Source organism: Agrococcus sp. DT81.2, assembly GCF_049844935.1.
Taxonomy (GTDB): domain Bacteria; phylum Actinomycetota; class Actinomycetes; order Actinomycetales; family Microbacteriaceae; genus Agrococcus.
This window is the reverse complement of the sequence record NZ_JBNCLZ010000001.1, coordinates 1-57002: the sequence shown is the minus strand read 5'-3', so window position 1 is coordinate 57002 and position 57002 is coordinate 1. Positions and strand designations below refer to the sequence as shown.

The 57002-nt window shown below is 70.5% G+C and carries 49 protein-coding genes, 1 tRNA gene, 3 rRNA genes and 1 pseudogene (1 of these 54 running past the window's edge); 14 read left to right on the top strand and 40 right to left on the bottom strand.

Going from position 1 to position 57002, the window contains the following annotated elements; all coding sequences use genetic code 11:
• The 5 genes from ACLQ21_RS00270 to ACLQ21_RS00250 all read left to right on the top strand — a co-directional run.
• A protein-coding gene (locus ACLQ21_RS00270) for a hypothetical protein (protein ID WP_425660295.1) crosses the window boundary here: on the top strand, positions 1–145 show its final stretch. It extends 365 nt beyond the left edge of the window; the window shows 145 of its 510 coding nt (coding positions 366–510); its start codon lies beyond the left edge, outside the window; its stop codon occupies positions 143–145.
• Positions 142–705, top strand: a complete 564-nt coding sequence (locus ACLQ21_RS00265; RefSeq protein ID WP_425660293.1) for a hypothetical protein — start codon at positions 142–144, stop codon at positions 703–705. The genes ACLQ21_RS00270 and ACLQ21_RS00265 overlap by 4 nt, the downstream gene beginning before the upstream one ends.
• 12 nt (positions 706–717) lie before the next feature.
• The gene (locus tag ACLQ21_RS00260) at positions 718–1140 is read left to right on the top strand and encodes a PASTA domain-containing protein (RefSeq protein WP_425660291.1); all 423 of its coding nucleotides are present in this window, start codon (positions 718–720) and stop codon (positions 1138–1140) included.
• A gap of 154 nt (positions 1141–1294) precedes the next feature.
• On the top strand, positions 1295–5812 hold the full coding sequence (locus ACLQ21_RS00255) for an FAD-dependent oxidoreductase (protein WP_425660289.1): 4518 nt from the start codon (positions 1295–1297) through the stop codon (positions 5810–5812).
• Positions 5813–5827: 15 nt separating this feature from the next.
• Positions 5828–7063, top strand: coding sequence for a DUF4056 domain-containing protein (locus tag ACLQ21_RS00250; RefSeq protein ID WP_425660287.1), 1236 nt, complete (start codon positions 5828–5830; stop codon positions 7061–7063).
• A 97-nt stretch (positions 7064–7160) separates the two neighbouring features.
• On the opposite strand, the gene ACLQ21_RS00245 is transcribed toward ACLQ21_RS00250, so the two are convergent.
• The 4 genes and pseudogenes from ACLQ21_RS00245 to ACLQ21_RS00230 form a co-directional block, all read right to left on the bottom strand.
• A complete protein-coding gene (locus tag ACLQ21_RS00245) occupies positions 7161–8138 on the bottom strand; it encodes a zinc-binding dehydrogenase (protein ID WP_425660285.1) in 978 nt (325 codons plus the stop codon).
• A gap of 38 nt (positions 8139–8176) precedes the next feature.
• Positions 8177–8638 (bottom strand): DoxX family protein, encoded by a 462-nt coding sequence (locus ACLQ21_RS00240; RefSeq protein WP_425661383.1) that lies wholly within the window; start codon positions 8636–8638, stop codon positions 8177–8179.
• Positions 8635–10081 (bottom strand): annotated as a pseudogene (locus ACLQ21_RS00235) (cryptochrome/photolyase family protein). The gene ACLQ21_RS00240 and the pseudogene ACLQ21_RS00235 overlap by 4 nt, the downstream one beginning before the upstream one ends.
• A 217-nt stretch (positions 10082–10298) precedes the next feature.
• Entirely contained in the window at positions 10299–11084 is a 786-nt protein-coding gene (locus tag ACLQ21_RS00230; protein ID WP_425660283.1) for a DUF1684 domain-containing protein, read from the bottom strand.
• A gap of 53 nt (positions 11085–11137) precedes the next feature.
• Between ACLQ21_RS00230 and ACLQ21_RS00225 the strand changes: the two genes are divergently transcribed.
• Complete coding sequence (locus ACLQ21_RS00225) at positions 11138–12664, top strand: class I adenylate-forming enzyme family protein (protein WP_425660281.1); 1527 nt, start codon at positions 11138–11140, stop codon at positions 12662–12664.
• A 36-nt stretch (positions 12665–12700) separates the two neighbouring features.
• Positions 12701–13927, top strand: a complete 1227-nt coding sequence (locus ACLQ21_RS00220) for a beta-ketoacyl-[acyl-carrier-protein] synthase family protein (protein WP_425660279.1) — start codon at positions 12701–12703, stop codon at positions 13925–13927.
• Positions 13928–13952: 25 nt separating this feature from the next.
• Here ACLQ21_RS00220 and ACLQ21_RS00215 read toward each other — a convergent pair whose 3' ends face one another.
• The 7 genes from ACLQ21_RS00215 to ACLQ21_RS00185 form a co-directional block, all read right to left on the bottom strand.
• On the bottom strand, positions 13953–14765 hold the full coding sequence (locus ACLQ21_RS00215; RefSeq protein WP_425660277.1) for a MetQ/NlpA family ABC transporter substrate-binding protein: 813 nt from the start codon (positions 14763–14765) through the stop codon (positions 13953–13955).
• Between the two features lie 27 nt (positions 14766–14792).
• Positions 14793–15464 carry a methionine ABC transporter permease gene (locus ACLQ21_RS00210; RefSeq protein ID WP_425660275.1) on the bottom strand — a complete coding sequence of 224 codons (672 nt, stop codon included), beginning with the start codon at positions 15462–15464 and terminating at the stop codon, positions 14793–14795.
• A complete protein-coding gene (locus ACLQ21_RS00205) occupies positions 15461–16201 on the bottom strand; it encodes a methionine ABC transporter ATP-binding protein (protein WP_425660273.1) in 741 nt (246 codons plus the stop codon). The genes ACLQ21_RS00210 and ACLQ21_RS00205 overlap by 4 nt, the downstream gene beginning before the upstream one ends.
• 82 nt (positions 16202–16283) lie before the next feature.
• On the bottom strand, positions 16284–17762 hold the full coding sequence (locus ACLQ21_RS00200; protein ID WP_425660271.1) for a glucose/sorbosone family PQQ-dependent dehydrogenase: 1479 nt from the start codon (positions 17760–17762) through the stop codon (positions 16284–16286).
• A gap of 258 nt (positions 17763–18020) precedes the next feature.
• Positions 18021–19223, bottom strand: a complete 1203-nt coding sequence (glf, locus tag ACLQ21_RS00195; RefSeq protein ID WP_425660269.1) for a UDP-galactopyranose mutase — start codon at positions 19221–19223, stop codon at positions 18021–18023.
• Positions 19220–19528: a hypothetical protein gene (locus ACLQ21_RS00190; RefSeq protein ID WP_425660267.1), complete on the bottom strand. Its 309-nt coding sequence runs from the start codon at positions 19526–19528 to the stop codon at positions 19220–19222. Before ACLQ21_RS00190 ends, glf begins: the two co-directional genes overlap by 4 nt.
• The gene (locus ACLQ21_RS00185; protein WP_425660265.1) at positions 19525–22008 is read right to left on the bottom strand and encodes a family 1 glycosylhydrolase; all 2484 of its coding nucleotides are present in this window, start codon (positions 22006–22008) and stop codon (positions 19525–19527) included. The genes ACLQ21_RS00190 and ACLQ21_RS00185 overlap by 4 nt, the downstream gene beginning before the upstream one ends.
• A gap of 196 nt (positions 22009–22204) precedes the next feature.
• Between ACLQ21_RS00185 and ACLQ21_RS00180 the strand changes: the two genes are divergently transcribed.
• Together ACLQ21_RS00180 and ACLQ21_RS00175 are read left to right on the top strand one after the other, a co-directional pair.
• Positions 22205–22612: a DUF3054 domain-containing protein gene (locus ACLQ21_RS00180; protein ID WP_425660263.1), complete on the top strand. Its 408-nt coding sequence runs from the start codon at positions 22205–22207 to the stop codon at positions 22610–22612.
• Complete coding sequence (locus ACLQ21_RS00175; protein WP_425660261.1) at positions 22609–23373, top strand: phosphatase PAP2 family protein; 765 nt, start codon at positions 22609–22611, stop codon at positions 23371–23373. The genes ACLQ21_RS00180 and ACLQ21_RS00175 overlap by 4 nt, the downstream gene beginning before the upstream one ends.
• 12 nt (positions 23374–23385) lie before the next feature.
• On the opposite strand, the gene ACLQ21_RS00170 is transcribed toward ACLQ21_RS00175, so the two are convergent.
• The 4 genes from ACLQ21_RS00170 to ACLQ21_RS00155 form a co-directional block, all read right to left on the bottom strand.
• A complete protein-coding gene (locus ACLQ21_RS00170) occupies positions 23386–23556 on the bottom strand; it encodes a hypothetical protein (RefSeq protein WP_425660259.1) in 171 nt (56 codons plus the stop codon).
• Between the two features lie 41 nt (positions 23557–23597).
• Positions 23598–24074 (bottom strand): universal stress protein, encoded by a 477-nt coding sequence (locus ACLQ21_RS00165; RefSeq protein WP_425660257.1) that lies wholly within the window; start codon positions 24072–24074, stop codon positions 23598–23600.
• A 178-nt stretch (positions 24075–24252) separates the two neighbouring features.
• A complete protein-coding gene (locus ACLQ21_RS00160) occupies positions 24253–24978 on the bottom strand; it encodes a group I intron-associated PD-(D/E)XK endonuclease (protein WP_425660255.1) in 726 nt (241 codons plus the stop codon).
• Positions 24979–25169: 191 nt separating this feature from the next.
• Positions 25170–25243: transfer RNA gene (locus ACLQ21_RS00155), tRNA-Pro, on the bottom strand.
• Between the two features lie 148 nt (positions 25244–25391).
• Here ACLQ21_RS00155 and ACLQ21_RS00150 point away from each other — a divergent pair.
• Entirely contained in the window at positions 25392–26831 is a 1440-nt protein-coding gene (locus ACLQ21_RS00150) for a DUF222 domain-containing protein (protein WP_425660253.1), read from the top strand.
• A gap of 35 nt (positions 26832–26866) precedes the next feature.
• On the opposite strand, the gene ACLQ21_RS00145 is transcribed toward ACLQ21_RS00150, so the two are convergent.
• The 6 genes from ACLQ21_RS00145 to ACLQ21_RS00120 form a co-directional block, all read right to left on the bottom strand.
• On the bottom strand, positions 26867–28369 hold the full coding sequence (locus tag ACLQ21_RS00145) for a S10 family peptidase (protein WP_425660251.1): 1503 nt from the start codon (positions 28367–28369) through the stop codon (positions 26867–26869).
• A 30-nt stretch (positions 28370–28399) separates the two neighbouring features.
• Positions 28400–29599 carry an acetyl-CoA C-acetyltransferase gene (locus tag ACLQ21_RS00140; protein ID WP_425660249.1) on the bottom strand — a complete coding sequence of 400 codons (1200 nt, stop codon included), beginning with the start codon at positions 29597–29599 and terminating at the stop codon, positions 28400–28402.
• Positions 29596–30828: an amidohydrolase family protein gene (locus ACLQ21_RS00135; protein WP_425660247.1), complete on the bottom strand. Its 1233-nt coding sequence runs from the start codon at positions 30826–30828 to the stop codon at positions 29596–29598. The genes ACLQ21_RS00140 and ACLQ21_RS00135 overlap by 4 nt, the downstream gene beginning before the upstream one ends.
• Positions 30821–31321: an FBP domain-containing protein gene (locus ACLQ21_RS00130; RefSeq protein WP_425660245.1), complete on the bottom strand. Its 501-nt coding sequence runs from the start codon at positions 31319–31321 to the stop codon at positions 30821–30823. The genes ACLQ21_RS00135 and ACLQ21_RS00130 overlap by 8 nt, the downstream gene beginning before the upstream one ends.
• Before the next feature lie 92 nt (positions 31322–31413).
• Entirely contained in the window at positions 31414–32853 is a 1440-nt protein-coding gene (locus ACLQ21_RS00125; RefSeq protein WP_425660243.1) for a glyceraldehyde-3-phosphate dehydrogenase, read from the bottom strand.
• A 106-nt stretch (positions 32854–32959) separates the two neighbouring features.
• Positions 32960–33757, bottom strand: coding sequence for a siderophore-interacting protein (locus ACLQ21_RS00120; RefSeq protein ID WP_425660241.1), 798 nt, complete (start codon positions 33755–33757; stop codon positions 32960–32962).
• Positions 33758–33865: 108 nt separating this feature from the next.
• Between ACLQ21_RS00120 and ACLQ21_RS00115 the strand changes: the two genes are divergently transcribed.
• From ACLQ21_RS00115 to pdxY, 4 genes are read left to right on the top strand one after another with little or no spacing between them, the layout of a single operon-like run.
• Positions 33866–35128, top strand: coding sequence for an MFS transporter (locus ACLQ21_RS00115; RefSeq protein ID WP_425660239.1), 1263 nt, complete (start codon positions 33866–33868; stop codon positions 35126–35128).
• Positions 35125–35373 (top strand): ATP-dependent Clp protease adaptor ClpS, encoded by a 249-nt coding sequence (locus tag ACLQ21_RS00110; RefSeq protein ID WP_425660237.1) that lies wholly within the window; start codon positions 35125–35127, stop codon positions 35371–35373. The genes ACLQ21_RS00115 and ACLQ21_RS00110 overlap by 4 nt, the downstream gene beginning before the upstream one ends.
• Entirely contained in the window at positions 35370–35888 is a 519-nt protein-coding gene (locus ACLQ21_RS00105; protein ID WP_425660235.1) for a DUF2017 family protein, read from the top strand. The genes ACLQ21_RS00110 and ACLQ21_RS00105 overlap by 4 nt, the downstream gene beginning before the upstream one ends.
• Positions 35885–36736, top strand: a complete 852-nt coding sequence (pdxY, locus tag ACLQ21_RS00100; RefSeq protein ID WP_425660233.1) for a pyridoxal kinase PdxY — start codon at positions 35885–35887, stop codon at positions 36734–36736. The genes ACLQ21_RS00105 and pdxY overlap by 4 nt, the downstream gene beginning before the upstream one ends.
• Positions 36737–36886: 150 nt before the next feature.
• Here pdxY and der read toward each other — a convergent pair whose 3' ends face one another.
• The 19 genes from der to ACLQ21_RS00005 form a co-directional block, all read right to left on the bottom strand.
• Positions 36887–38359, bottom strand: a complete 1473-nt coding sequence (gene der, locus ACLQ21_RS00095; RefSeq protein ID WP_425661381.1) for a ribosome biogenesis GTPase Der — start codon at positions 38357–38359, stop codon at positions 36887–36889.
• A gap of 7 nt (positions 38360–38366) precedes the next feature.
• Entirely contained in the window at positions 38367–39035 is a 669-nt protein-coding gene (gene cmk, locus ACLQ21_RS00090) for a (d)CMP kinase (protein WP_425660231.1), read from the bottom strand.
• On the bottom strand, positions 39032–40111 hold the full coding sequence (locus ACLQ21_RS00085) for a prephenate dehydrogenase (RefSeq protein WP_425660229.1): 1080 nt from the start codon (positions 40109–40111) through the stop codon (positions 39032–39034). The genes cmk and ACLQ21_RS00085 overlap by 4 nt, the downstream gene beginning before the upstream one ends.
• A 25-nt stretch (positions 40112–40136) precedes the next feature.
• Positions 40137–40889 carry a pseudouridine synthase gene (locus ACLQ21_RS00080; RefSeq protein ID WP_425660227.1) on the bottom strand — a complete coding sequence of 251 codons (753 nt, stop codon included), beginning with the start codon at positions 40887–40889 and terminating at the stop codon, positions 40137–40139.
• The gene (gene scpB, locus ACLQ21_RS00075; protein ID WP_425660225.1) at positions 40886–41500 is read right to left on the bottom strand and encodes an SMC-Scp complex subunit ScpB; all 615 of its coding nucleotides are present in this window, start codon (positions 41498–41500) and stop codon (positions 40886–40888) included. Before scpB ends, ACLQ21_RS00080 begins: the two co-directional genes overlap by 4 nt.
• A complete protein-coding gene (locus tag ACLQ21_RS00070; protein WP_425660223.1) occupies positions 41487–42305 on the bottom strand; it encodes a segregation and condensation protein A in 819 nt (272 codons plus the stop codon). The genes scpB and ACLQ21_RS00070 overlap by 14 nt, the downstream gene beginning before the upstream one ends.
• A 4-nt stretch (positions 42306–42309) precedes the next feature.
• Entirely contained in the window at positions 42310–43188 is an 879-nt protein-coding gene (locus ACLQ21_RS00065; protein WP_425660221.1) for a ParA family protein, read from the bottom strand.
• Between the two features lie 98 nt (positions 43189–43286).
• Positions 43287–44192 carry a site-specific tyrosine recombinase XerD gene (locus ACLQ21_RS00060; RefSeq protein WP_425660219.1) on the bottom strand — a complete coding sequence of 302 codons (906 nt, stop codon included), beginning with the start codon at positions 44190–44192 and terminating at the stop codon, positions 43287–43289.
• Between the two features lie 10 nt (positions 44193–44202).
• Entirely contained in the window at positions 44203–44829 is a 627-nt protein-coding gene (locus ACLQ21_RS00055; RefSeq protein WP_425660217.1) for an NUDIX domain-containing protein, read from the bottom strand.
• Entirely contained in the window at positions 44829–46499 is a 1671-nt protein-coding gene (locus tag ACLQ21_RS00050) for a CTP synthase (protein WP_425660215.1), read from the bottom strand. Before ACLQ21_RS00050 ends, ACLQ21_RS00055 begins: the two co-directional genes overlap by 1 nt.
• A gap of 50 nt (positions 46500–46549) precedes the next feature.
• A complete protein-coding gene (recN, locus tag ACLQ21_RS00045; protein WP_425660213.1) occupies positions 46550–48244 on the bottom strand; it encodes a DNA repair protein RecN in 1695 nt (564 codons plus the stop codon).
• The gene (locus ACLQ21_RS00040; RefSeq protein ID WP_425660212.1) at positions 48241–49143 is read right to left on the bottom strand and encodes an NAD kinase; all 903 of its coding nucleotides are present in this window, start codon (positions 49141–49143) and stop codon (positions 48241–48243) included. The genes recN and ACLQ21_RS00040 overlap by 4 nt, the downstream gene beginning before the upstream one ends.
• Positions 49140–49937 carry a TlyA family RNA methyltransferase gene (locus tag ACLQ21_RS00035; RefSeq protein WP_425660210.1) on the bottom strand — a complete coding sequence of 266 codons (798 nt, stop codon included), beginning with the start codon at positions 49935–49937 and terminating at the stop codon, positions 49140–49142. Before ACLQ21_RS00035 ends, ACLQ21_RS00040 begins: the two co-directional genes overlap by 4 nt.
• Entirely contained in the window at positions 49930–50076 is a 147-nt protein-coding gene (locus tag ACLQ21_RS00030) for a hypothetical protein (RefSeq protein ID WP_425660208.1), read from the bottom strand. The genes ACLQ21_RS00035 and ACLQ21_RS00030 overlap by 8 nt, the downstream gene beginning before the upstream one ends.
• Positions 50073–51083: an NAD-dependent epimerase/dehydratase family protein gene (locus tag ACLQ21_RS00025; RefSeq protein ID WP_425660206.1), complete on the bottom strand. Its 1011-nt coding sequence runs from the start codon at positions 51081–51083 to the stop codon at positions 50073–50075. The genes ACLQ21_RS00030 and ACLQ21_RS00025 overlap by 4 nt, the downstream gene beginning before the upstream one ends.
• 2 nt (positions 51084–51085) lie before the next feature.
• A complete protein-coding gene (locus tag ACLQ21_RS00020; protein WP_425660204.1) occupies positions 51086–51886 on the bottom strand; it encodes an MBL fold metallo-hydrolase in 801 nt (266 codons plus the stop codon).
• Between the two features lie 102 nt (positions 51887–51988).
• Positions 51989–52105, bottom strand: a 5S ribosomal RNA gene (gene rrf, locus ACLQ21_RS00015).
• Positions 52106–52216: 111 nt separating this feature from the next.
• A 23S ribosomal RNA gene (locus ACLQ21_RS00010) occupies positions 52217–55331 on the bottom strand.
• A gap of 396 nt (positions 55332–55727) precedes the next feature.
• Positions 55728–57002: ribosomal RNA gene (locus ACLQ21_RS00005) — 16S ribosomal RNA — on the bottom strand; the annotation flags it as partial.

Genomic DNA, 57002 nt, shown 5'->3' with positions numbered 1-57002 from the left:
CGGGTCACTGCCACCGGATCCGGTGGCCTTCGACCAGATCGTCATGCCCGCGGTACGTGCGCACGCCTTCACGCGTTCGCGGACCGGCCGCGGGCTCGACCAGGAAAACCCGAAGACAGAAACACCAGATTGGAGTACCCCATGAACGGGTTCACAGATGAACTCGAATCCCTGCTGGACGACCTCGGGGAGTTCGACGAGCGAGCGCGACCGCGCCCGCCCGTGCGCACTCCGACGGGCCGCAGCAGCTTCCAGGCGCGGCAAGCTCCGACTGCTGCCAGCCAGTCGCAGGTGCAGGCCGCGGCCCGCAATCTCGACTCCAAGATCGAGACCCTCAGCAATGCCGTCAAGGCGCTCGAGACGAGGACGAACGCGGTCACCGCCGATGTCGAGAAGACTGCGGCGGCGCTCCGCAAGGAGTTCAGCGTCCGGCAGAAGGGATCCGAGTCGCTTCGAGCGGAGCTGCAGCAGACGAAGCTCATGTCGGTGCTGCTTCCGATGCTGACCACGGAGACGGTCAAGGCGCAGGACACGGAGGGCAAGGAGATCACGGTCGTCACCCAGAGTCAGAACCAGTTCGCGTCCTTCCTTCCGTTCCTGCTGCTCATGGGTGGCGGCATGGGCGGCGGTGACTCGGCGAAGGGACCGCTCGGCGACTCGTCGACGCTGTTCCTGCTTCTGCTGCTCGGTCGCACCAACAAGTAGGAGGTCGACATCATGACTCTGCAAGGTCTGTCCTTCGGCACTCGAGGCACGAGCGGCAGCGCGAACCTCGTCATGGTCCCCGACGTCGAGGGCCTCGATCCCGGCGACGCCCGCAAGGAGCTGGAGGACCGCGGGTTCCGCGTGGTGCTGCTGTACGTGGAGGCGCCGGGCGAACCCGACGACTCCGTCACCTCTCAGCGTCCGGAGAAGGACGAGCCCCGGCCGCGGGGCTCGTCGGTCTCGATCTTCGTGGTCAAGAACCCCACGATGTCAGCGGACTGGACCGCGCGATTCGACCAGATCGACGGCGCCCTGGCGCTGCTCGAGAGCGATGGCAAGGCGGAGAGCCGCAAGAAGGAGATCCTCGACGCGATCGACGCGGCGACGACCACCATCACGAAGGCTGGCGGCCCTCCCTCGAAGTCCACCCCCTGACCACCAGTGGCTCGGCACCGTCATGGATCCCGCGCTGCAGGAGCTCATCCATGGCGCCGGCGATCCCGGGGACGAGGTGTCAGTGATCCTTCGTCTTCGGGATCCGGCCGTGCCGCCACCGGGGGTTCGCGTCGTCGCACGGTTCGGGGATGTCGTGACAGCACGAGTGCGCCGCGGCTCCCTTCAGGAGGTGTGGTCAGACCACGCGACGCTCAGCGTCAAGGCGTCCCACTCGTATAGCCCTGATGTCGAGCCTCCGAGCGTCGACAGCGAACCGGAGACGACCATCGACGCTCGCCGCCCGGCCGGCATCACCGAGACAGGGGCTGGCGTCGCCGTCGGCTTCGTCGACTGGGGCTGCGACTTCACACACCCCGACCTGCGGAACGCGGACGGCTCGACGCGGCTGCTCGGTCTCTGGGACCACCGCTCCTCTGCGGGGACGAGCGCGGCGCCCTACGGCTACGGCCGCATCTTCGAGACGGCGGAGATCGATGCGGCGCTGCGCGCGGCTGATCCCTTCGACGCGCTGGACTATCATCCCGCGACCTTCGACACCGGCCTGGGCGCGCACGGGACCCACACGCTCAGCATCGCGGCCGGGAACGGGAGCGCCGGCGGCCCAGAGGGCCTGGCGCCCGGCGCTGACATCATCTTCGTCAACCTCGGAAGGCGAGAGGGACCCGACGTCGTACCGCTCGGTCGGTCGGTCGAGCTGCTCGAGAGCGTCCACTACATGGCGACGGTCGCAGCCTCACGCTGCCTGGTGGTGAATCTCAGCCTGGGCAGGCATGCCGGCGCGCACACCGGCAGGAGCCTCGTCGAGCGGTCGATGGACCACTTCGTCTCGAGCGCTCCCGGACGCGCGATCGTGCAGTCGGGCGGCAACTACTACCAGCGCCGCACCCACGGCTCGTGGCAGCTCACGCCCGGCTCGAGGCGCGAGTTCATCGTCGAGGTGGACTCATCGGACGCGACCACGAACGAGGTCGACATCTGGTACTCCGGGCGCGACCGGATCGCGGTCCAGCTCTCCTCGCCGGAGCTCGGGCTCGAGGAGCTGGTACGGCAGGGTTCCTCGACGACGCTCCGGCACGGCGCCCTAGAGATTGCTCGGGTGTACCACCGAGCGGACCGGGACCCGAACAACGGGGACCACCAGTGCAGCATCATGCTGGAGCCCACAGCGGATGCGCCGCGGTGGCGGGTGACGCTGATTGCGGAAGACGTGGTCGACGGCCGCGTTCACGCGTGGATCGAGCGCGACAGCGGATGCCGCGCGTGTCAGTCGAGGTTCAACCGGAGGGAGGCGGACCCGCAGACCACGACCGGGACGATCGCGAACGGCTTCCGCACGATCGTCGTCGGCGCGATCGACGCACACCACGCCGACGCGCCGATCGCGCCGTTCAGCAGTTCCGGTCCCACAGCGGATGGTCGACTGAAGCCTGACCTCGTCGCCGGCGGCGTCATGGAGCTCGGCGCGCGCTCCCGACCGGCCTCCGGGGCAACCGACTTCCCCTACGTGCGGATGTCGGGCACGAGCATGGCCGCACCCGCGGTGACCGGTGCGGTCGCCCTCATGTTCGAGCGCGGCGGACATCTCCGCATCGAGGACACCCGCAGCATGCTCCTTGCCAGCTGCGACCCAGTCGGCGAGGACGCCGACCCGCGGCGAGTCGGCGCTGGGCGGCTCAACGTGCGCGCCGCCCTCGAGCTCGTCCCCGCCGCGCCGACGAGCCGCACGCCGTCGAGTGCGACAAAGACGATCGGCACCTACGACAGCTCGCCGCTATGGCCCCCTCCGACGTCGGCCGCTCAGCGGCACGCGGAGGGAGCGACCGCAGGCCCGCTCGCGGACGTCGAGCAGCAGGACGCCGAACCGGACTGCGGCTGTGGCGCGGGTCACGATGCGGACTCGCCCAGGGCTGTGAGCATCGCCGTCGTGGGCGGCGGCCTCTCCGGTCTGATGGCCGCGAGCCGACTCGCGCAGGGTGGCTTCACCGTCACCCTCTTCGAGGCGAGCGACCGTCTCGGCGGCCGCGTCTGGACGCGTGGCGATCTCATCCCTGGCAAGGTCATCGAGGCAGGAGCCGAGCTCATCGGCAGCAATCACCCGCTCTGGCTGCGCCTCGCGGACACGCATGGGCTGAAGCGCGTCAAGGTCTCGACGGAAGACGACTACCAGCCCCTGCGCACCCGCTGGAGGTTCGGCGGCTCCGACCTCAGCCGCAACGAGCGGAAGGCGATCGAGCAGGAGCTGAAACCCGTGAAGCAGCTGCTCGGACGCGAGGCTGCGACGGTCGACCGGCTGAGGCCCTGGGTCTCGGCGCACGCCGAGGCGTGGGATCGCATCTCCGTGGCGCAGCGGCTGCGGCAAGGCGACGTGCCTGCGCTGAGCGATCGCGCGCTCGGCTATCTCGAATTCGTGCTCGCGAACGACCAATGTGCTCCGACTGAGCGGCAGAGCTATCTAGGGCTGCTGTCGGCGATCAGCGCGCACCGTCTCGGGGGCGACATGCTGGCCTATTGGGAGCGCACCGAGGACTTCCGTTGTGCCGGTGGCAACCAGCAGCTCGCGAGCCGGCTCGGCGCCCTGGTCCCCGACATCCGGCTGTCATCCCCGGTCAGTCGGCTGTCGCTCACCGCCACCGGCGTAGAGGTGACGTGGGCACGCGGAGGCGCGCAAGTCCGCGACGGCTTCTCGTTCGCAATCCTCGCGAACCCGCCGTCGACCTGGCCCGCCATCGACGCTGACCCACCGTTCCGTCGAGAGGACTACACGGTTGGCAGCGGCCCCGCGGTGAAGTACCTCACCACCGCCGCGACCGAGTACTGGGAGCGGAGCGGTCTCGCTCCCCTGCTGCTCACAGACGAGCTCGGCAGCGTCTGGGAGAGCACCGACGGGCAGGGCGCTCGCGGCCTGGCACGGCCCGACCGCGTCGGCCTATCGGTGTACAGCGGCGGCCCGTTCGTTCTGCCTGCCGCCGAGTACCGACGCGGCCTGCAGCGATGCTTCCCCGGCTACGCGCGCCACGTGACCGGCGAAGTGCTCGTCGATTGGCCCAACGATCCATTCACCCGTACCGGATATGCCGTGCCGCGGCCCGGGGACATGACGACGATCATGAAGCGGCTCAGCCGCCCGTTCGGAGGTCGTCTGTTCTTCGCCGGCGAGCAGGCCTCACCGGGCTACTTCGGCTACATGGAGGGCGCGCTCGACGCAGGACTGCGCGCCTCGTACCTCGTCGCCGCGGCCGCGGCGGCGCTGCACCGCCCCCTCCGGTCCGAGCCGACGAGCGAGCGCGCCGGCATGCGGGAGGTCGACGCCCGCGGGATCTTCGATCGGCTCGGGATGCCCGAGCTCGCGTCGCTACCGGAGCGCGACGGCGACCTCGAGGTGGTCGCGGCGCCGGCCGAGAACCTCGGCCCGGGCCTCGATGCGGGCGACCTGCTCGTCACGCGCGGCCGAGGGAGCCCGCACGCGAACGTGTCCGTCATCCTCTCGCCGGAGACACGCCGGCGTGACGAACTGCCATCCGCCGGTCTCGTGACCGACTCCCGCCTCCCTGGGCTCTACGTGCACGTCATAGACCCGGTCTTGCACCACGGCGAGACTCGGTTCGCACGACGGGTCGCCGACGAGCTCGGCGCTGTTCCCCGCAACACGCTCATCGTGCGCGACCACGGGCACGCGCGGTGGGACGGTGCGCAGGATGCGACGGAGTCAGCCGGCTGCGTCCCGGCCCCAGAGCCGGCGTCGGGCGGCTCACCGCATCCGGTGCTGCGCAGGAACGTCCGCAGGCCCTCGGTGGGATACGCCCAGCAGTGCCTCAATGTGTTCCTCGCTCGGCATGCCCGGGGCACGCTCTCCTGTCGCGCGACGAGCGAGGAAGTGCGGGGCACGGTGTCGCGAGCGGCGGCCTCGCTCGCTGCCGCCGGACAGTCGCCGCTCGTCGTAGATTGCAGCTTCGGTCGGCACACGGAGCTCGCCGTGAAGGCATTCCAGGCCTGCGCCGGTCTCGATCGCGACGGCATCATCGGTGCCAAGACCTGGCCGGCGCTCAAGGCGCTTCCTGCGACCGCGCCGTCCGCACCAGGCTCGACCGCGTCGCGGGACTGCAGTCGAGCGGTCAACTCGATCACGTCCGTGCGCGCCTGGGAGCGCGAGTTCCTGGCGACGGTCGACGACCGGGGGGCGGACGAGTTCGCGGGGATGGTCCTGGTCATCGGGCCGCTCTTCCACCCGGGAATGCAGCTGGCACCCATCCTGCAGTCGGTCGTCCGCGTCGCACTGAAGGGCGGCAACGCCATCACGATCGGCAGCACCGTGTGGTTCCCCCGCGCGATCGATACGTCGACGACGAACGACCTCGCCTGGCTCGTCCACGAGTCGGTTCACGTGCTGGACTACGCCGCGGCAGGCGTCGAGGCGTTCCTGCTCGCGTACGCCGCGACGGCCGTCTCCGCGGGGTTCGAGCACGACCGCATCCCGTCCGAGCGCCGAGCGAACCGCTTCGAGGGCGCCGCCGAGGCACTGCTCGCACAGCACCCCACGCTCCGCGACCACATCGCCAGATGCGAAGGCGACGCCATCATCGCGGATCTGCGCGCGAACCGCACGAAGCATCGCGCGACTGTGAACGCACACCTGGCGCAGTCGACACCCTGACGAAGGAGGACCATCATGATGTTCCACACCACAGTCGTCCCTGACTCGACATCCATCGATTCGACATCCGTGCCGGGACCGTGCGCCGACGTCGTCGTCACCCCCGCAATGCGGCCCGCGCTGCTGATCCGCGGCTCCGTGCACCCGACGGTGCGCGACGCGCAGCGCCGGATCAACGCGTTCCACGTCGCGGAGCTCGCCGCCGGGCGCGCACCCATCGCCGACGCGCCGCTCGTCCCGGACTGCATCTTCGGACGGGCGACCGAGCGTGCGATCCTGTCGTTCCAGCAGCGGGTGTTCCCCGGCATGCCGAAGGATCACGACGGAAAGATCGGGCCGAGGACCTGGGCCCAGTTCGACCGCGTGGCAGCTTCCTCGCCTGCGCCGCCAGCACCGGCGCCTCCGCCGGCGCCGCCGTTCGTGCCGCCGGCGCCCCCGAGCCCCGCGATGACGGGTCCGCGATCCATCGCACGGCCATGCTGCATGCTGGCGCAGATGTCGCTCGCCGGTGCCGCGACCGGCGGCGGGCACTCATCCTCGCAGCCAGGCGTCGTGTACACCGGCGGGGCAGGCTTCGTCGATCTCGGTCACCTCTGGGAGGTCGCCGACGTCACCGCATTCGCGTACCAGCAGATCCACGCGGGCGGCGGAGCGGTCGGCACGCGCGTGCGCGCGAACGAGGGAACCGCGGTGCTCACTGCGGCAGCGCCTGCCGTCGAATGGCTCGATCTTGCACGCTGCATCGCCTTCGACGATGCCTTCGGCCACGAGATCGCGACCTACACCGTCATGAGTCCTGGCGGCCACAACTCCTCGTTCTCACCCGAGGACCTCTGCTCCAACTTCCTGGGCGCCCTGGTGGCTGCCCGCGCCCTGACGACAGGAGGCAATTTCGCGACGACCGCGGAGAGCAAGGTCCGCGCGCTGCTCACGTCGCTCGACGCGCAGAACGATGTGGAGACCGCCCGCGCCTTCGGCCGGATCTCGAGGCGGTGGGTGGATGTCAGCCTCGTGCTCGGCGTAGGTCGTGACTCCTACCTGCGTCGCCGCAACTTCACGCGGGATCCGTGGAAGACCGGGCATCCCAGCGACGTCGCGACTCCCGGCTTCGTCACAGCACCACTGTCGGTGACGACAACGTATGACTACGTCCACAAGGGCGGCTTCTCCCGCGCCGACTTCGCGGCCCGCGTCGCTGCGATCAGGACCGATGCCGCGGCACGATACGGGCCCGACTTCGACACGCCGTGACTGGCGCTCCCAGCTCGGAGCTGCATCAACGCGACATCGACACCGACCCCGCCCTCGACGTGCTCATCGAGGCGTGGGTCAAGCTGCTCGGCGACGCCTAGGGGCGCAGGAGCACCTTGCCGACGCGGCCCGGCGTCAGGCTCGCACGCACGGCGTCGCGGATGTCGTCGAACGGATGCGTGCTCGAGACCGGGAGCGTCAGGTCGCCGGCCGTGATGCGCTCTGCCAGCTCGGCGAACAGTCGCTGCCGCACTGCCGCCTCCATGCGGCGGCTCACGGCGCTGCCCCAGAACCCTCGCACCGACTTCTGCTTGAAGATGAGCTCGCCGACCGGCAGCTCGAGGACGGGCACGTCCATGGAGCCGAACACGATCAGCGTGCCGCCGTCGCCCACGACCTCGAGCACCTCGCCCGCGGCGCTGCCGCCGACGGAGTCGACGCCTGCCGCGATGGCCGCGCCGCCCGTGATCGCTTCGAGTCGGTCGCGCCAGCCGGCCTCCGAGGTCGCCACGACGTCGTCGATCCTCGCCTCGCGCAGCTCGTCGACCGCCTCCCGGCGGCGGACGAGCCCGACGACCCGGACGCCGCGCGCCCGAGCCAGCTGCGCCACCATCCGTCCGACGGCGCCGTTCGCGGCGTTCTGCACGAGCCACTGCCCAGGCTCGAGCGAGAGGTCGTGCAGCAGGCTGATGGCACTGAACGGCATCGCGACGAGCTGCGCGGCCGCCTCGTCGGGCAGGCCGACGGGTGCCGGGATGAGCGCGCGAGCGTCGGCGACGAACTGCTCGGCCCACACACCGAAGACCCCGCCTGCGACCACACGGTCGCCGATCGCGAGCGCCTCGACGCCCTCGCCGAGCGCCTCGACGACGCCGACCGCCTCGGTGCCGCTCGCGGCAGGGAGCTCGGGCACGAAGCCGTACGTGCCGCGCACCGTCCAGAGGTCGTGGTTGTGGATGGTGGCGAGGGTCGTGCGCACGCGCACCTGGCCCGGGCCCGGCTCGGGCGTCGGACGCTCGTGGACGTGGAGCACGTCCTCCGGCTCGCCGAACTGCTCATGGACGATGGCACGCATGCGTGCTCCTCTCGGGGATGGGTCGTTGTCGTGGCCGGTCAGGCCGCGCCGCGCGAGCGCGCCCGCCACCGGTGCCGCAGCGCATCGCAGGCTCCCGTGGACCACAGGGCCACGGCGACGAGCACGGGCTGGAAGAAGAGCCTGCCGAAGCGCGCGGCGTCGGTGTCGAGGCCGAAGCCATCGCGGCCGGTGAGCCACTGCGAGACGTTGCCCGGGAAGACCGCGACGAAGAACGCCGCCGCGATGAGTCCTACCCACACCCGGTGCCGCTGCACCACGAGCAGCGCGAGACCCAGCAGGATCTCGACGACGCCGGACGCGAGCACGGTCACGTCGGGGTCGAGCGGGACGAAGTCGGGCACCTGCGCCTGGAACTCCTGGCGCGCGACCGTGAGGTGGCTGATGCCGGCGAGCAGGAGCGCAGCGCCGAGCAGCACCCGCGCGACCGTCCGGGCGACGGACCGCCGCGCCGGCCCTGACTGGCTCACGGGCACGGTCAGCCGTCCTCAGGTCGCCGTCGAGAGCGCATCTGCGCGAGCGGCCGCGCGAGCCGCGGATTGTCGGCGAGCATCGCCTCGTGGCGCTGCAGGAAGTCCCAGTAGCCCTCGGTGAACGCCGACTCCTTCGCCGCCCGCTGCGACGGCCACCACCGGCCCATCCGCTGCAGGTAGGCGCCACCCGACACGTACGGCTTCGTGCCCACCATGCCCCCGTCGGCGAACTGGCTCATGCCGAAGACGTTCGGCACCATCACCCACTCGTAGGCGTCGACGAACAGCGACAAGAACCAGCGGTGCACCGACGCGGGCGCGTAGCCCTCGAGGAGGAACCAGTTGCCGAGCACCATGAGCCGCTCGATGTGGTGCGCGTAGCCGTGCCGCAGCACGCGCTCGAGCACGGTGCGCACGGGGATAGGCAGCTCGTCGGGGATGCGCTCGCCCGTGTACCACCACGGCTCGAGCTCGCGGGTGAGCCCGAGCGCGTTGGCGCCGTCGAGCTCCGGATGCGCGCGATACATGCCGCGCATGTACTCGCGCCAGCCGATCACCTGGCGCAGGAATCCCTCGAGCGACGGCAGCGGCATGTCCCCGGTCGATTCGAGCACCGCATCCACGACGTCGTGCGGGGTGAGCAGACCCGTGTTGAGCGCGGGCGTGAGCACGGAGTGGAACAGGAAGGGCTCGTCGGCGGCCATAGCGTCCTCGAAGCGACCGAAGTCGTGGAGCCGTTCTTCGACGAACGCGGCAAGCCAGCCGCGCGCGTCGTCGTGCGTCACCGGCAGCCAGAAGTCGCGGGCGTCGCCCGGGTGGTGGGGGAAGCGCTCGCGCACCTCGTCGATCACCTGCAGGGTGATCGAGTCGTGCTCCAGCAGGGGCAGGGGCGGGATGTGGATGCCTGCCTTGGGCAGCGGCTCCCGATTGTCGGCGTCGTAGTTCCAGCGCCCGCCCGCGGGACTCTCGCCCTCCATGAGGATGCCGGTGCGCTCGCGCTGCCAGCGGTAGAAGTCCTCCATGCGCGCGGGGGTGGTCGCGGAACCACGCGTCGAGCTCCGGCTCGGGCGTCAGGAACGCCCGGTCGGCCCACCGGCGCGTGCGGATGCCGGCACGCGCAGCGATGCGGTCGATGCGGCCGTCGACGCCGCGATCGGCGGCGCGCATCCATGCCAGGCCGTCCGCTCCGTGCCGCTCGACCAGCCGACCCACGCCGTCCGAGAAGGAGAGCCGCTCGTCGAGGCGGACGGTGCGCACGGTGCGGCCCTGCTGCTCGAGCCGCTCGACCATGTGCCGCATCGCCGAGAGGATGAGCACGATCTTGTGCTGGTGGTACGGCAGCCGTTCGAACAGCGCTGCTGACTCGACGAGGAAGAGCTCGTCGATCTCCTCGTCAGCGAGCGCAGGGTGCCGCTCGAGCAGCTGCGTGCCGAGGATGAGCGCCGCCTTCATCGCTCGCGCCGCTCCCGTGCCATGCGCACACCGTACGCACTTGCGTGGTGCGCTGCCAGCTGGGTGGGCAGCCGAGAGCGAGCATGGGCCGAAGCCACGAGTGGGGCGGGGCCGTCACGAGACCACACGCCCCACTCGGGCGCCGCAGCGGCTAACGTCGGCGTTTGCCGGTGCACGCTGCACATCGTCAGCGTAACAGCGTTACCGCTCCGTATCCTCAGGATTTCCCGTACATCGGCAGTCGCTCCCCCGCCGTGATCGCGACGTCGAGCGCGTTGCCCGGCGTCGGCATCGGGCAGACGTAGTGGTCGCTGAACGCGCACGGCGGGAGGAACGCCCGGTTGAAGTCGAGGGCGGTGCGACCGGATGCGTCGGGCAGCGCCGGCCGCAGGAAGCGGAACGCGAACGCGTCGTCCTCACCGGTCGCGTCGCGGAAGACCACGGCGAGCCCTCGCCCGGCGTGCGTCGCGGTGAGCCGTCGGACGGCTCCGGCGAGCTCGAACTCGAGCACGCCCGCATTCCCCTGCACGGTGCGATGGCCGTCGACCTGCTCGACCTCGATCGGCTCGTCGGTGGGGGTCCATCGTGCCGTGACGACCCACGCAGGATCGGGACGGTACGCCGCGATGGAGCGGAGGCGCACGCGTCGCTCGGCGTGCGGGTCGATCCGGCGGAGCGCCGGCACGCCCTCGCGCACGAAGGCGCGCAGCAGCCCGTCGCCCGCGTGGAGCGTCTCCCCCGCTCGGAGCGCGACGGTGTCGCCGACGGGCGTGCCGTCGGTGTGCTCGTAGCCCGCGTCCGCGAGGCCAGCACCGACCGCGGTGTCGGCGTCAGCGCGCCAGCGTCCGGCCACGCCGGGCACCTCCTGCGCCTCGGCGCTCAACCAGACCGTCGCCGCGAGCGCCGCGATCCCATGCGGGCCCGCCACGAGTCGCCAGCGTGCGTCCTGCCACCGCTGCCACTCGGCCTCGAATGCCGTGTCGTCGCCCACTCGCTCGCGCATGCTTGGTCCTCCCCGGCCCAGGCTAGCGAGAGGCCCGCGCCTAGACTCGGAGGGTGACGTTCACCGGCAGCATCATCGAGGTCGCCGCCGCCGATCCCGGTCGACTCGCGCTCGCCGGGGACGGGGAGCGCGTGACGTACGGCGACCTGCGCGACGCCTGCACGCGCATCCGCAGCGGCATCGAGCAGCTGCTCGCCGACCGGCCGACCGGGCGCACGGATGCGGAGACCGGCGGAGTGCCGATCGTCGCGGTCTCGCTGTCGAGGGCCATCGACGTCGCTCGCTGGATCAGCGGCGTGACGTCGTTCCGCGCGATCGTCGCCGTGCTCGACCCGCTCTGGCCGGAGTCCCACCGGCTCGAGACGATCCGCCGGGTCGACCCTGCGCTCGTCGTCACCGACGACGCCGGCTTCGAGGCCGCGCTCGCCGAGCTCGAGCCGTGGAGCGGCACGGCCGTGTCGCTGAGTGACTTCGAGGCGCTCGCCGCCGCGGCGCCCGCGTCGGCCGGCCCCGAGGTGCGCCCGCGCGACGAGCCGTTCCTGCTGCTGTTCACCTCGGGCACGACCGACCTGCCGAAGGGCTTCCTGCGCTCGCGCGGCAGCTGGGACCACAACGTGCGCATCAGCCGCATGTACCTCGGCGCCGAGGAGGGCATGGCCACGATCGCCCCCGGCCCGGTGTCGTACAGCCTCACGCTCTACGCGCTCGTCGAGGTGCTCGCGACCGGCGGCTCGCTGCACCTGCAGTCGGGGTTCGACGCGGCCGCGGCCGTCCGCACGATCGAGCAGGAGCGGGTCGAGCGCTTCGTCGGCGTGCCCGCGATGCTGCTCGCGCTCGTGACCGTGGCGGAGCGGTCCTCGGCGGGCACGAACGCGCTGCGCTCGCTCCGCACGGTCATCACCGGCGGCGCGAACCAGAGCGAGCGCATCCGCTCGGTCTTCGAGTCGGCGGTGCCCGGCGCACGGCTGCGGAGCTACTACGGCGCCTCCGAGATCGGCTTCATCGGCTTCAGCGACACGGGTGACGGCACCCGGCTCACGCCCTTCCACGGCGTCGAGGTGAGCGTGCGCGACGACGCCGGCGCGGCGGTGCCCGACGGCGAGGTCGGCACCCTCCACGTGCGCGTCGCGTCGGCCGTCGAGCGCTACGTCTCGGCGACGAGCGACGAGCGCATCACTGACACTGAGGGGTGGTCGAGCGTGCACGACCTGGCCGCCGTCGAGGCGGGGCACCTCGTGCTCGCCGGCCGGGCGGGCGACATCGCCGTCTCGGGCGGCCACAAGGTGTCGCTGCCGCAGGTCGAGCGGGCGCTCGCGACCGTGCCCGGCTGCGAGTCGTGCTGCGCCGTGGCGCTGCCGGATGCGTCGCTCGGATCGATCGTCGCGGTCGTCGTCGAGGGCGATGCCGAGACCGTGCCGCCGAAGCAGCGCATGCAGCAGGATCTGCGACGACTGCTCGCGCCCCAGTTCGTGCCGCAGCGCTACTACCGGGCGGCCCAGCTGCCCCGCACGGCGGGCGGCAAGATCCGCCGGGTCGCGGTGGCGGAGCTCGTCGCCGATGGCACCGCGGAGCGGCTGTGAGCACCGCGGAGCGGCCATGAGCACCGCGGAGCGGCCATGAGCACCGTGCGCGCCGTCGTCACCGGCATCGGCGCCGTGACGCCGAACGGGCTCGACACGCGCTCGACGTGGGATGCGGTGGTCGCCGGCCGCAGCGGCATCCGCGCGCTCGTCGACGTCGACGTCTCGGACCTCGCGGTGAAGGTGGGCGGGCAGGTGCGCGGCTTCGACCCGCTCGCGCACGTCTCGAGGTCGGACGCCCGGCGTCTCGACCGGCACGCGCTCTACGCCGTGGCGGCCGCCGCCGAGGCGATGGCCGGCTTCACGGCAGCCGACCCGACGCGCTTCGGCGTGACCGCCGCCACCGGCTCCGGCGCCGTGTCGCTCACGCAGGAGGCGGTGCGCGCGCTCGACGCGCACGGGCCGCGGAGGGTGCCGCCGGGCGTCGTGGTCTACGGTGGGGCGGATGCGGCCGCCGCGTTCCTGAGCGAGCGGTACGGAGCGCGCGGGCCGGGCGTCGGCACCTCGGCGACCTGCGCGAGCGGGGCGGTCGGGCTCGGTGACGCGCTGCGCGCGATCCGCCACGGGTACGCCGACGCGGTGCTCGTCGTGGGCGCCGACGACTGCCTCAACCGCGTAAACCTCGCCGTCAACTCGATGCTCGGCGCGCTCGCACCCGGGCACGCCGACGACCCGTCGCGCGCATCGCGGCCCTTCGATCGCGGGCGCAGCGGGTTCGTCATGTCCGCGGGCGCGACGGCGCTGCTCGTGGAGTCGGAGGAGCACGCGCGGCGCCGCGGCGCCGACGTGCTGGGCGAGATCGCCGGCTACGGGGTCACCTCGGACGCGTTCCACGCGACCGCGCCGCGCCCGGACGGCAGCGGCGCGGCCGCGGCGATGCGCCAGGCGCTCGACGACGCACGCGTCTTCCCCGCCGACATCGACCACGTCAACGCCCACGGCACCGGCACCCCGCTGAACGACGCGATGGAGGCCGCCGCCCTCCGCACCGTCTTCGGCGAGGCGCTCGGCGCGGTGCCGGTCACGTCGACGAAGTCGACGACGGGGCACCTCCTCGGCGCCGCCGGCACGCTCGAGGCGGCGCTGTCGCTGCTCGCGCTCCGCGACCGCGTCATCCCGCCGACGATCAACCTCGACGATCCCGAGTTCCCCGACCTCGACGTCGTCGCCGGCGAGGCTCGATCCGCGGAGCCGCGCACGGTGCTGTCGAACTCGTTCGGCTTCGGCGGGCACAACGCCGCGCTCGTGCTGCGCGCCCTCTGACGCGCAGCACGGAGGGTGGAGCTCCCTAGAAGGCCGCCGGCACCCCGAGGCCCTCGAGCACCTCGCGCACGTGGTCGCTCGTGAGCGCACGCTGCAGCGCCGCGATCTCGGGCGCGTCCGCGTTCCCGGCGCGTGTGACGAGCGACACCTCGAACCGCTCGTCCTGCTCGACGACCAGCCCGTCCTCCTGGGGCGTCAGCCCGATCTGCCGGGCGAACGACGGCAGGTTGTAGACCGCATCGGCCTCGTCGTAGGCCGTGTTGAGCTGCAGCAGGTCGACCTCGGTGATCTTGAGCCCGCGCGGGTTCTCGACGATGTCGCTGACCCGCGCGGTGTAGCGCTCCACCGCGGGGTCGAGCGTGATGATCCCGTTGTCGGCCAGCAGCTGCAGCGCCCGCGCCACATTCGCCTTGTCGTTGGCGATCACGACGCTGCCGCCGTCGGGCAGCTCGTCGAGCGAGCCGAGCGAGCGGGAGTAGAACGCGACGACTGTCGCGTAGACGGGCTGCACGACGACGAGGTCGGCGCCGTTGCGCTCGTTGAAGTCCTCCATGAACGCCTCGTACTGCACCAGGTTCGCGTCGATCTCGTCGTTCTGCACGAGCACGTTGGGCTGCACGTAGTCGGAGACGGGCACGAGCTCGATCTCGTAGCCCTCCTCGATCACCTCGGCGGCCGCCTCCACGGCGTCGGTCATCGGCGTGACGGTCGCCGCGACCTGGATCGTGACGGGCGCGTCGGCGTCGCTAGCAGCCGCGCAGCCGCTCGCGAGCAGGGCGACGGCGGTCGCGGCTGCGGCGGCCGTGAGCCGGATGCGGTGCCGGGGGTGGGAGCTCATGGGTGCCTCTCTGGTGGGTGCTGGCGTTCAGCGCTTGTCGAGCGCGGTCGAGACCTTCTCGCCGACGGTCTGCAGGAGCAGCACGCAGACGATCACGATCGCGATGATCGAGTACATGAGGGGGTAGTCGTACTCCTGGTAACCGAAGCGGAGGGCGAAGTCGCCGATGCCGCCGCCGCCGACGATGCCGAGCACGGTGGAGTACGAGATGAGGCTGATCGCGGCGGAGGTCAGGGCGTAGACGAGGCCCGACCGCCCCTCGACCAGGAGGAAGTGCGCCACGGTCTGCCGCGCATCCGCCCCCATCGACCTCGCCGCGTGCAGCACGCCCGGCGGGATCTCGAGCAGGATCTGCTCGACGAGCCTCGCGTAGAGCGCGACGCCGACGAAGCACAGCGGGAAGGTCGCGGCCGCGGTGCCGAAGGTCGTGCCGTACAGGGCGCGGGTGAGCGGGATGAGGAAGACGACCAGCAGCAGGAACGGGAACGACCGCACGACGATGACGTACATGTTCGCGACCCGCCAGACGGGCTTGTGCTCGCGGAAGCCGCCCGGACGGGCCAGGAAGATCGTGACGCCGAGCGGGAGGCCGATGACCACCGCGGCCGCGAGCGAGAACGCGAGCATGTAGCCGGTCTCGGCGAGCGCGATGCCGATCTGGTCGGCATTCGCGGCGAGGGAGGCGAGCGCGTCGGTCATGCGCCCAGCACCCGCTGGGCGTGTGCGAGGTAGCTCGCGTGCTCGCGGCCGTAGTCGGTCTTCGCGACGGGGAAGACGCTCCGCAGCGTGCCGTGCTCGAGCACGGCGACGCGGTCGCAGATCGCGCCGACGGCCTCCAGCTCGTGGGTGACGAGCACGACGGTGGTGCCGAAGTCACGTCGGGCGTCGGCCAGCAGGCCCAGGATGCCCTCGGTGGTGCGGTTGTCGAGCGCGCTCGTCGGCTCGTCGGCGAGCAGCAGGCCGGGGCGGGTGACGAGCGCGCGGGCGATGGCGACGCGCTGCTGCTGCCCTCCCGAGAGCTGCGCCGGGTAGCGGTCCGCTCGGTCGGCGAGGCCGACGTAGTCGAGCAGGCTGTCGACGTGCTGCGGGTCGATCGAGCGCTGCAGCTTGAGCGGCAGGGCGACGTTCTGGCGCACGGTGCGGTTCGAGAGCAGGTTGAAGCCCTGGAAGACCATGCCGATGCGGCGCCGGAGGTGGCGGATGTCGCGGCCGCCGAGCGAGGCGGGATCGGTGCCGAGGATGGTGACGCGGCCGGAGGTGGGGTGCTCGGCCGCATCGAGCAGGCCCAGCAGTGTCGACTTGCCCGCGCCGGACTCGCCGATGACGCCGATGATCTCGCCTCGCTTGATCTCGAGACTGACGTCGTCGAGCGCGCGCGTCGCGCCGTAGGCGACGGTGACGTGCTCGAGGGTGGCGACGGGGTCGCTCGTGGGCATGGCTCGACCCTCTCGGGCGGTGGGATTGTTGGGCTCAGTCCAACAATAGCGCTCCAAGCATCCGCGAGCGGCCCCTGCCTCGTCAGTCGCCGACGGTGCCGTCGTACCGGAAGACCAGGATCGACCCCGGATCCTCCAGCTCGGTCGTGGCGTCGCCGTCCGTTCCGCGGGCCAATCCGGCGCTGTCGGTGGCCACGTAGATCGTCGTGCCGTTCGACTCGATCGCCGTGTCGCGGTAGCGGTTCACCGACGTCCACAGCGGCTCGCTGTCGCCGACGATGTCGTCGTCGTTGAGCTCGACCCGGTAGACGGTGCCGTCCTTGAGGGTCGGCATCAGGAACGAGTCCTGCCAGCCGGGGATCGCATCCATCGCGTAGAAGTCGAGGCTCGACGGCGCGATGGTCGGGTAGCAGATGAAGAACAGACCGGATGGCTCGCAGGCTTCGCCGGTGAAGTCGTGCGTCGATGGAACGGTGTAGTACGTGCGCAGCGGCTGCACGAAGGCAGGATCGTCGAACGACGACTCCTGGTACTGCGGCACCTCGTCGGGGATGACGAACGCGTCGTAGGGCACCGTCGTCCCGCAGCCGGGAGCAGCCGACCAGTCGCCGAAGACGTAGCCGCTGTCGTCCTTGTAGCCGGCGACGAACGGCCAGCCGTAGTTCCCGCCCCTCTCAAGGCGGTTCAGCTCGTCGTCGCTCTTCGGCCCTTGCTCCGACGAGTAGAGGAGGTCGTTCGAGGCGAACACGAGACCCTGTGCGTTGCGGTGCCCATAGGTGAAGATGTGGCTCCTGACGCCGTCGAGCGTCGGGTTGCGGCGCGGGATGGATCCATCGAGGTTCAGCCGGAGCGCCTTGCCCTGGTAGGCGGTCCAGTCGCCCGCCGCGATCTCGTCGGCCGTGGGCAGCCGCTGCGCGAGGTTCGGCCGGCATGCATTCGAGTCCTGGTTGTTCCCGCGGTCGCCGATCGTGTAGTAGAGCTTCCCGTCGGGGCCGAGGACCAACCGACCGGAGTTGTGGTCGTCGCTGGCGATGAGGCCGCTGATGAGCTCCACCGGGTCGTCGAGCGTGTTCGCGCTCTGGTCGTACGTGTAGCGGACGATCTTCTGGCGCCGGTCGATCGCGTCGCCCGGGTCGCCGTCGTACGTGTAGGAGAGGAAGACCGCGTTGTGGTCGCGGAGGGTGTCGCGGTCCTGACCTTTCAGGATGTCGGGGTGGAGCACCATGCCGAGCAGGCCGTCCTGCTCGCCGGGCGTGGCGAGGACGTCCGGGATCGTGAGGATGGTGGTGGCGGTCCCGTCGACGGGATCGACCTTCGTGACTTCTCCCGAGGTCCGTTCGGTGACCCACAGCATGCTGTCTGGGCCGTAGATGATCTCGAACGGGTCGCTCAGGCCCGAGGTCAGCACTTCCGACGAGAAGTCGTCGGAGCCCGCGGCGGGCTCGTCCTGACGGGGGTCGTGGTGGTCGGTCGAGGCGATGCTGGGAGTCACCGCGCTGAACGCCAGCGCGATGGCGAGAGGGATGGCAAGGGCGGGAACCGCCCGGGTGTGGAACGTCATGGTCCTGTGCTCCAAGAGACAGCCGAGGTCCGGCGTATGGATGCGGAAGGACCGGCCCGGGCGACTGGACCGCCCGGCCCGGGAGCGCATCCGGCCGCGGCGCCTGCGGATCCCGGCCGATGCCGGGCACCGGCAACCGATGCGAGCGGATCGCTGCTGGTGTGCATGCGGGTACCGAGCGGCTTCCCGTCACACCGACGGGGCCACCGTACGCCGGGCCGAAGATCGGGGTCAATGGGCCCCTCGCGCGCCGGCGCGTCAGACCATCCGCACCTCCCGAGTGAGGCGCTCAGCCAGCCGGTTGTCGAACAGCGACATGGCCGACGCGATCGCCATGTGCATGTCGAGGTACTGGTAGGTGCCGAGCCTGCCGCCGAAGTAGACGTCGGGCTCGGCTGCCGCGAGCGCCCGGTAGCGCTTGAGGATCTCGCGGTCCTGCGGGGTGTTGATCGGGTAGTACGGCTCGTCGCCCGGCTCGGCGTTGCGGGAGTACTCCCGCACGATCACGGTGCGGTCGTTCGGGTACTCGCGCTCGGGGTGGAAGTGCCGGAACTCGTGGATGCGCGTCCACGGCACATCCGCGTCGGCGTAGTTCATGACCGACGTGCCCTGGAAGTCGCCGATGTCGAGCACCTCCTCCTCGAAGTCGAGCGTGCGCCAGCCGAGCCGGCCCTCGCTGTGGTCGAAGTAGCGGTCGAGCGGCCCGGTGTAGACGACGGGCGTGCCGGAGGGGATCGCGTCGCGGATGCCGAAGTAGTCGACGCCGACCACGACGTCGATGCGCGGGTGGTCGGCCATCCGCTCGAGCCATGCGGTGTAGCCGTCGACCGGCAGCCCCTCGTAGGTGTCGCTGAAGTACCGGTTGTCGAAGGTGTACCGCACCGGCAGCCGGCTGATGACCTCCGCGGGCAGCTCGCGCGGGTCGGTCTGCCACTGCTTCTCGGTGTAGCCGCGGATGAACGCCTCGTACAGCGGCCGGCCGATGAGCGAGATCGCCTTGTCCTCGAGGTTGTGCACCTCCCCCGCCTCGATCTCGCCGGCGTGCTCGCGCACCAGGGCGCGGGCTTCGTCGGGGCTGAGGCTGCGGCCGAAGTACTGGCAGATCGTGCCGAGGTTGATCGGCATCGGGTACGTCTGCCCGCCGGAGATCGAGTAGACGCGGTGCTGGTACGACGTGAAGTCGGTGAAGCGCCGCACGTACTCCCAGACCCGCCGGTTCGAGGTGTGGAAGAGGTGGGCGCCGTAGCGGTGCACCTCGATGCCCGTCTGGGGTTCCGCCTCGGAGTACGCGTTGCCGCCGAGGTGGTGGCGCCGCTCGAGCACGACGACGCGCTTGCCGAGCTCGTCGGCGGCGCGCTCGGCCACCGTCAGCCCGTAGAAGCCTGAGCCGACGATGACGAGGTCGGCCGCCTCCAGCTGCCGGGCGAGGTCGAGGGGCGATGCGAATGCGGTGGTGGTCATGCGTCCAGCGCCTCTGCGGTCGGGCATGGCACTGGCACGCCGCACGTCGGACAGGGAGCGCCCGCGGCGCCGGTGTGCAGCCGGCGAGCGCGGTGGAGCCTGGAGAGCAGTGGCGCCCTCAAGAAGGGCGTCGCCGAGCTGACGGCAGCCTCGGCGAGCAGGGGCACCGCGGTTCCGGTGAGCCTCGCGGCGCCGAGGCCCGGGTCCTGCAGCCCTGCGGACGCGGCCGCGACGCCGTCGCCGTGCGCCTGCTCGAGCTCGGTGGCGAGCTGCGTGAGCCGCAGCCGCTCCCGCCAGGCGCTCATGCCGTCTCCTCGACCACTGCGTCGATGCGGGCGGCCTCGAGCAGCGCGGCCATCGACGAGGCGATCGCGTCCCACTCCTGCCGTGCCTGCAGCGGATGTGCGCGCCGGTCGCGTGCAGCGCAGTCGTCGCGCTCGACCTTGCGGCACGCTGCGGCGAACGCGGCACCGTCGTCGGCCAGGTGCACGACGTCCGCGTAGTCGGCCACGACATCCGGCACTCTCGTCGACACGACCGGAAGCCCCGCGGCGAGGTACTCGAGCGTCTTCGTCGGACTGATGCTGCGCGTCGCCTCATTGAGCGCGAACGGCATGAGGGCGACATCGAGGCCCGCCATCACCGCGGGCAGCTCGTCATAGGACGCCATGCCCGGGTACTCGAGGTTCGGGGCCTTCGGCAGGTCGGCGGCGTCGATCTTCGCCACCGGACCGATGATGCGGATCGTCCAGTCGGGCAGCTGCTCGGCGAGCTCGCGGAGCAGCGCGAGGTCGAGCCGCTCGTCGATCACGCCGACGTAGCCGGCGACCTTGCGCTCGCGCTGCGCGCGCAGCCGCCTGCTCTGGGCGTAGTGCGCGGCCTCGACGCCGCTCCGGAACAGGTGCACGTCGTCGGTGCGGTGGCGCAGGATGCTGCGGTGCAGCGAGGGCCCGCCTGTGAAGACGACGTCGGCCTCGGAGAGCAGGCGGCGTTGGCGCAGCACCAGGCCGGGCGGCGCGCCCTTGAACGAGGCGAGGTCGTCCATGACGTCGTAGACGACGAGTCCCGCGTCGAGCCGCTGCGCGATGTCGAGCGCCATCGGCGTGTAGAGCCAGACGTCCGGCCGCGTCGAGCCGGACTCGCTCAGGGCCGCCGCGAGCAGGTCGCCGTAGCCGGTCGCCGCCGGATCCTCGAAGCCGCGGTCGAGCGGGAACGCGGCGTTGCGCACCTCCGGGGAGCTGGATGCGGGCATGACGAGCCGCACGCGGATGACATCGCCGACCGGCTCCATGCTGACCGTTGCCGACGGCACGTCGTCGATGACGGGCTCCTCGACGAACCAGGTACGGGCTCCCTGCTCCGCTCGTTCGGCCGCGAGCCTCGAGATGATGTGCTGCGGGCGCTGCCAGACCCAGGACCAGCGCAGATGGGACAGCACGACCAGGTCCGGCAGGGTCGTGGAGTGCGGGGTTGCGGCCGACATGGCGGTCCTCCTGGGTTCAAGGTGCTGCGGCAGGGTGGGAAGGTCGGTGCGGAGTGCGGGGACGGCTTCGACCGCCGATGGCGCCCGCCACGGCCAGTGGTCGAGCATCGGCAGGATGCCGACGAGCTGCGCGTCGCAGGGCGGCTGCGGGCGCACGGCCGGGAACTGCTCGACCGGCATGCCGGCGGCGGCGGCCTCCCACGCATCCGTGAACGACGTGCGTGCGCGCGTGCCGTCGGCGCGGAGCGAGTGCACGCCGACCGGGTCGATGCGGCCGGCGCAGCGGGCGAGCAGCGAGTCCCAGTCCGCGGAGTCGACCTGCGGGAACCAGCAGTACCCGTGCAGCGGGACGCCGCGGGAGAGCGCGATCTCGTACTGCTCGAGCGTGTAGCGCAGCCAGGTCGTGCGGTCCGACGGCAGGCCGCGGATGTTGGTCTCGGTGAGCATGAGGGGCAGCCCGTAGCGGTCCGCGTAGTGCTCGGCGATCGCGGCGAGTCCGACGGGCCGCGGCGACGGTGAGTGACCGCGCACCTCGTCGTAGAACCACTCCGAGTGGCAGTAGTAGTCGAGGCCGAGCATGTCGACGCGCAGCGGCGGCACGTCGAGCAGGGCATCACCGCCGTCTCGCAGGAGCTGCTGCAGGAAGGGCCGGTCCGCGTCCAGCTCATGCCCCAGCGCCAGGTCGAGCACGACGTGGCGCCGGTCGTTCGCGAGCGCCGCGTACGCCGCGCCCGGGCCCACGCCCGTGTGGTGCTCGGCGGTGTCCACCCACACGTGGCGCGCATCCGGCAGCAGGGTCCGCCAGGTCTCCGCCGCTCGGCTCAGCGAGGGCAGCACCGACCGCAGCAGGCGGCGGAACCCGTCGATGCCGCGGTCGTAGGGCGGCCACAGCCCCTGGTGACCGGCGAGGAACAGCGTCGCGAACGGTTCGTTGAACAGCGTGTAGGCGCCCAGCCACGGGTACCGCTCCGCGACGGCGCTGGCGTACCGCTCGAACGCTGGGCCGAAGTCGGCGCCGCGGAAGCCGTCCGAGAGCCAGTCGGGGTAGGTCGTGTGGTGGACGAGGTCGACGATCGGCTCCATGCCGAGGGCGCGCAGGTGCTCGAGCACCCGGTCGGTCGCAGCCCAGTCGAACCTGCCCGGCATCGGCTCGACCAGCTGCCACCGCACTGGGTACCGCACGAGTCGCACGCCGGCCCGCGCCACATCCTCCAGGTCGCGCTGCCAGTGCTCACTGTGCCCTGTGGTGTCGACGGCGTCGACGCCGGCCGACGGGTGATGGGTGCTCTCGAATCCGGCCACGAAGGTCCGCCCCACCGGCGGCAGCGGGTGGAGGCCTCCGGGGCCGGGCGCCATCATGGCGTCGGCCGAGTCCCGGCGATTTTGTACCCCACTTCCATGGGGAAAGCATGGCACCGGTTCTCCTGGAATGGGGCTGTGAGTTCTCCGCGTCCGACGCTCCGCCGCTCGGCGTCTAGGCGGTCGCTAGTGTCGGGTCGTGCCCGCATCCGACCCCGACGCGCCTTTCGCGGGCTCCGCGGCGGCCTCCGCCGTGCGGTTCGCGATCGACGCGCTGCTCGTCGTCGCCTTCGCCGCGATCGGTCGGGCGAGCCACGAGTCGGGCGTGCTCGGCGAGGGCGGCCTGGGGCTCCTGACGACGGCGTGGCCCTTCCTCGTCGCGCTGGCGGCGGGCTGGCTCGTGAGCATGGCGTGGCGCGCGCCGTCGGCGCCGCTGCGCACCGGCGTGCCCGTCTGGGCCGTGACGGTCACCGGCGGGATGCTGCTGCGCGCGCTCTCGGGGCAGGGGACCGCGGTGCCGTTCATCGTCGTCGCGACGCTGACGCTGCTCGCGCTGCTGGTGGGGTGGCGGCTGGTGGCGGCCGCTGTGAGACGATCCCGCTCATGACATCGCCGCCGACCCGCAGGGAGCGCCTGCGCCGATGGAACGAGCGGTTCCTGGTGGAGGAGCGCTCCCTCTCCACTGCGGCTCGCCGACGGCTGTACGCGACGTCGGCCGTGCTCATCGTGGTCGGTCTCGCGGCCTTCTCCACGCTGCTCATCAACGTGCTCACCCAGACCGGCTTCGAGCGTCTCGACGTGCCCGTCGACGCGTGGTTCGACGGCTTCCGCTCCCCCGACACCACCGCGGCGATGATCGTGCTCGCGATCATCTTCGGTCCCGTCGCGCTGCCGATCATCGTGCTGCTGGTCGTGACCATCTGGGCCTTCACGGCGAAGCACGTGTGGCGCCCGCTGCTGCTCGCGGTCGGCATGCTCACCGGCGTGGCCCTCGCGCTCGTCATCGCACCGATCGTCCAGCATCCGCGTCCACCCGTCGCCGACATGCTCTTCGGCGCGGACCACACGTTCTCGTTCCCCTCGGGGCACGTGCTGGGCGCTTCCGACTTCTTCCTGCTGCTCGCCTTCCTGCTGGCCAGCCGCATCCAGCGGACGTGGTTCACCGTGCTCGCCGTGACGGTGGCCATCGTGATGATCGTCACGCAGGCGGCAGGGCGCATCTACCTCGGGTACCACTACCTCAGCGACGTGACAGCGTCGATCGCGCTGTCGATGGTGATCGTGGGCCTCGTGATCGCGGTCGACACGAGGCGAACCGTCAAGGCGCCGGGCGAGAAGGTCGAGGCGACGCCGATCGTCGCGGCCTGAGCGCGGGTCGCCTCACTCGCGATGCTCGCGGTGATCCTCGACGTCCGGCTCTGCACGCAGCATGTCGGCGATCTCCTCCTCGGGACGCGGCGCGATCGTCTGGTCGGCCTCGAGCTCCGGGATGCTCGGCTCGTCCGGGCTGGGGACGTGGGGCTGTGATGCGTGCGCTTCGCTGGGACACATGGCGGGTCCTTCGGTCGATGATGACTCCAGGGTAGGTCGGATCAGGCGCGAGGCCGCACGACGAGCACGGGGCAGGCCGCATGCCGCACGCACTGCTCGCTCACGGAGCCGAGCACTAGTCCCGCGATGCCGCCTCGCCCGCGAGTTCCGACGACGAGCATGCGGGCGTCCCGTGAGATGTCGATGAGGCATGCCGCCGGGCTGGCGTGCGCGGCGCGGTAGCTCACCGCGACACCGGGATGCTGGTCGACGGCGGAGCGCGAGTCCCGCGCGAGCTCGTCGTGGACCGCCGCGGCGTACTCACCGAATGACGAGACGTATCCGAACTCCCAGTTCGCCGGTCGCGGTGCCGTGGCGATGGACCACGCCCGCACCACGACGACCGGCGCGCGCAGCTGATCGGCGAGCTCGAGCGCCTCGGCCAGCGCGTGATCGGCGCCGTCAGATCCGTCGTGTCCGACCACGATGCTGTCGCGCGGTGCGGGCACCAGCTCGATGTCGTCGACCGCAACGCCCATGAAGCGTCCTCCCCTGCTTCACGTCAGCGCTCGAGCCAGTGCCACGGTGGATGCCGGACAAGCATGAAGCGCCGACGTACAGAAGTGATGTTCTCACCGCGCGGCCGCGACATGAAGGGGTCCCGCCACCCCAGTTCGATGGAGCAGCGCCACCACGCGAGGTGAGCTGCAGCAAGGCTCAGCGTGCTTGCTTCAATCGGTACTGCTGGTACGCGCTCAGGTGGATCGCGTGCAGTCCGCCCACGATGGATATGGGGATCAAGTAGTAGTTGAGATCGCCGTCGATGACGAAGAAGTCGTCGATCTCGTCCGGAGCGTACGTTCTGCGCTCGCTCCGCGCGGTCGAGAGATAGACCTTCCACGTGTCACCTGCTCGCGCGGTGGTCGTCTTCACCTGCACTCGGTGAATTGCAGCACCGCCGCACACAAGCAGATCGTAGCGGCTCGGCTCGAGCGGCCAGGAGACCTCGTAGCCACAGAGCACGAACCACGCCGCGGCAAGGAGGGAGCCGGCACGAGCGACGTGCTGAGTACCGGGCTCGGGTCCACTCGCTCTGGTGGTAGCAATCGGCTCTGTCAGGTGAGCGGCATCGATTCCGAGTCGAACGGAGTGCACTTTGACCTGAGCGAGCGCGCGCGGGCCTTCGAGACCCAGCGCCTCCATCACATCGATCCAGTTGCAGGCGCCGGCTGCCGCGGCGCGCAAGTCGCCTTCGGTCCACCGACGCTGACCTGTGAAGTGGCCATAGTCAATCTGCAGTCGGTCGGCATTGGAGCGCACCGACCGCATCGCTCCAGCGGAAGTAGCGCTCAGTCCCAGTGCACGTAGCGCCCCGCGCCAAGACGTCGACGCGCCAATCGCACTCCGCAGCTGCTCGTCGGTGTAGGTCCGCTCCCGCGCCATGGCGGGAAGCTACCGCCCGCCACCCACGGTCCAGCTCGCTCATCCACCGGCGATCCTGTGCTGCCGAAGGCGCGCCGTCGCGCAGGAAGGCGCGGCCTAAGCCTGGCCGACCGCCATCCCGCCGGGAACGCAGAGAAGCCCCTCCAGAAGGAAGGGCTTCACTGTCGACGCTGTGCTGATGTGTCACTGCGTCGGGCTGACAGGATTTGAACCTGCGACCCCCTGACCCCCAGTCAGGTGCGCTACCAAGCTGCGCCACAGCCCGTCGATCTTGCGATCGAACTGCCCGAAGGCAACTGCAACAGACTAGCGCATCCGCGGTCAACCGGAGGCACCACGAGGGGCGAACTCGGACGCTTCTGCGTTGTCCACAGGCGCCGTTCCGTGTCAGTGGCCCGTGAGACAGTGCCCGCATGTCGACGAGGACGATGGCACCGAGGAAGGTCCCGGTCGGGGTCGTGCCGGTGCCCCTGGATCCGGCGGTGCTCGAGGGGCCGCTGTGGTTGCGCGGGCCGCGGCCGGGCGACGCGGTCGCGGTGCCGGTCACCGGTGAGGAGCTCGAGACGGTCGAGCCGCTGGCGTCAATCGAGGGCGTGCGCGCGTCGGCGATGCGGGCGGTGGTCGACGTCGATGCGGCGATCGCCTCGATGCAGGCGATCCGCACCCACCTGCTCGCCGGGCTCGGCCGGCTCGCGATCGACGAGGCCGCCGAGGCCCGCCTCGACCCCGGCATCGCCATGCGCGACCTCGCGAACGAGCTCGCGCTGCAGCAGCGGCGCAGCGACCGCACCGTCGAGGCCGAGGTCGGCCACGCGATGGACACCGTCGAGCGCTGGCCCGCGACGCTGCGCGCGTGGGGCGAGGCCGCGATCGGCCGCGGCCACCTCATGGTGATCGCTGAGATCGGCGCACCGCTCAAGACGCCCGAGGCGCGGGCCGCGTTCGAGACGGCGCTCCTCCCCCACGCGAAGACCACGACGCCGGGCCGGCTGCGCGCGATCGCCCGCCGGCAGCTCGAGGCGCTGCTCGAGCAGCCGCTGACGGAACGGCACCGCGCCGCCCGCGACGAGCGGGAGGTGACCGTCACCGACCTCGGCGACGGCATGTCGATCTTCCGCGCGCTCGTCCCCACCGTCCTCGCCCACGGCATCCTCGACCGGGTCACCCAGATGGCTCGCGCGGGCGCCGCCGCCGACCCCGACGATCCGCGCACGATCGACCAGCGGCGCGCCGACGCGCTCTGCGACCTCGCCCTCACCGGCGAACCCACCGATACCGCGCTGCGCGGCATCCGCGCCCAGGTCAGCATCGTCATCCCCGCCACCGTCCTCCTCGGCGACGACGACCGGGCCGACGGCAGCGGCCCGGCCCGCCTGCGGACCGGACAGCTGGTCGACCCGGCCACGGCCCGCTTCCTCGCCGGGGTGACGAAGCTGTGGACCCGGGTGTTCACCGACCCGGTCAAGGGGCACGTGGTCGCCGTCGACGGGTACCGGGTGCCGCGGAAGCTCGGACGGCTGCTGCGCGAGCGCGACCAGCGCTGCCGATGGCCCGGCTGCTGCGCCAAGGCCGAGCACGCCGACCTCGACCACACCATCCCCTGGGCCGACGGCGGCACCACCACGATCGGCAACCTCGCCCACCTCTGCCGCCGACATCACATGCTCAAGGGCGCCATCCTCGCCGCCGGCAGGCACTGGACCGTCCGGCAGCTCGGCCACGGGGTGCTCGAGTGGACCTCCCCCGACGGGCGGGTCTACGTCGACGAACCCGACCCGGTCGGGCCACGGTTCGCCACGACCGAGGAGCTCTGGGGCACGATCGTCGGGCCATCGCCAGAGCTGCCCTTCTGAACCGGGTCTCGATACGCGCGCCGCTTCGCGGCGAGCTACTCGACCGACGAGGTGCGGCCCGAGCGGCGGCGCACGAAGTCGGCCAGGTCCGCCGACTGCGCCAGGCGCGAGGGCTCGTGCACGTACATCATGTGGCCGGCCTCGTAGTAGCGGTGCTCGAGGTTCTCGCGCAGCGCGTGCGGGATCTGCAGGTGCGCGACCGAGTCCTCAGCGGCGGAGAATGGGGTCGCGCCGTCGAACCATCCGTAGGCGAAGTGCACGGCGAGGTGCGGGTTCTGCCGCAATGCTCGCGAGAGCCGGTCGAGGACGTACACGGGTGCGTTCTCGAACTCCTTGTAGCTCCACTGCTCGTTCACGTTCAGCCCGAACACGTGGAAGGGCCCGGTGTCGCGCACCCCGAGCTCGTGGTGCAGGTAGTGCTGATAGGCCGCCGCGTACGGGCCGAGGATCGCATCCATCGACGGGTCCGCGTCCATGTGCTCCGCGATGCCGGTCGCCGCGGGCCCAGTGAAGCGCGAGTCGAGGCGGCCGACCGTGAGGCCACGATCGCGCAGCAGCTCGCCGAAGTAGCGCCAGTGCTCGATGCGGAGGTCGGCGCGGTCCACGTAGGCCTCGGAGAGTCCCGTCAACCGCGCAACGGTCGCGACCGCATCCGCGCGCTCCTCGGCAGTGAGCCGGGCACCGCGCGTGAGCGCCCAGGGGTAGTCGCGAGCCGCATACTCGCGTGCCTCATCGACGACCTCCTCGAGGGAACGTCCTTCGTGGAAGCCGTGCTGCCATGCCGTCGCCGCGTAGAACGGCAGGTACATCGCGTGCGCCCGGTCGCCGCCGCGCTCGAAGTTGGCGGTCGAGAAGTCGAGCACGCTCGAGATCAGCAGGAGCCCGTTGAGGTACATGCCCAGCTGCTCCTGCAGGTGCTGCGCGAGCCCGGCTGCCCGGGTCGTGCCGTACGACTCCCCCGCCAGGAACTTCGGGCTGAGCCACCGGCCCTCCGCCGTCACCCACTGACGGATGATCTCGGCGACCGACTCGATGTCGGCGGTGAAGCCGTGGAACTCCTTCGCCTTCTGCCCCTCGACGGGGCGGGAGCGCCCTGTCGACACCGGGTCGATGAACACGAGGTCCGAGACCGCGAGCAGCGACTCCGAATTGTCAGCGATGCCGTACGGCGGCGCGGCGAGCGAGCCGGCGTCGCCCATGACCACGCGCTTCGGGCCGAGCAGCCCCATGTGCAGCCAGACGCTCGCCGACCCGGGGCCGCCGTTGAACGCGAAGGTGACCGGCCGCATCGTCGGATCAGCGCCGTCCGCGGTGTACGCGGTGATCGCCACCTGGGCTCGCGCCTTGCGGCCACGGAAGACCTCGTCCTCGACCTTCTCCTCCCACAGCACCACGCGGCCGGCGCGCGCCGTGTACGCGAGGTCGCCGTCGGGCGTCGTCAGGGTGTGCTGCGTGACGACGAGCTCGTCGACGGCGTGCACCTCCGGCGTCTTCGCGGCGTCGCCGGTCGTGGACTTGGCCTCAGTGCTGTCGGTCACCCGACCGACCCTATCGAGCGCCGGGAGGCGTCAGACGCGCTCGATCACCATCGCCGACGCCATGCCGCCGCCGACGCAGAGCGTCACGAGCGCTCGCCGACCGCCCCGCCGCTCGAGCTCGTCCAGCGCCGTGCCCAGCAGCATCGCGCCGGTCGCGCCGAGCGGATGCCCCATGGCGATCGCACCGCCGTTGACGTTCGTGCGGTCGACATCGACCCCGGTGCCGCGGAGCCAGTGCAGCACGACGGATGCAAAGGCCTCGTTCACCTCGAAGAGGTCGATGTCGTCGAGGCCGAGACCGGCGCGCGCGAGCACCCGCTCGGTCGCGGCCACGGGGCCGGTCAGCATGAGCGTCGGGTCGGAGCCGAGCGAGGTCGACGCCATGATGCGCGCGCGCGGGCGGAGCCCGAGCGACGCCGCGGCGGCCTCGTTGCCGATCACGACCAGCCCAGCGCCGTCGACGATCCCCGACGAGTTGCCGGCGGTGTGCACGTGCTCGATGCGGGCGATCTCGGGGTGGTGCTGCAGCACGAGTCGATCGAAGCCCGCGTCGCCGTACGCCGCGAACGCGGGAGCGAGCGACGCGAGCGCCTCGAGCGTCGTGCCCGCGCGCGGGTGCTCGTCGCGGTCGAGCAGCACCGCACCGTCGACGCCGAGCACAGGCACGATCGATCGGGCGAAGCGCTGCTCGTCCCAGGCGGCTGCGGTCCGCTGCTGCGACAGCAGCGCGAAGCGGTCGACGTCGTCGCGGTCGAAGCCGTCGAGCGAGGCGATCGCGTCGGCGCTCACGCCTTGCGGCACGAGGCTCCACGGCTCGACCTCGCTCGGGTCGGTGGCGTACGGCCCGCCGTCGCTGCCGAGCGGCACCCTCGACATCGCCTCGACGCCGCCCGCGACGATGAGGTCGTCGAAGCCGGCTGCGATGCGGCCGGCCGCCGTCGTGACGGCCTCGAGGCCGGATGCGCAGTACCGGTTCACCTGCATGCCCGGCACGGTGTCGGGCAGCCCCGCCGCGTGCACGGCACCGCGCGCGAGCACGCCGCCCTGCTCCCCCACGGCCGAGACCGTGCCGAGCACGATGTCGTCGATCCGGTCGGCGGCGACGCCGCGCGCCTCGAGCGACGCGAGGAGCCCTGCGGCGAGCCTCACCGGGTGCACCTCGGCGAGCGCGCCGCGGCGGCGGCCGCGCGGGGTGCGCACCGCGTCGAGGATGAAGGCGTCGCGGTTCATCGGCCGTCGCCCTGCTCGTCGCCGGCCGACTCATGCAGCAGCCGCCCGCCGCCGACGACGGCTCGCCGTGGCGGCACGCGCACGAGCGCGTCCATGGCGTGCTCCGCGTCGACGAGCACGAGATCCGCCCGAGCCCCGACGACGAGGTCGTGCGTGTCGCGACCGACGAAGCCGGCGGCGTCCCGCGTCGCGAGCTCCATCACGCGCAGCAGGTCGTCGTCCTGGACGATCGACGACGCACGCGCGAACTGCCACGCGATGCCGAGCGTGTCGCCGGTGCCGTACGGGCTCCAGAGGTCGCGGATGCCGTCGGTGCCGAACGCGAACCGCACCCCAGCGGCGTCCAGCTCGTGCATCGGCAGCTGCGGCAGCCGCAGCGGAGCGACGGTCGTGAAGGTGACGCCGAGCTCGCCCATCGCCTGCAGCAGGTCGCGGCGCCGGGGCTCGGGCAGCTGCGCGAGCGCGAAGCCGTGCGCGATGTTCACGCGCCCCTGCAGCCCGAGCGCCTGTGTGCGCTCGACGACGAGCTCGAGCTGGAAGGCACCGAGCTCCGCAGCGTCGTGCAGGTGGATGTCGATGCCGACGCCATGCCGCTCGGCGATGCCGAAGATGCCGTCGAGCTGCCCGACGGGATCGCGGTCGATCGATGCCGGGTCGAGCCCGCCGACGTGCTCGGCGCCCGCCGCGGCCGCCTCGTCGAGCAGCGCGAGCACGCCGGGGCGCCGCAGCACCCCGTCCTGCGGGAACGCGACGATCGTCACCTCGATGGCGCCGTCGTACGCGGAAACCGCCTCCCGCACGACGTCGACGCCGCGCGTGCCGAGCTCGAGATCGACGTCGACGTGCGTGCGCAGCAGCGTGGACCCATGCCGGACGTGCGCATCGAGCACCGCCGCGGTCCGCTCGAGGCTCGGGATGCCGAGCTCGGCGCGACGCGCGCGCTCATGGCGGATGCGGCCCTCCGTGCCGCTCTTGCCGCCGTACGACTGCCACGGCAGCCCCAGCCACGACTTGTCGACGTGCGCGTGCGCGTTCACGATCGATGGCAGCGCGAGCAGCCCTCGCCCGTCCAGCGTCCGTTCCGGCGCCGTCGACGCGCTCGCGCGGTGCGGCACGATGGCGCCAATGCGATCGCCGTCGAGCTCGATGTCGACCGCGGCGCCGCCCCAGGGCCGCACGTTCGCGATCCTGGCGAGCCGCTCGATGCCGGGCCCGGGGGCGTCAGCCATCCCGGGCGTCCCGGAGGGCGCGCTCGACGCGCGCGGCGAAGCCGGTCACGCGGCCGAGCAGCCCGTCCGCGCGCGACGCGATGCGGTCGCGGTTGAGCAGGTGCGGCGGGCCGGTGCGGATGATGTGCGAGCAGGCGAGGTCCTCGCAGATGTACGTGCCGATCGAGCTGCCGGTGTCGCCGCCGGGGCCGGCGAGGCGGGCGCTGAACATGCGCACCTGGGTCGCCGGTTGCGTCGAGTGGCACAGCGCGCACATCGCGGCGATGCCGGGCCGCAGCCCGCCGGGCGCGGAGCGCACGACGAGGCCGACCAGCCGGTCGCCCTGCCAGAGCACCACGTACCCGAGGCGGGACGACTGCGGGTCGCGCCAGCCCAGGTACTCGCGCTCCTCCCAGATCGTCTCGTGGAGGCCGGGGATGGGCAGCTGCTCGAGCTCGCGTGGCGTGGCGTTCACGAAGCACGCCCGCAGCTCGGTCTCGGTCACCTCGCGCATGGCGTCGAGGCTAGCGGACGCCCCTGCGGTCGCGAGGGGTTTGCCGCCGTCGGGCCTCCACCCAGGAGAGTCCCGACGGCGGCAAGTCTGTGTCAGGCCGGCAGCAGCTGCCGGGCCTTGGCCATCTGGTCGGCCATGTGCTCGATGACGCGAACGACCTGCGACGAGTAGCCGTACTCGTTGTCGTACCAGACGTAGAGCACCAGGTGGCGGCCGGTCGCGATGGTCGCGAGACCGTCGACGATCCCGGCACGGTTGTTGCCGACGAAGTCGGTCGAGACGACCTCGGCGGAGTCGGTGAAGTCGATCTGCGCGCGCAGCTCGCCCGTGAGCGACGTCTGCCGCAGCAGCTCGTTCACCTGCTCGCGGTCGACGTCCTGCTCGAGCGTGAGGTTGAGGATCGCCATCGACACGTCCGGCGTGGGCACGCGGATCGCGTTTCCGGTGAGCTTGCCCTCGAGCTCGGGCAGCGCCTTCGCGACGGCCTTCGCCGCACCGGTCTCGGTGAGCACCATGTTGAGCGCAGCCGAGCGGCCGCGACGGGCGCCCTTGTGGAAGTTGTCGATCAGGTTCTGGTCGTTCGTGTACGAGTGCACCGTCTCGACGTGCCCGTGCTCGATGCCGTAGGCGTCGTTGACCACCTGCAGCACCGGCGTGATCGCGTTCGTCGTGCAGGATGCCGCGGTCACGATGGCGTCGCCCGGCGCGATGGCGTCGTGGTTGACGCCGAACACGATGTTCTTGAGCGGGGTCTTGCCCGGCGCGGTGAGCACCACGCGCTCGACGCCCGGGCGGGCGAGGTGCTGCCCGAGGCCGGCCTCGTCGCGCCAGCGGCCGGTGTTGTCGACGACGATCGCGCGGTCGATGCCGTACTGCGTGTAGTCGACGGTGTTCGGGTCGTCGGAGTAGATGACCTGGATGAGCGTGCCGTTCGCGAGGATCGTCGACGCCTCGCGGTCGATCTCGATCGTGCCCTGGAAGGCGCCGTGCACCGAGTCGCGGCGCAGCAGGCTGGCCCGCTTCTCGAGGTCGTCCTCGCCGCCGCGCCGCACGACGATCGCGCGCAGGCGCAGCCCCAGCCCGCTGCCGGCGTGGCCGATCAGGATGCGCGCGAGCAGGCGCCCGATGCGGCCGAAGCCGTAGAGCACGACATCCGTCGAGTCGTCCTGCGACCAGGACGGCAGCGTCGCGACGTGGTCGCGCACCCATGCGTCGAAGTCGGTCGAGGGCGCCGCTGCCAGGACGAGCCCGAGGTCGAGCGAGATGCCCTTCAGGCCCAGCTCGTCGACGATCCGGAGCACCTTGATGGAGTCCTCGATGCTCAGCACGCTCTCGCCGACGCGGCGAGCCCACTTGTGCGCCTTCAGGATGTCGATCGGTGACTGGTTGACGAGCTTCTTCCCGTGCACGTGCGTGACGACGTCGCGCTCCCGGTAGAGGCGGCCGATGATCGGCACAGCGGACTCAGCGAGGGCAAGACGGCCGAGCCACGCCTGGTGGGCGCTGTCGACTGCAGGAGACGTGGTTGGCACGTCTTCACGATAGGCAAGCGGATGTGCCGTGTTCGGCTCGAACGCCCGTCAGGATGCGCGCAACGTCACCGTGGCGAAACTTCGCGAGAACTTTCCCGCGCGAGGCTCAGTCGACGTACGACTTGCCGAGCTTCCAGTAGCCCGTGAAGGTGATGCGCCGCTTGTCGATGCCGCGCTCTCGCACGAGGTGGCGCCGAGCGCCGGTCGCGAGCGCCTGCTCCCCCGCGTTGTAGGCGTAGCCGAACTCCTCCGGCATCCGCAGCCCGCGCAGCTCCTCGAGCGCGGCCTGCCCCTCGCGCACGTCGCCGCGCTCGACCCAGCGGATGTCGACGCCCGCGGGGTGCGCGAACTCCTGGATGTCGTCGCGATGGCCGATCTCGATGAGCGCCGTGCCACGGGCGTCGTCGGCGAGGGAACCGCAGATGCCGGCGATGGCCGGCAGCACCGACTCGTCGCCCACCATGAGCACCTCGCCCTCGAGACCGTCGTCGTTGTACAGCAGGCCCTCGTCGAGCAGCACGGCGCGCTCACCCGGCTGCGCCGCCATCGCCCACGCCGCACCGGGGCCGGGATCCACGTGGCAGACGAAGTCGATGTCGAGCTCGCCGGCGTCGAGCCTGAAGCCGCGCACGGTGTAGTTGCGGATCCACGGTCGCTGCGACTCGCGCATCGCGAGGTACTGCGGGAACCACGTCGACGGGCTCTTCGGCACGCGCAGCTCGTCCTGCCCCTCGCGCCGCATGAAGAAGCGGAACCACTGGTCGTAGCCCTGCGGGGTCATCGCGTGCACCTCGTCGCCGCCGAGGGTGACGCGCCGGATGTGCGGCGACACCTGCTGGTTGGCCAGCACCTCGAGCTCGACGAACTTCGGTGCGACCGCTGCGACGCGCTCGGGTCCCGCCATGCTGCTCCTCCGGGGATTCGTGCTCGGCGGGCCAGGTGAGGCAAGCCTTACCTACCCAGCGTAGCAAGCGCGGCGTGCCACCGCATCCGCCCCTACGATCGAGGGAGCATGCAGCTCACTCCCGCACGACGGCTCGCCGCGCTCTTCACCCTCGCGCTCGGCGGCTTCGGCATCGGCACCACCGAGTTCGCGACCATGGGCATCCTGCCGCTCACCGCGGCAGACCTCGTGCCCGGCTTCGCCGACGACCCCGCGCGCGGCATCGCGCACGCGGGCTGGATCATCACGGCGTACGCGCTCGGCGTCGTCGTCGGCGCGCCGCTCGTGTCGACCTGGGCGGCGCGGATGTCGCAGCGCACCCTGGTGCTGCTGCTGGTCGTCGCGTTCACCGTCGCGAACCTCGCGAGCGGGCTCATGCCGACGTTCGAGCTCACGCTCCTCGCCCGGTTCGTGGCCGCCATCCCCCACGGCGCCTACTTCGGCGTCGCATCGCTGCTCGCCGCCCGCATCATGGGTCCGGGTCGGCAGGGCGCCGGCGTCGCGCTGGCACTCTCCGGCCTCACGATCGCGAACGTGATCGGCGTGCCGCTCGGCACCTGGCTGGGCCAGGCGGCCGGCTGGCGCTGGACGTACGTGGCGGTGGCCGTCATCTTCGCCGTCACCCTCGTGCTCGCGGCCGCGTTCCTGCCGCGCGTGCCCGGCGACCCCACGCGCAGCGCGAAGCGCGAGCTCGCCGCGTTCCGCAACCCGCGACTGTGGCTCATGATCGCGGTCGCGTGCGTCGGGTTCGGCGGCTTCTTCGCCGTCTACTCGTACGCCGCCGAGATCGTCACCCGGGTGGCGCTGCTGCCGGAGTCGGCGATCGCCTGGCTGCTCGCGACCGTCGGCCTCGGCATGACCGTCGGCAACATCGTCGGCGGCTGGGCGAGCGACAAGAGCCTCCGCCGCACCATCATGATCGCGTTCCCCGCGTTCACGGTGTCGCTCGCCCTGTTCGCGCTGCTCGGCGCGATCCCGGTGGCGCTGTTCGTGCTCGCGTTCTTCATCGGCGCCGCGAGCTCGGCGCTCATCCCGACGATCCAGGCGCGCATCATCCGCACCGCCGGCGAGGCCGAGCTGCTCGGCGCGGCCACCAACCACGCGGCGTTCAACGTCGGCAACGCGCTCGGCGCCGCGCTGGGCGGCGCCGTCATCGCCGCGGGCTTCGGCTACCTCGCACCCGCGTGGCTCGGCGTGGCGCTCGCCGCCCTCGGATTCGTCCTCGCGCTCTGGAGCCTGCACATCGATCGCGGCCCCGACACCGCCGCGCACTCCGTCATCGCGACCGTGCTCGGCCCGACCACGGCCGGCATCGAGGTGATCGACCGGTGAGCGCGCCGAGCGACGAGTGGGCGACCGTCCTGTGGGACGACGACGTGACCCTGCAGGCCTACGTGGTCCACGTGCTGATGCGCCGCTTCGGCTGCTCGCGCGAGCGCGCTCGAGAGCTCATGGAGCTCGCGCAGCGCGACGGCCGCACCCAGGTGGCGCGGGGCAGCCGGGAGGAGCAGGAGATGCTCGTCGCGGGGCTGCACGGCGACGGGCTGCTCGCGACGCTCGAGCGGGTGCCCTCGTGAGGTCATGGCAGGCCGTCGGTGACGGCGCGAGCTGCTCGATGCTCGCCGAGGAGGCCGACATGCTCGCGACCCTCGGTCGTCAGGTGCTGGGCCTGCACCGTGCCGTCATCGACCGCACCGCGATCGACTCCGATCCGGTGATGGCGCGCCTCTACCCCGACGCGTACGAGGACGCCGCCGACGCCGCCGAGTTCCGCCGGCTCGCCTCCGGCGACATCGCCTACGCCCGCATGCAGTCGATGACCCGCATGGTCGTCGACCTGGAGTCGGCCATCCCGACGGAGGTCGACGGCGACGTCGTGCAGCTCGAGGTCGACGCGGAGGGTGCGGATGCGTGGCTGCGCGCGCTCGGGGAGGTGCGGCTCGTGCTCCACGTGCGCACCGGCCAGGACCGGACGGAGCTGCCGGACGGCGTCACCGACGACGACATCGCCCAGCTGCGCGACGTGATCGACTGGGTCGGCTTCGTGCAGGCGACGCTGCTGGAGGCGCTGGATGGGAGGATGCAGCAATGAGGTTCCTGTCGATCCAGTCGCACGTCGCCTACGGCCACGTCGGCAACTCCGCCGCCGTCTTCCCGCTGCAGCGCATCGGGCACGAGGTGTGGCCGGTGCTCACCGTCAACTTCTCGAACCACACGGGCTACGGCGCGTGGGGCGGGCCGCTCATCCCCGCCGACGACGTGCGGGCGGTCGTGCAGGGCATCGAGGATCGGGGTGTGCTCGGCACCGTCGACGGTGTGCTCTCCGGCTACCTCGGTGGGGAGGAGATCGTCGACGTCGTGCTCGACGCGGTCGCGCGCGTGAAGGCGGCGAACCCCTCGGCGACGTACACGTGCGACCCGGTGATGGGCAACGCCAACTCGGGCTGCTTCGTCGCGCCGACGATCCCGCCGCTCATCCGCGAGAAGGCGCTCCCCCACGCCGACATCCTGACGCCCAACCAGTTCGAGCTCGGCTTCATGACCGAGACCTCCCCGGACACGGTCGCGTCGACGCTCGAGTCTGCCGACCGCATCCGCGACCTGGGACCCCGCACCGTGCTCGTCACGAGCGTCATGCGTCCCGACCGCGAGGCCGGGACGATCGAGATGCTCGCCGTCGACGACGAGGGCGCCTGGATCGTGCAGACGCCGCACCTGCCGTTCAAGGCGAACGGCTCGGGCGATGTCACGAGCGCGGTGTTCACGGCGCACTACCGCGAGACCGGCTCGGCGGCGACGGCGCTCGAGCGCACCGCGTCGAGCGTGTTCGACCTGCTGCAGGCGACGCTCGACTCGGGCGAGCGTGAGCTCCGCCTCGTGCAGGCACAGGACGTGTTCGCGCACCCGCGGATGCAGTTCAGCGCGCGCCAGGTCCGCTGACCCACTCCCGCTCGCCGCCCTCCCGCTCGTCGAGTAGCTGCCGGCGAAGCCGGCCGCCCCACCCGCTCGTCGAGTAGCTGCCGCCGAAGCCGGCCGCCCTCCCGCTCGTCGAGTAGCTGCCGGCGAAGCCGGCCGCGTATCGAGACGCAGCTACGACCGCCGCTCCCGCTTCTCGCGCACGCGCATGTTGACCTGGATCGGCGTGCCCTCGAAGCCGTAGTCCTCGCGCAGGCGACGCGTGATGAACCGGCGGTAGCCCGGGTCCAGGAAGCCGGTCGTGAACAGCACGAAGGTCGGCGGTCGAGTGCTCGCCTGGGTCGCGAAGAGGATGCGCGGCTGCTTCCCGCCGCGCAGCGGGTGCGGGTGCGCCGCGACGATCTCGGCGATGAACGCGTTGAGCTTGCCGGTCGGCACGCGGGTGTCCCACGACTCGAGCGCCTGCTCGAGCGCGGGCACGAGCTTCTCGAGGTGGCGGCCGGTGCGCGCCGAGATGTTCACGCGCGGCGCCCAGTCGACGTGCGCCAGGTCCTGCTCGATCTCGCGCTCGAGGTAGCGGCGGCGCTCGTCGTCGAGCTGGTCCCACTTGTTGAACGCGAGCACGAGCGCACGACCCGACTCGAGCACGAGGTCGACGATGCGCACGTCCTGCTCCGAGAGCGGCTCGGTGACGTCGATGAGCACGACGGCGACCTCCGCCTTCTCGAGCGCGGCCTGCGTGCGCAGCGTCGCGTAGAAGTCGGCGCCCTGCTGCAGGTGCACGCGACGGCGGATGCCCGCGGTGTCGACGAAGCGCCACACCTTGCCGCCGAGCTCGATCTGCTCGTCGACCGGGTCGCGCGTCGTGCCGGCGATCTCGTTGACGACGACGCGCTCCTCGCCGGCGGCCTTGTTCAGCAGGCTCGACTTGCCGACGTTGGGGCGGCCGAGGATGGCGACGCGGCGGGGTCCGCCGATCTCCTCCTTCGCGACGGCCGAGACCTCCGGCAGCTTCTGCATCGCGAGGTCGAGCATGTCGGCGACGCCGCGGCCGTGCACGGCCGAGACCGGGATCGGCTCCCCGAGCCCCAGGCTCCACAGCGAGGCGGCCTCGAGGTCCTTCCGCGAGTCGTCCGCCTTGTTCGCGACCAGCAGCACCGGCCGGTTCGACTGCCGCAGCATCCGCACGACGTGCTCGTCGGTCGACGTCGGGCCGACGTTGACGTCGACGACGAAGAGCACCGCGTCGGCGAGCTCGACGGCGATCTCCGCCTGCATCGCCACCGAGCGGTCGATGCCGCGCGCGTCGGGCTCCCACCCGCCGGTGTCGACGAGCGTGAACTGCCGGCCCGACCACTCCGCCTTGTACGTGACGCGGTCGCGCGTGACGCCCGGGGTGTCCTCGACGACGGCCTCGCGGCGACCGAGGATGCGGTTCACGAGCGCCGACTTGCCGACGTTCGGGCGACCGACGATCGCGAGCACCGGCAGCGCCGGCATGATGCGGACGGCGTCGGGGCCCTCGTCGGCGATGTCGAGGAGGGCGGCGTCCTCCTCGTCGAGCTCGTAGTCGGCGAGGCCGGCGCGCAGCGCGGAGACGCGCGCCTCCTCGGTCTGCAGGTCGTCCGCGGCAGTGTCGTCGTGCATGGTCTCGTCAGTCATGGCTCTCCTCGGTCACGAGGCGCACGATGGCCTCGACCGTCTCGTCGAAGGTCAGGTGGGTGGAGTCGACGACGGTCACGCCGTCGGCTGCGGTCAGGAAGTCGACGACCGTCGAATCGGCCGCGTCGCGGGCGGTGAGTCGCGCGCCGACCTGCGCGTGATCGCCGCCGACGTCGCCGAAGCGGCGGCGGATGCGCACGGCCTCGTCGGCGGTCAGCAGCACCCGTACGTCGGCGTCGGGCGCGACCACGGTCGTGATGTCGCGGCCCTCGGCGACGATGCCGGGCTCGGCGTCGCGGATGATGGCGCGGAAGCGCTCGTTCACGGCGGAGCGGACCGCCTGCACGCGGGCGACGCCCGACACGGCGGCCGAGATGCGCTCGGTGCGGATGGCGTCGGTCACGTCGTGCCCGGCGATCGTCACGCGCTGGCCCGCGGCGTCGACCGTGACGTCGACGTCGAGCCCGTCGAGGGCGGCGACGACCGTCGCCTCGTCGTCGGTCGAGCCGCCGCGCTCGAGGATGAGCCAGGCGATGGCGCGGTACGCGGCGCCGGTGTCGAGGAAGCGGAAGCCGAGCGACCGGGCGACGGCGCGGGCGACCGACGACTTGCCGCTCCCCGCGGGCCCGTCGATCGCGACGACCGTGCTCGAGCGGCTCACGCGACGACCTGCCAGCCGAGCTCCTCGAGCGTGTCGTGCAGGTGCCGCACGGCCTCCGGCAGCACGGTGATCTCGGCGACGCCGAACTGGGCGCCCTCCGCGTGGTCCATGCGCACGTCCTCCAGGTTCACGCCCGCGTCGCCGATGTCGACGAGCAGCCGCGCGAGCTGGCCGGGGCGGTCGTCGACGCGCACCTGCACGCGCGTGAAGCGCGTGTGCGTGCCGTGCTTGCCCGGCAGCCGGGCGACGCCCTCGTTGCCCGCCCGGAGCGCATCCGCGACGGCCTTGCGGCTCCCGGTCGCGTCGACATCGTCGAGCGCCGCGACCAGCGTCGCGAGGTCGGCCTGCAGGGCACGCAGCTGCTCGACCACCGCGGGGGCGTTGGCGCCGAGGATCTGGATCCAGAGCGCCGGGTCGGATGCCGCGACGCGCGTGACGTCGCGCACACCGCCGCCCGCGAGCCGCAGCGCCTCGTCGGGCGCGTCGGCGAGCCGGGCCGCCATGAGCGAGGAGACGAGCTGCGGCAGGTGGCTGATGATCGCGACCGAGCGGTCGTGCTCGTCGGGCGTCGACTCGATCGGCACGGCACCGAGGTCGAGGATGAGGTCGTCGACGAGGCTGCCGCGCTCGTACGAGATGGCGTCGTGGCCGGCGATGACCCAGGGACGGCCCACGAACAGGTCGCCGGAGCCCGCGAGCGCGCCCGAGCGCTCCCGCCCGGCCATCGGGTGGGAGCCGAGGTAGCGGCTGACGTCGGCGCCGAGCTCGCGCAGCTGCGCGAGCGGCACGGCCTTGACCGACGCGACGTCGGTGACGACGGCATCCGGGAACGCCGCGAGCTCGGCTGCGACGACCTGCGCGGTGACGTCCGGCGGCACGGCGACGACGATGAGCTCGGGCGCGTCGCCCGGCTCCGCGAGCCTGCCGGCGCCGTAGTCGGCGGCGAGCCGCATCGCGGTCGGGCTGGCGTCGGCGAGCTGCACCTCGACGCCGCGAGCGGCGAGCCCGAGGCCGATCGACGTGCCGAGCAGCCCGGTGCCGACGATGCGCACGGGACCGCGCAGACGGTGGGTCACGAGCGCTCCTTGCGTACCGGCGGGATTAGGGCTGCGACCTCGAGATCGTGAGGATCGCGCCGCGTTCCATGGTAGTGAGTTCCCGCACCTGCCCCGACCGCAGGGTGCCGAGGTGCAGCGGGCCGAAGCTGCGGCGCACGAGCTCGACCACCGGGTGGCCGACGTGGTCGAGCATCCGCCGCACGATGCGGTTGCGGCCGGAGTGGAGGGTGAGCTCGACCATCGAGTGGCCCTGCGACGGCTTGCCGATGAGCCGGGCGGCGTCGGCGTGGATCTCGCCGTCCTCGAGCTCGAAGCCGTCGAGCAGCCGGCGGATGACGCGCTGGTCGACCGCGCCGCGCACCTTCGCGACGTACGTCTTCTCGACGCCGAAGGAGGGGTGCGCGAGCACGTGCGCCAGGTCGCCGTCGTTCGTGAGCAGCAGCAGCCCCGACGTGTCGGTGTCGAGCCTGCCGACGTTGTAGACGCGCTCCTCGATGGGGTCGGTGAACTCGCGCAGGTCCGGGCGGCCCTGCTCGTCCGCCATGGTCGAGACGACCCCGGTCGGCTTGTTGAGCATCAGGTAGCGCTTCGTCGCGTCGAGCTGGATGGCGGTGCCGTCGACGAGCACGCGGGCATCGGGGCGAATGCGGCTGCCCAGCTCGGTCACGACCGTCCCGTCGACCGAGATGCGGCCGGCGACGATCATGTCCTCGACGACGCGGCGGCTCGCGACGCCGGCGGCGGCGAGCACCTTCTGCAGGCGCTCGCCCTCGATGTTCGGCTCCTTCGGGCTCACAGTCCCAGCTCCTCTTCCCCGTCCGGCAGGAGCGGCGATATCGGTGGCAGCTCGTCGAGCGAGTTGAGTCCCAGCTGGGTGAGCAGCAGCTCGCTCGTCTCGTAGTGGATGGCGCCGGTCTCCGCGTCGGCGAATGCCTCGCGGATGAGGCCGCGGCCGAGCAGGGTGCGCACGACCGAGTCGACGTTGACGGCGCGGATGGCGGCGACGGCGCCGCGCGTGATGGGCTGCTTGTAGGCGATGACGGCGAGCGTCTCGAGCGCCGCTTGCGACAGCCGGGTCGGCTGCTGGGTGAGCACGAAGTCCGCGGCGTCGACGTCGTAGGCGGCGCGCACGTAGACGCGCCAGCCGCCGCCCACCTCGCGCAGCTCGAAGCCGCGCTCCGGCCCGTCGCCGCGTCCGTCGTAGTCGCGGCGCAGCGCCTCGATGGCCGCCTTCACGTCCTTCACGGGAGCGTGGAGCGCCGTCGCGAGGTGCACGGCGCCCTGCGGCTCGTCGGCGACCATGAGGATCGCTTCGATGCGGCGCTCGAGCGGCAGGTGCGACCGGTCGGCCACCCGCTCCTCGGTGTCCGACTCACGCGTGGCCGTGTCCGTCTCATGCATGGTCATAGTCTGCCCCCAGGGCGACGAGGTCCTCGTCGCGGAAGTCATGGCCGGTCCAGCTGATCGAGAGCTCGCCGAGCGGCTCGAGCTGCTCGAAGGTGACGGCGGCGTGGCGGTAGAGCTCGAGCACGGCGAGGAAGCGCGCCACGATGACGCCGCGGGTCGCCTCGCCCGCGACGAGCTCGCGGAAGGTCGTGGTGCCCGCCTGCCGCAGCCGCGCGACGATGTGCGCGGCCTGCTCCCGGATCGACACGAGCGGCGCGTGCAGGTGCGCGAGGCCGACAGTGGGCAGCACGCGCGGCGTGAGCGCGAGCAGCGCGAGCGCTGCGAAGTCGTCGGGCGAGAGCGTCCACTTGAGCTCCGGCGTGCGCTGCCGGAACCGCTCCTCGAGCCGCACCGAGCGGGCATGCCGAGCCGACTCCTCGCCGAGCCGCTCGCTCATCCACAGCGCCGCCTGCTTGAAGGCGCGGTACTGCAGCAGTCGCGCGAAGAGCAGGTCGCGCGCCTCGAGCAGGGCGACGTCCTCGCTGTCGACGACATCGCCCGCCGGCAGCAGCGACGCGATCTTCAGGTCGAGCAGCGTGGCCGCCACGACGATGAACTCGCTCGCCTGCTCGAGCTCCTCGTGCGTGTCGAGGGTGCGCACGTAGGCGATGAACTCGTTGGTGACCCGGCCGAGCGAGATCTCGGTCACGTCCATCGACCGGTTGCCGATCAGGGTCAGCAGCAGGTCGAACGGCCCGTCGAAGTTGTCGAGCGCCAGGCGGAAGCCGCGCTCCTCCTCGGCTGCGGGCGCCTCGTCGCCGCTCACTCCATCAGGCGATCGCGCCACGGGAGATGAGCTCGCGCGCCAGCTGGCGGTGCGCCTCGGCCGCGGCGTGCTCGGGAGCGAACTGGGTGACCGGCTGACCGGCGACGGACGCGTCCGGGAACTTCACCGTGCGGCGGATGACCGTCTCGAGCACGGTGTCGCCGAACGCCTGCATGACGCGGTCCATCACCTCGCGCGCGTGCAGGGTGCGCGCGTCGTACATCGTGACGAGGATGCCGTCGAGCTGCAGCGCCGGGTTGAGGCGGTCCTGCACCTTGTCGATCGTCTCCTTCAGCAGCGCGACGCCGCGCAGCGCGAAGTACTCGCTCTCGAGCGGGATGAGCACGCCGTGCGCGGCCGTGAGCGCGTTGACCGTGAGCAGGCCGAGCGAGGGCTGGCAGTCGATGAGAATGAGGTCGTAGTCGTCGGCCACGCGGCGCAGCACGCGCGCGAGGATCTGCTCGCGAGCGACCTCGTTGACCAGGTGCACCTCGGCGGCAGAGAGGTCGATGTTCGCGGCGATCACGTCGAGCCCCTCGACGCTCGTGTGCTGGATGGCCTCCTTGGGGTCCAGGCGCGGGTTCAGCAGCAGATCGTAGATCGTGGTCGCATCGTGGTTGTCGACGCCGAGGCCGGCGCTCAGCGCGCCCTGCGGGTCGAAGTCGACGGCGAGCACCCGGCGGCCGTACTCCGCCACGGCGGCGCCCAGGTTGATGGTGGTCGTCGTCTTGCCGACGCCGCCCTTCTGGTTGCACATCGTGATGATGCGCGCGGGGCCGTGGCTGCGCAGCGGTGCGGGCTGCGGGAAGTCGCGGGCGGGGCGCCCGGTCGGCCCGAGCGCGGGCGCCTCCATGCCTGCCAGGGTCTCGCTGCTCGTGCTCATGCCTCCGAGTCTAGGAACGCGGCGCGCCTCGACGGCGCAGGCCGGTGCGGCGTGTATCTCAACCTCTGGTTGAGACTGACCCTATGATCCGGCGCCGCTCATCGCGCCCGCGGATGCGCGGTCGTGTACATGTCGCGCAGCGTGTCGGCGGTGACATGCGTGTAGATCTGCGTCGTCGCGACGGAAGCGTGGCCGAGCAGCTCCTGGACGACGCGCACGTCGGCGCCGCCCTCGAGCAGGTGGGTCGCGAACGAGTGGCGGAACGTGTGCGGCGAGACGTCGGGCACCCCCGCCTCCTCCGCGACGCGCTGGATGATCTCCCACGCGCCCTGGCGGCTCAGCCGCCCGCCGCGCGCACCGAGCAGCAGCGCGGGCCCCCCGCGTCCCTTCGCCGCGAAGGCCGACCTGCCGCGCACGAGCCAGGCATCCAGCGCCGCGCGCGCGTACGAGCCGACCGGCACGAGGCGCTGCTTCGCCCCCTTGCCCGTCACCTTGACGAGCGACTCGGCGACGTCGTCGACGTCGAGCGCGATCAGCTCCGAGATGCGGGCTCCCGTCGCGTACAGCAGCTCGAGCAGCGCCCGGTCGCGCAGTGCCGCAGGATCGGATGACGCGGCGTCGTCACCGCCGGCCGTCTCGAGCAGCCGCTGCATCTGCGAGATCGAGATCGCCTTCGGCAGCCGCGACGGCAGCTTGGGCGGACACTGGTCCTTCGCCACGTCCTCCTCGGCGACGCGCTCGTCGACGAGCCACCGGTGCAGCGCCTTGACGGCCGACAGGTGCCGCGCCACGGAGGAGGCTGCCAGGCCTCGATCGGCGAGCGAGGTGCGGAAGGCCGCGACGTCGTCGCCCGAGACGGCCGACGCATCCGTCACCCCGCGCGCCTCGAGCACGGCGAGGTAGCCCGTGAGGTCGCGCCGGTAGGCGGCGACGGTGTGCGCCGACAGGCCGCGCTCGATCGCGAGCTGCCGCAGCAGCCGCTCGACGGCCTGCTGCGGCGTCATCGGCGGGGCGTCACTGGCGGTGTGCGACGTGCCAGTCGAACGGCACGTCGACGGGGTGCGCGGCGAGGCCGGGCGCGTCGCCGCGGGCGCGCATCGCGGCGATCGCGAGCACCGCCGACAGCAGGGTGGCGTTGTGCAGCCGCAGACCGAGCGCGGCGTCGACGATCTCGTCGAGCGGCACCCAGCGGGTCTCCATCTCCGCCTCCTCGTGGAAGCGGTCGAACGCGTCGGGCAGCTCCCGCACGTCGGTCGCGAGGTAGACGCGGATGATCTCGGTCGAGCCGCCGCCGCTCGTCGAGACGTCGATGAGGGTCTGCCACGAGTCGGCGGCGAGGTCGGTCTCCTCGGCGAGCTCGCGCTGCGCCGCCGCGAGCGGGTCCTCGCCGTCGACGTCGAGCAGCCCGGCCGGGAGCTCCCACAGGGTGCCGCCCGCGGGGTGCCGGTACTGGTGCACGAGCATGAGCTCGTCGCGCGCGTTCATCGCCGCGACAGCCACGGCCCCGGGGTGCACGAGCACCTCTCGACGGATGCGCGTGCCGCCGAGCTCGAACTCGTGGGCCTCGACGTCCCACACGCGCCCGGCGAACAGCCGCTCGCGGGCGAGCACGGGCTGCGAGCCGAGCGCGTCGGCGAGCATCAGGCGATCGCCTCTGCCACGTCGGCGTCGTCGGTCTCGTCGAACAGCTTCGACGCGCGCTGGCGCTCGAGCGAGGCCGCGACCAGGCCGCGGAAGAGCGGGTGCGCCCGGTTCGGCCGGCTGCGCAGCTCGGGGTGCGCCTGCGTCGCGATGTAGAACGGGTGGTCGGGCAGCTCGACGTACTCGACGAGCGTGTCGTCGGGCGAGAGGCCGCTGAACGCGAGGCCGGCGGCGCTGATCTCGTCGCGGTAGGCGTTGTTCACCTCGTAGCGGTGGCGGTGGCGCTCGTGCGAGACGTCGGCGCCGTACAGCCGTGCAGCGAGCGAGCCCTCCGCGAGCTTCGCCTCGTAGAGGCCCAGCCGCATCGTGCCGCCGAGGTCGCCGCCGTGGATGTGCTGCTTCTGCTCGGCCATCGTGGCGATCACGGGCGCGGGCGTCGCCTCGTCGAACTCGGTCGACGAGGCGCCCTCGATGCCGGCGAGGTTGCGGGCCGCCTCGATCACCATGCACTGCAGGCCCAGGCAGATGCCGAGCGTGGGGATCTCGTTCTCGCGCGTGAACTTGAGCGCGCCGAGCTTGCCCTCGATCCCGCGGATGCCGAAGCCGCCGGGGATGATGATGCCGTCGAGCTCGCCGAGCTGCGCGGCCGCGCCCTCGGGCGTCTCGCAGTCGTCGGAGCGGATCCAGCGGATGTTGACCTTCGTCTGGTTCGCGAAGCCGCCTGCCTTGACCGCCTCCGTCACCGACAGGTACGCATCCGGCAGGTCGATGTACTTGCCGACCAGCCCGACCGTCACCTCGTGCTTGGGGTGGTGCACGCCGTCGAGCACGGGCTGCCAGCGCGACCAGTCGACGTCGCCCGCCGTGAGCCCGAGCTGCTGGATGATGTACGTGTCGAGCCCCTGCTCGGTGAGCATGGTCGGGATGTCGTAGATCGAGGGCTTGTCGATCGCGTTCACGACCGCCTCCTCCTCGACGTCGCACATCAGCGCGATCTTCTTGCGGTTGGAGTCCGAGACGGGCCGGTCGCTGCGCAGCACGAGCGCGTCGGGCTGGATGCCGATCGAGCGCAGCGTCGCGACGGAGTGCTGGGTCGGCTTCGTCTTCTGCTCACCGGAGGCGCCGAGGAACGGCACGAGCGAGACGTGCACGAAGAACACGTTCGCGCGGCCGAGCTCGTGGCGGATCTGGCGCGCCGACTCGATGAACGGCTGCGACTCGATGTCGCCGACCGTGCCGCCGATCTCGGTGATGATGACATCGGGCTGCGGGTCGCCCTCCGACTGCAGCCGCATGCGGCGCTTGATCTCGTCGGAGATGTGCGGGATGACCTGCACGGTGTCGCCGAGGTACTCGCCGCGGCGCTCGCGCTCGATGACGCGCGAGTAGATCTGGCCCGTGGTGACGTTGGCGGCCTGCGAGAGGTTGACGTCGAGGAACCGCTCGTAGTGGCCGATGTCGAGGTCCGTCTCGGCGCCGTCGTCGGTGACGAAGACCTCACCGTGCTGGAACGGGTTCATCGTGCCCGGGTCGACGTTCAAGTACGGGTCGAGCTTCTGCATCACGACGTGCAGCCCGCGAGCAGTCAGCAGGTTGCCGAGCGACGCGGCGGTGAGCCCCTTGCCGAGCGACGAGACGACACCGCCCGTGACGAAGATCTGCTTGGTCACCTTGGATCCGGCGGCGGTCCCGTTTGCACTTTGGTTCACGGGCTTCGAGCCTATCCCACGACTCGCGCGCCGACCAGCAACTCGCGGGCGTGCGCCAGCGCGGTGTCGGATGCGGTGCCCGAGAGCATGCGGGCGAGCTCGGCGAGCCGCTCGTCGCCGTCGACGCGCGCGACCTGCGATGCGGTGATGCGGCCGTCGGTGCCCTTCACGACCCGCACGTGACTCTCGGCGAACGCCGCGACCTGCGCGAGGTGCGTGACGACGATGACCTGGCAGTGCTCGGCGAGCTTCGCGAGCCGCCTGCCGATCTCGATCGCGGCCGCACCGCCGACGCCGGCGTCGACCTCGTCGAAGACCATCGTGGGCACGCTCTCGTCGGCGAGCGCGACCTCGATCGCCAGCATGATGCGGCTGAGCTCACCGCCGGACGCGCCCTTCTGCACCGGTCGCGGGTCGGCGCCGGGATGCGGTGCGAGCAGCATCGTGACGCGGTCGCGACCGTTCTGGCCGAGCTCCGCCGCCGGGTCGACCTCGACCACGAGCCTCGCGTCGGGCATCGCGAGCGCGCGCAGCTCCGCGCCGACCGCCTCCTCGAGGCGTCGGGCAGCGTCGCGGCGCAGCGCGCTCAGCCGGTCGGCGACCGCGGTCGCGGCCTCGAGGTGCCGCGACTCCTCGGCATCGAGTCGTGCCAGCTCGGCGTCGTCACCCTCGAGCTCGACGAGCCGGAGCGCCGCGGCGGGTGCCGCCTCGAGCGCCTCGTCGAGCGAACGGCCGAGCCTGCGCTCGAGCGCGGTGAGCGCGGCGCGCCGCTCCTGCACCTCGTCGAGGCTGCGCTCGGGCCGCTCGAGGTCGTCGAGGGCGCGCACGATCGACGACGACGCCTCCTGCAGCAGCGCATCCGCCTGCACGAGCAGGTCGAGCGCATCCGCGAGCGACTCGTCGTCGCCGGCCGCGCGCTCGACCAGCCGGCGGGCGTGCCCGGCGAGCGTCACCGCGTCGGGGGCGTCCTCGTCGCTCGAGAGCGCGGCGTGCGCCTCCGCGAGCTGCAGCCGCAGCCCCTCGGCGTGCTCGAGCCGGTGCGCGAGCGCGGCGAGCGCGTCCTGCTCGCCCGGCTGCGGGTCGACGGCCTCGAGGTCCTCGAGCTCCGCGCGGATCGCGTCGGCCTCCGCAGCCCGAGCGTCATGCTGCGCGCGGATGCGGGCAGCCGCGTCGCGCGCGTCGGTCCAGGCCGCGTGCTCCGCGCGGTACTCCGCCAGCAGCGCGCGCAGCGGCTCCCCCGCAGCGCGGTCGAGCGCATCCGCCTGCGCCTCGGCGGAGCGCAGCCGCTGCTGGTCGGCCTGGCCGTGCACCGCGACGAGCCGGTCGGCGAGCTCGCGCAGCAGGCCGGCGGGCACGGCGGCGCCACCGGCCTGCGCGCGCGAGCGCCCGGCGCCGTCCGCCGTTCGCGTGAGGGCGCGGCCGAGGATGAGCTCGCCGTCGTCGACGCTGCCGCCCGCGTCCTCGACGAGGGCCACCGCGTCCGGGTCGTCGAGGATCCACACGCCCTGCACCGCCGCGCGCTCCTCGCCCGCCCGGATGACGCCCGCGTCGGCGCGCTCGCCGCGCAGCAGCGCGAGCGCCTGCACGAGCATCGTCTTGCCCGCGCCCGTCTCGCCGGTGATGGCGGTGAAGCCCGCGCCCACCGGCACGCGCGCCTCGTCGATCACGCCCAGCGAGCGGATCGTCAGCTCGTCCAGGCGCGTCACGGTCGTGGCCGCCGGAAGCCCTCGACGGGCAGGTGGAACTTCGCGACCAGCCGATCGGCGAACGGCGCGCGCGACAGCCGCGCGAAGCGCAGCGGGCGCTCGTCGCGGGTCGCCTCGATGCGCGCCCCCTGCGTGAGCGGGAAGGAGCGGCGGGAGTCGCACCACAGCATCGCGGTGCTCGTCGAGTCGTCCGCGATCGTCACCGCGAGCGTCGAGGTCGGGGCGACCACGAGCGGCCGGGTGAACAGGGCGTGGGCGCCGAGCGGTACGAGCAGGAGCACCTCGGCCGTCGGCCACACGATCGGGCCGCCTGCCGAGAACGAGTAGGCGGTCGAGCCGGTCGGCGTCGCGAGGATCACGGCGTCCGTGCCGAACGACGAGATGGGTCGGCGGTCGATCTCGAGCAGCGTCGAGATCATGCGCCCCGCACCGACCTTCTCGATCGCTGCCTCGTTGATCGCCCACGTCTCGTGCACGAGCTCGCCGCGCTCGAACACGCGCACGCACAGCGTCAGCCGCTGCTCGACCTCGTAGTCGCGCAGCAGCGCCCGCTCCACGACCTCGGCGGTCTCGGCGACCTCGGCCTCCGCGAGGAAGCCGACGTGGCCGAGGTTGATGCCGAGCAGCGGGGCGCCGATCTCGCGCTGGAGCTCCGCTGCGCGCAGGATCGTGCCGTCGCCGCCGAGGGTCATGATGAGCTCGACCTCGTGCTGGTCGTCCGGCGAGAGCGGCTCGACCTCGTCGAGCCCGTGGCGGCCCTCCAGCAGCACCCCGCGGTCCTCGGCGAGCACGACCGGGATCACGCCCGCGGCCAGCAGGCGCGCGGCGATCGAGGCGGCCGTGTCGACCGCCTCCTCGCGCCCGGGGTGGAACGCGAGCAGGAACCTTCGGTCGCTCACCGGGCCTCCCTCGCCAGTCGTGCGGACACGTCCAGCCATTCTGTCGGATTCCTGCCGCCGGTCGCCGTGAGGTGCGCGAGGTACTCCAGGTTGCCGCGCGCGCCGACGATGGGGCTGCCAATGAGGCCGGCGGTGCCGAGGCCCGCATCCCACGCCGACCACAGCACCTGCTCGATCGCCTGCGCGCGGAGGCCGGGATCGGTGACGATCCCCTCCCGCACGCCGGTCCTGCCCACCTCGAACTGCGGCTTGATGAGCACGATCCAGTCGGCGTCGGGAGCGGCGACCCCGCGCAGCGGCAGGATCGCGAGACCCAGCGAGATGAACGACAGGTCGGCGGTGATGATGGTGGGTGGCGGCTGGATCGAGCCGGGCGCGAGGTCGCGGACGTTCGTGCCCTCGATGAGGGTGATGGGATGCGCCGCCGGGTCGAGCTGGAACTGGTCGTGACCGACGTCGAGCGCGGTCACGTGCGCGGCGCCGCGCGCGAGCAGCACCTGCGTGAAGCCGCCGGTGGAGGCGCCCGCGTCGAGCGCTCGGCGGCCCTCCGCGTCGACGCCGAACGCGTCGAGCGCCGCGAGCAGCTTGTGCGCTGCCCGCGAGACCCACGCGTCGCCGCCCGAGACCGCGAGCTCCGCGTCGGGCGCCACCTTCAGGCTCGCCTTGAGCACGGTCCGTCCGCCGACCGTGACGAGCCCCTCCGCGATGCGCTGCTGCGCCTGGGTCCGGCTGCGCGCGAGGCCGCGCTCGACGAGCGCCTGGTCGAGCCGGACGACGTCGGCAGGGTCAGCCACGCACCGCCCCGAGCTCCGCCTGCAGCCGGTCGTGGATGCGCGCGAGCTGGTCGGCGCGCTCCTCGAGGGGCTGCTGCTCGAGCAGGTCGAGCTCGTCGACGAGTCCCTCCGTCGAGCGTGCGCTGTCGTGGTCGGTCATGCCCTCGAGGCTAGCGAATCGATGGCCGCGAGCTCGTCGGCGCGCGAGAGCCTCGACGCGCTGCTCCTGTCGAGCCCGCGGGCGCGCTCGTCGGCGAGGGCCGCCTCGAGCGTCTCGCGCAGCGGCCGATGCTGGCCGCCGGCCGCTCGGTAGCGGGCGGAGGAGCGCTGCGCGTGCGACGCGAGCGCGGCCGGCAGCGTGAGCGGGAGGGCGCGAGGGCCCGACCAGTGGCCGACGCCGACCGCCTCGAGCTCGGCGTCGCTCGCGAGGATCAGCTCGCCGGTGTGGCCGGTCAGCTGCCGGGCGATGGCGATGAGCGCGTGCAGCGTGAGCTCGGCGCCGACGGCGTTCACGACGTCGGCGCGTGCCGGCGCCTGATCGACCAGGAACGCGGTGAGGTCCCGCACGTCGATCACCTGCGTCGGCTGGTCGCGCGCCGGCACGAGCACGGGGCCCTCGCCCGCGAGCGCGAGCCTGCCGACCCAGTAGCCGAAGCGGTCGCTCTCGTCGCCCGGTCCACCGATGAGCCCGGGACGCACGATCGCGAGCCGCTCCCCGAGCCGCTCTCGCGCCTCGCGCTCGATCCAGGCCTTCGCGCCGCCGTACTCCTCGCCCGCCGCGTCCTCCGGCACGAGCTCGTCGTCCTCATCGGCCCCGATCGGCGCGCCCTCGGTCCGCTGGGCCGAGACTGACGAGACGAACGTCCAGTGCGATGCCCGGTCGGCGAGCTCGTCCAGCGCGCTCGACGCGTGCCGAGGCATCCACGTGACGTCGACGACCTCGTCCCAGTCCCCCTCGAGCGCGTCGTAGGCACCGCCGCGGTCCCGGTCGCCGACCACGAGGTGCGCGCCGGCCGCCACGACGCCTCCGGCGCCGCGGGCGAGGCACACCACCTCGGCTCCCTGCTCGACATGGCGGGCGGCGACCGCCCGGCCGAGCCAACGGGTGCCGCCCAGCACGAGCACGCGCCGCTGTGCGGAAGACGGCTCGTCGACGTCGTCCGGCATCGTCAGTCGACTCCCGCGGCCCTCGCCGCATCGACAGCGCTGCCGATCCCCTCGAGCCACGGCTCGCCGTGGCCGGGCAGCACCGCGCGGGCGCCGGTGCCCTCGAGCACCGAGAGCGACGCGAGCGCGAGCTCGGGATCGTTCGTGGCGGCGGCAGCGACGACCCGAGGTCCGGTCTTGGCGGTGTACGGATCGAGCGTCACGAGCGCGTCGCCCACGATGACGGCATCCCGGTCGGGCAGGTGCAGCGCGACGTGCCCGTCGGTATGACCGGGGGTCGCCAGCACCCGTGGCGCGCCGGGCACGTCGAGCGTCGCGCCGTGCACCAGCGCCGAATGCTCGTGGATGCCCTGGACCGCAAGGGCGCCGACGTTCACCATCGCCGTGAGGATCGGCACCGCCGCGGGGAAGCGCAGCGGGTAGAGCAGCCGCGGGCGCGCGGGGCGGTAGCTGTAGGGGTGCGCCGCGATCGGCGCATCGGCCGGGTGCAGCCAGATCGGCACGCCGGCGTCCCGGAGCCCTGCCGCCATGCCGAGGTGGTCGAAGTGCGCGTGGGTGAGGACGAGCGCCCGCACGTCCGCGGCACTCCGCCCGATCGCCGTCAGCGCCCGCTCGAGGTGCCGATGGCTCGACGGGAAGAGCGCGTCGACCAGCGTCACGGAGCCGCCCTGCTCGATCAGGTAGGCGTTCGTCGAGGCATGCTGGAGGAGGTGGACACCCGGCGCGATGTCGCGTCGGAGCACCGCGCGCTGGCGGCGCCGCACTGCGTCGAGGGGGCGGGCTGCGAGAGTCGTGTTGCTCATGTACCCCATCCCACTCCAGGTCGGCGCGAAGCGCCAGCCTGCAGTGCATGAGGGCATGAAAAAAGGGGCCCCAGATGAATCTGGGGCCCCTTTCCAAGGTAAGTCCGGCGGTGTCCTACTCTCCCACAGGGTCCCCCCTGCAGTACCATCGGCGCTGAGAGCCTTAGCTTCCGGGTTCGGAATGTGACCGGGCGTTTCCCTCTCGCTATGGCCGCCGAAACACTGTCGATGTTTCAGTCTGCACAGCTCTCCACTCATCGTGGAGGGCTGCAGTTCCCGACCGTCTATCGGGAACCACAAAGTGGACGCGAGCAGCAAGCTCATGTAGGTGTTATCAAATTATCGGCTTATTAGTACCGGTCAGCTTCATGGGTCTGTAGTCCCCACTTCCACATCCGGCCTATCAACCCAGTAGTCTGGCTGGGAGCCTCTCGCCCGAAGGCATGGAAGTCTCATCTTGAGGCCGGCTTCCCGCTTAGATGCTTTCAGCGGTTATCCATCCCGAACGTAGCTAATCAGCGGTGCTCCTGGCGGAACAACTGACACACCAGAGGTTCGTCCAACCCGGTCCTCTCGTACTAGGGTCAGATCCTCTCAAACTTCCTACGCGCGCAGCGGATAGGGACCGAACTGTCTCACGACGTTCTAAACCCAGCTCGCGTGCCGCTTTAATGGGCGAACAGCCCAACCCTTGGGACCTACTCCAGCCCCAGGATGCGACGAGCCGACATCGAGGTGCCAAACCATGCCGTCGATATGGACTCTTGGGCAAGATCAGCCTGTTATCCCCGAGGTACCTTTTATCCGTTGAGCGACAGCGCTTCCACAAGCCACTGCCGGATCACTAGTCCCGACTTTCGTCCCTGCTCCAGTTGTCACTGTCACAGTCAAGCTCCCTTGTGCACTTACACTCGACACCTGATTGCCAACCAGGTTGAGGGAACCTTTGGGCGCCTCCGTTACTTTTTGGGAGGCAACCGCCCCAGTTAAACTACCCACCAGGCACTGTCCCTGAACCGGATTACGGTTCGAAGTTAGATATCCAGAGTGACCAGAGTGGTATTTCAACAATGACTCCACCCGAACTAGCGTCCGAGCTTCACAGTCTCCCACCTATCCTACACAAGCCACACCGAACACCAATACCAAGCTGTAGTAAAGGTCACGGGGTCTTTCCGTCCTGCTGCGCGTAACGAGCATCTTTACTCGTAGTGCAATTTCGCCGAGTTCGCGGTTGAGACAGCTGGGAAGTCGTTACGCCATTCGTGCAGGTCGGAACTTACCCGACAAGGAATTTCGCTACCTTAGGATGGTTATAGTTACCACCGCCGTTTACTGGGGCTTAAATTCTGAGCTTCGCTTGCGCTAACCCTTCCTCTTAACCTTCCAGCACCGGGCAGGCGTCAGTCCGTATACATCGTCTTGCGACTTAGCACGGACCTGTGTTTTTAGTAAACAGTCGCTTCCCACTGGTCTCTGCGGCCTTCAAACGCTCGGGCAGCTAGTGCCGTCACGCCTCAGGCCCCCCTTCTCCCGAAGTTACGGGGGCATTTTGCCGAGTTCCTTAACCACGATTCTCTCGATCTCCTTGGTATTCTCTACCTGACCACCTGAGTCGGTTTGGGGTACGGGTGACTTGAACCTCGCGTCGATGCTTTTCTAGGCAGCATAGGATCACAGACTTCCCTCTAAGGGTTCGGCAAAGCTCTCAGGCTATGTGTGGGACGGATTTGCCTATCCCACGCCCTACGGCTTACCCGGACTCAACCATCGGCCCGGTTCTGCTACCTTCCTGCGTCACACCTGTTAATACGCTAGCCGCACCAGCATAGGGTCGAGTGCTAGCCCAAGGACGTCACCCCGAAGGGATCGGTCCAAGGATTCGGACTCTTAGCATTACTGGATTGACTTGGGCGGTTCTTCGCCAGCTCAGGAGTATCAACCTGATGTCCATCGACTACGCCTGTCGGCCTCGCCTTAGGTCCCGGCTTACCCAGGGAAGATTAGCTTGACCCTGGAACCCTTGGTCTTTCGGAGGACATGTTTCTCACATGTCTTTCGCTACTCATGCCTGCATTCTCACTCGTGTGGCGTCCACGGCTGGATCACTCCGCCGCTTCACTCGCCACACGACGCTCTCCTACCAATCCGTACGCCTGGACAGCCCAAAGGCTGCCGAGCTGTTGTACGAATTCCACGACTTCGGTGATGTGCTTGAGCCCCGTTAAATTGTCGGCGCAGAATCACTTGACCAGTGAGCTATTACGCACTCTTTCAAGGGTGGCTGCTTCTAAGCCAACCTCCTGGTTGTCTAAGCAACTCCACATCCTTTTCCACTTAGCACATGCTTAGGGACCTTAGTCGGTGGTCTGGGTTGTTTCCCTCTCGACGATGAAGCTTATCCCCCACCGTCTCACTGCTGCGCTCTCACTTACCGGCATTCGGAGTTTGGCTGACGTCAGTAACCTTTTGGGGCCCATCGGCCATCCAGTAGCTCTACCTCCGGCAAGAAACACGCAACGCTGCACCTAAATGCATTTCGGAGAGAACCAGCTATCACGAAGTTTGATTGGCCTTTCACCCCTATCCACAGCTCATCCCCTCAGTTTTCAACCTAAGTGGGTTCGGTCCTCCACGAGGTCTTACCCTCGCTTCAACCTGGCCATGGATAGATCACTTCGCTTCGGGTCTAGGACATGCGACTGAATCGCCCTATTCAGACTCGCTTTCGCTACGGCTACCCCTCACGGGTTAACCTCGCCACATATCGCTAACTCGCAGGCTCATTCTTCAAAAGGCACGCTGTCACAGCTACTAGGGCTGCTCCAACGGTTTGTAAGCAAACGGTTTCAGGTACTATTTCACTCCCCTCCCGGGGTACTTTTCACCTTTCCCTCACGGTACTTGTCCGCTATCGGTCATCTGGGAGTATTTAGGCTTACCAGGTGGTCCTGGCTGATTCACACGGGATTTCTCGGGCCCCGTGCTACTTGGGATGAACCTCACGCCATCGCATGGTTTCGGCTACGGGATTGTCACCCTCTTCGATGGACCTTTCCAAGTCCTTCGCCTACCACGGTCTGTAACGTTCGCTGCTCGGCAGAGCAGCTGAGATGTCCCACAACCCCGATCATGCAACGCCTGCCGGCTATCACACATGATCGGTTTAGCCTCTTCCGCGTTCGCTCGCCACTACTTACGGAATCACTGTTGTTTTCTCTTCCTGTGGGTACTGAGATGTTTCACTTCCCCACGTTCCCTCTACCCGCCCTATATATTCAGGCGGGAGTCACTGGGTCGGCACGCCGCCCAGCGGGGTTTCCCCATTCGGAGATCCTCGGATCGAAGCTCGTTTATCAGCTCCCCGAGGCTTATCGCAGATTACTACGTCCTTCATCGGCTCCAGATGCCAAGGCATCCACCGTTTGCTCTTAGAAATTTGACCACATACATGAGTATTTTGGTTAATCGGCAGCCCGAAGGCTGCTGACCAATGATCTATATAGATCATCTGACTCGAGCCGAAGCTCGAATCTAAGATGCTCGCGTCCACTGTGTAGTTCTCAACATACGGTCGGTACCGTCAACCCCAGCCGAAGCTGCGGTCATACGGTCCAGAGGTGAGAAGACGCCAAAAGGCGCCGTCTGGTCCCTCAGGACCCAACAGCGTGCATGCACCCGATACCCCGAGCCACGCGGTTCCTCACTGCCGAAGCAGCGGTACTGAGCGGGACTCGATCCCTCGAGCACCAATGTCAATGTTCCACCCTTGAGCTGACCACCGGTCGACGTGTGCGACCGAAGTGGCTCTGCGCCGGCAAGCCGGCGAGATGCTCCTTAGAAAGGAGGTGATCCAGCCGCACCTTCCGGTACGGCTACCTTGTTACGACTTAGTCCTAATCACCGATCCCACCTTCGACAGCTCCCTCCAAAAGGTTAGGCCACTGGCTTCGGGTGTTACCGACTTTCATGACTTGACGGGCGGTGTGTACAAGGCCCGGGAACGTATTCACCGCAGCGTTGCTGATCTGCGATTACTAGCGACTCCGACTTCATGAGGTCGAGTTGCAGACCTCAATCCGAACTGAGACCGGCTTTTTGGGATTCGCTCCACCTTGCGGTATCGCAGCCCATTGTACCGGCCATTGTAGCATGCGTGAAGCCCAAGACATAAGGGGCATGATGATTTGACCTCATCCCCACCTTCCTCCGAGTTGACCCCGGCAGTATCCCATGAGTTCCCACCATTACGTGCTGGCAACATAGGACGAGGGTTGCGCTCGTTGCGGGACTTAACCCAACATCTCACGACACGAGCTGACGACAACCATGCACCACCTGTATACGAGTGTCCAAAGAGTTCACTGTCTCCAGTGCGTTCTCGTATATGTCAAGCCTTGGTAAGGTTCTTCGCGTTGCATCGAATTAATCCGCATGCTCCGCCGCTTGTGCGGGCCCCCGTCAATTCCTTTGAGTTTTAGCCTTGCGGCCGTACTCCCCAGGCGGGGAACTTAATGCGTTAGCTACGACACGGAGACCGTGGAATGGTCCCCACATCTAGTTCCCAACGTTTACGGCATGGACTACCAGGGTATCTAAGCCTGTTTGCTCCCCATGCTTTCGCTCCTCAGCGTCAGTTACGGCCCAGAGATCTGCCTTCGCCATCGGTGTTCCTCCTGATATCTGCGCATTCCACCGCTACACCAGGAATTCCAATCTCCCCTACCGCACTCTAGTCTGCCCGTACCCACTGCAAGCCCGAGGTTGAGCCTCGGGTTTTCACAGCAGACGTGACAAACCGCCTACGAGCTCTTTACGCCCAATAATTCCGGACAACGCTTGCACCCTACGTATTACCGCGGCTGCTGGCACGTAGTTAGCCGGTGCTTTTTCTGCAGGTACCGTCACTTTCGCTTCTTCCCTGCTAAAAGAGGTTTACAACCCGAAGGCATTCGTCCCTCACGCGGCGTTGCTGCATCAGGCTTGCGCCCATTGTGCAATATTCCCCACTGCTGCCTCCCGTAGGAGTCTGGGCCGTGTCTCAGTCCCAGTGTGGCCGGTCACCCTCTCAGGCCGGCTACCCGTCGTCGCCTTGGTGAGCCATTACCTCACCAAC

What these genes read in the sequence shown, in the direction of transcription:
- ACLQ21_RS00265 (WP_425660293.1), top strand. Translation starts at nt 142, where the DNA reads ATGAACGGGTTCACAGATGAACTCGAATCCCTGCTGGACGACCTCGGG.
- ACLQ21_RS00260 (WP_425660291.1), top strand. Translation starts at nt 718, where the DNA reads ATGACTCTGCAAGGTCTGTCCTTCGGCACTCGAGGCACGAGCGGCAGC.
- ACLQ21_RS00250 (WP_425660287.1), top strand. Translation starts at nt 5,828, where the DNA reads ATGATGTTCCACACCACAGTCGTCCCTGACTCGACATCCATCGATTCG.
- ACLQ21_RS00245 (WP_425660285.1), bottom strand. Translation starts at nt 8,138, where the DNA reads ATGCGTGCCATCGTCCATGAGCAGTTCGGCGAGCCGGAGGACGTGCTC.
- ACLQ21_RS00230 (WP_425660283.1), bottom strand. Translation starts at nt 11,084, where the DNA reads ATGCGCGAGCGAGTGGGCGACGACACGGCATTCGAGGCCGAGTGGCAG.
- ACLQ21_RS00220 (WP_425660279.1), top strand. Translation starts at nt 12,701, where the DNA reads ATGAGCACCGTGCGCGCCGTCGTCACCGGCATCGGCGCCGTGACGCCG.
- ACLQ21_RS00215 (WP_425660277.1), bottom strand. Translation starts at nt 14,765, where the DNA reads ATGAGCTCCCACCCCCGGCACCGCATCCGGCTCACGGCCGCCGCAGCC.
- ACLQ21_RS00210 (WP_425660275.1), bottom strand. Translation starts at nt 15,464, where the DNA reads ATGACCGACGCGCTCGCCTCCCTCGCCGCGAATGCCGACCAGATCGGC.
- ACLQ21_RS00205 (WP_425660273.1), bottom strand. Translation starts at nt 16,201, where the DNA reads ATGCCCACGAGCGACCCCGTCGCCACCCTCGAGCACGTCACCGTCGCC.
- ACLQ21_RS00200 (WP_425660271.1), bottom strand. Translation starts at nt 17,762, where the DNA reads ATGACGTTCCACACCCGGGCGGTTCCCGCCCTTGCCATCCCTCTCGCC.
- glf (WP_425660269.1), bottom strand. Translation starts at nt 19,223, where the DNA reads ATGACCACCACCGCATTCGCATCGCCCCTCGACCTCGCCCGGCAGCTG.
- ACLQ21_RS00190 (WP_425660267.1), bottom strand. Translation starts at nt 19,528, where the DNA reads ATGAGCGCCTGGCGGGAGCGGCTGCGGCTCACGCAGCTCGCCACCGAG.
- ACLQ21_RS00175 (WP_425660261.1), top strand. Translation starts at nt 22,609, where the DNA reads ATGACATCGCCGCCGACCCGCAGGGAGCGCCTGCGCCGATGGAACGAG.
- ACLQ21_RS00170 (WP_425660259.1), bottom strand. Translation starts at nt 23,556, where the DNA reads ATGTGTCCCAGCGAAGCGCACGCATCACAGCCCCACGTCCCCAGCCCG.
- ACLQ21_RS00165 (WP_425660257.1), bottom strand. Translation starts at nt 24,074, where the DNA reads ATGGGCGTTGCGGTCGACGACATCGAGCTGGTGCCCGCACCGCGCGAC.
- ACLQ21_RS00160 (WP_425660255.1), bottom strand. Translation starts at nt 24,978, where the DNA reads ATGGCGCGGGAGCGGACCTACACCGACGAGCAGCTGCGGAGTGCGATT.
- ACLQ21_RS00150 (WP_425660253.1), top strand. Translation starts at nt 25,392, where the DNA reads ATGTCGACGAGGACGATGGCACCGAGGAAGGTCCCGGTCGGGGTCGTG.
- ACLQ21_RS00140 (WP_425660249.1), bottom strand. Translation starts at nt 29,599, where the DNA reads ATGAACCGCGACGCCTTCATCCTCGACGCGGTGCGCACCCCGCGCGGC.
- ACLQ21_RS00135 (WP_425660247.1), bottom strand. Translation starts at nt 30,828, where the DNA reads ATGGCTGACGCCCCCGGGCCCGGCATCGAGCGGCTCGCCAGGATCGCG.
- ACLQ21_RS00130 (WP_425660245.1), bottom strand. Translation starts at nt 31,321, where the DNA reads ATGCGCGAGGTGACCGAGACCGAGCTGCGGGCGTGCTTCGTGAACGCC.
- ACLQ21_RS00120 (WP_425660241.1), bottom strand. Translation starts at nt 33,757, where the DNA reads ATGGCGGGACCCGAGCGCGTCGCAGCGGTCGCACCGAAGTTCGTCGAG.
- ACLQ21_RS00115 (WP_425660239.1), top strand. Translation starts at nt 33,866, where the DNA reads ATGCAGCTCACTCCCGCACGACGGCTCGCCGCGCTCTTCACCCTCGCG.
- pdxY (WP_425660233.1), top strand. Translation starts at nt 35,885, where the DNA reads ATGAGGTTCCTGTCGATCCAGTCGCACGTCGCCTACGGCCACGTCGGC.
- der (WP_425661381.1), bottom strand. Translation starts at nt 38,359, where the DNA reads ATGCACGACGACACTGCCGCGGACGACCTGCAGACCGAGGAGGCGCGC.
- scpB (WP_425660225.1), bottom strand. Translation starts at nt 41,500, where the DNA reads ATGACCATGCATGAGACGGACACGGCCACGCGTGAGTCGGACACCGAG.
- ACLQ21_RS00065 (WP_425660221.1), bottom strand. Translation starts at nt 43,188, where the DNA reads ATGAGCACGAGCAGCGAGACCCTGGCAGGCATGGAGGCGCCCGCGCTC.
- ACLQ21_RS00060 (WP_425660219.1), bottom strand. Translation starts at nt 44,192, where the DNA reads ATGACGCCGCAGCAGGCCGTCGAGCGGCTGCTGCGGCAGCTCGCGATC.
- ACLQ21_RS00055 (WP_425660217.1), bottom strand. Translation starts at nt 44,829, where the DNA reads ATGCTCGCCGACGCGCTCGGCTCGCAGCCCGTGCTCGCCCGCGAGCGG.
- ACLQ21_RS00030 (WP_425660208.1), bottom strand. Translation starts at nt 50,076, where the DNA reads ATGACCGACCACGACAGCGCACGCTCGACGGAGGGACTCGTCGACGAG.
- ACLQ21_RS00025 (WP_425660206.1), bottom strand. Translation starts at nt 51,083, where the DNA reads ATGCCGGACGACGTCGACGAGCCGTCTTCCGCACAGCGGCGCGTGCTC.
- ACLQ21_RS00020 (WP_425660204.1), bottom strand. Translation starts at nt 51,886, where the DNA reads ATGAGCAACACGACTCTCGCAGCCCGCCCCCTCGACGCAGTGCGGCGC.